54 protein-coding genes (2 of these 54 only partly in view) are annotated in these 56,685 nt (G+C 54.6%); 26 read left to right on the top strand and 28 right to left on the bottom strand.

What is annotated here, in order from left to right:
* Window positions 1-1,020: the 5' portion of an amidohydrolase family protein gene (locus HMJ29_RS20055; RefSeq protein WP_171593162.1), read on the bottom strand. Its footprint begins 336 nt before the window's first position; only the first 1,020 of its 1,356 coding nucleotides appear in the window; it begins with the start codon at window positions 1,018-1,020; its stop codon lies beyond the left edge, outside the window.
* 162 nt (window positions 1,021-1,182) lie between these two features.
* On the opposite strand from HMJ29_RS20055, the gene HMJ29_RS20050 reads away from it, so the two are divergent.
* From HMJ29_RS20050 to HMJ29_RS20040, 3 genes are all read left to right on the top strand, one after another.
* Window positions 1,183-2,064, top strand: a complete 882-nt coding sequence (locus HMJ29_RS20050) for an SDR family oxidoreductase (protein ID WP_171593161.1) — start codon at window positions 1,183-1,185, stop codon at window positions 2,062-2,064.
* Window positions 2,065-2,230: 166 nt separating this feature from the next.
* The gene (locus tag HMJ29_RS20045) at window positions 2,231-3,154 is read left to right on the top strand and encodes a helix-turn-helix domain-containing protein (RefSeq protein WP_171593160.1); all 924 of its coding nucleotides are present in this window, start codon (window positions 2,231-2,233) and stop codon (window positions 3,152-3,154) included.
* Between the two features lie 134 nt (window positions 3,155-3,288).
* A complete protein-coding gene (locus tag HMJ29_RS20040; RefSeq protein WP_171593159.1) occupies window positions 3,289-3,849 on the top strand; it encodes a class I SAM-dependent methyltransferase in 561 nt (186 codons plus the stop codon).
* A gap of 83 nt (window positions 3,850-3,932) precedes the next feature.
* Here the strand turns inward: HMJ29_RS20040 and HMJ29_RS20035 are convergent, their stop codons facing one another.
* Entirely contained in the window at window positions 3,933-5,477 is a 1,545-nt protein-coding gene (locus tag HMJ29_RS20035) for a SulP family inorganic anion transporter (RefSeq protein WP_171593158.1), read from the bottom strand.
* Between the two features lie 491 nt (window positions 5,478-5,968).
* On the opposite strand from HMJ29_RS20035, the gene HMJ29_RS20030 reads away from it, so the two are divergent.
* The 4 genes from HMJ29_RS20030 (at window position 5,969) to HMJ29_RS20015 (ending at window position 9,435) form a co-directional block, all read left to right on the top strand.
* Entirely contained in the window at window positions 5,969-6,391 is a 423-nt protein-coding gene (locus HMJ29_RS20030) for a deaminase (protein ID WP_171593157.1), read from the top strand.
* Between the two features lie 83 nt (window positions 6,392-6,474).
* Window positions 6,475-7,458 (top strand): ABC transporter ATP-binding protein, encoded by a 984-nt coding sequence (locus HMJ29_RS20025; RefSeq protein ID WP_171593156.1) that lies wholly within the window; start codon window positions 6,475-6,477, stop codon window positions 7,456-7,458.
* Window positions 7,459-7,593: 135 nt separating this feature from the next.
* The gene (locus HMJ29_RS20020) at window positions 7,594-9,024 is read left to right on the top strand and encodes a PAS domain-containing sensor histidine kinase (protein WP_171593155.1); all 1,431 of its coding nucleotides are present in this window, start codon (window positions 7,594-7,596) and stop codon (window positions 9,022-9,024) included.
* A gap of 12 nt (window positions 9,025-9,036) precedes the next feature.
* Window positions 9,037-9,435 carry a response regulator gene (locus tag HMJ29_RS20015; RefSeq protein WP_171593154.1) on the top strand — a complete coding sequence of 133 codons (399 nt, stop codon included), beginning with the start codon at window positions 9,037-9,039 and terminating at the stop codon, window positions 9,433-9,435.
* A 116-nt stretch (window positions 9,436-9,551) separates the two neighbouring features.
* Here HMJ29_RS20015 and HMJ29_RS20010 read toward each other — a convergent pair whose 3' ends face one another.
* On the bottom strand, window positions 9,552-9,881 hold the full coding sequence (locus tag HMJ29_RS20010) for an STAS domain-containing protein (RefSeq protein ID WP_171593153.1): 330 nt from the start codon (window positions 9,879-9,881) through the stop codon (window positions 9,552-9,554).
* Between the two features lie 577 nt (window positions 9,882-10,458).
* On the opposite strand from HMJ29_RS20010, the gene HMJ29_RS20005 reads away from it, so the two are divergent.
* From HMJ29_RS20005 to HMJ29_RS19960, 10 genes are all read left to right on the top strand, one after another.
* Window positions 10,459-10,728, top strand: coding sequence for a hypothetical protein (locus HMJ29_RS20005; RefSeq protein WP_171593152.1), 270 nt, complete (start codon window positions 10,459-10,461; stop codon window positions 10,726-10,728).
* Window positions 10,729-10,847: 119 nt separating this feature from the next.
* The gene (locus tag HMJ29_RS20000; protein WP_171593151.1) at window positions 10,848-11,129 is read left to right on the top strand and encodes a hypothetical protein; all 282 of its coding nucleotides are present in this window, start codon (window positions 10,848-10,850) and stop codon (window positions 11,127-11,129) included.
* 205 nt (window positions 11,130-11,334) lie between these two features.
* Window positions 11,335-12,147, top strand: coding sequence for an alpha/beta fold hydrolase (locus tag HMJ29_RS19995; protein ID WP_171593150.1), 813 nt, complete (start codon window positions 11,335-11,337; stop codon window positions 12,145-12,147).
* Window positions 12,144-13,343, top strand: a complete 1,200-nt coding sequence (locus HMJ29_RS19990) for a PAS domain-containing sensor histidine kinase (RefSeq protein WP_171593149.1) — start codon at window positions 12,144-12,146, stop codon at window positions 13,341-13,343. Before HMJ29_RS19995 ends, HMJ29_RS19990 begins: the two co-directional genes overlap by 4 nt.
* A gap of 133 nt (window positions 13,344-13,476) precedes the next feature.
* The gene (locus HMJ29_RS19985) at window positions 13,477-13,779 is read left to right on the top strand and encodes a hypothetical protein (RefSeq protein ID WP_171593148.1); all 303 of its coding nucleotides are present in this window, start codon (window positions 13,477-13,479) and stop codon (window positions 13,777-13,779) included.
* Window positions 13,780-14,033: 254 nt separating this feature from the next.
* Window positions 14,034-14,564 (top strand): YfiT family bacillithiol transferase, encoded by a 531-nt coding sequence (locus HMJ29_RS19980; RefSeq protein ID WP_171593147.1) that lies wholly within the window; start codon window positions 14,034-14,036, stop codon window positions 14,562-14,564.
* A gap of 278 nt (window positions 14,565-14,842) precedes the next feature.
* Complete coding sequence (locus tag HMJ29_RS19975; RefSeq protein WP_171593146.1) at window positions 14,843-15,700, top strand: ABC transporter permease; 858 nt, start codon at window positions 14,843-14,845, stop codon at window positions 15,698-15,700.
* 5 nt (window positions 15,701-15,705) lie between these two features.
* On the top strand, window positions 15,706-16,992 hold the full coding sequence (locus tag HMJ29_RS19970; protein WP_171593145.1) for an ABC transporter ATP-binding protein: 1,287 nt from the start codon (window positions 15,706-15,708) through the stop codon (window positions 16,990-16,992).
* A 9-nt stretch (window positions 16,993-17,001) separates the two neighbouring features.
* Window positions 17,002-18,276, top strand: coding sequence for a glycosyltransferase family 2 protein (locus tag HMJ29_RS19965; RefSeq protein WP_171593144.1), 1,275 nt, complete (start codon window positions 17,002-17,004; stop codon window positions 18,274-18,276).
* 10 nt (window positions 18,277-18,286) lie between these two features.
* On the top strand, window positions 18,287-19,861 hold the full coding sequence (locus tag HMJ29_RS19960; RefSeq protein WP_171593143.1) for a glycosyltransferase: 1,575 nt from the start codon (window positions 18,287-18,289) through the stop codon (window positions 19,859-19,861).
* 14 nt (window positions 19,862-19,875) lie between these two features.
* Here the strand turns inward: HMJ29_RS19960 and HMJ29_RS19955 are convergent, their stop codons facing one another.
* Complete coding sequence (locus HMJ29_RS19955; protein ID WP_216634078.1) at window positions 19,876-20,778, bottom strand: glycosyltransferase family 2 protein; 903 nt, start codon at window positions 20,776-20,778, stop codon at window positions 19,876-19,878.
* 120 nt (window positions 20,779-20,898) lie between these two features.
* The gene (locus HMJ29_RS19950) at window positions 20,899-21,804 is read right to left on the bottom strand and encodes a glycosyltransferase (protein ID WP_171593142.1); all 906 of its coding nucleotides are present in this window, start codon (window positions 21,802-21,804) and stop codon (window positions 20,899-20,901) included.
* A 484-nt stretch (window positions 21,805-22,288) separates the two neighbouring features.
* On the opposite strand from HMJ29_RS19950, the gene HMJ29_RS19945 reads away from it, so the two are divergent.
* A complete protein-coding gene (locus tag HMJ29_RS19945) occupies window positions 22,289-23,236 on the top strand; it encodes a hypothetical protein (protein WP_171593141.1) in 948 nt (315 codons plus the stop codon).
* A 23-nt stretch (window positions 23,237-23,259) separates the two neighbouring features.
* Here the strand turns inward: HMJ29_RS19945 and HMJ29_RS19940 are convergent, their stop codons facing one another.
* The 4 genes from HMJ29_RS19940 to HMJ29_RS19925 all read right to left on the bottom strand — a co-directional run bounded on the left by HMJ29_RS19940 (window position 23,260) and on the right by HMJ29_RS19925 (window position 28,567).
* Window positions 23,260-24,441, bottom strand: coding sequence for a glycosyltransferase (locus tag HMJ29_RS19940; protein WP_171593140.1), 1,182 nt, complete (start codon window positions 24,439-24,441; stop codon window positions 23,260-23,262).
* Between the two features lie 483 nt (window positions 24,442-24,924).
* Complete coding sequence (locus HMJ29_RS19935; RefSeq protein ID WP_171593139.1) at window positions 24,925-25,803, bottom strand: SDR family oxidoreductase; 879 nt, start codon at window positions 25,801-25,803, stop codon at window positions 24,925-24,927.
* An 86-nt stretch (window positions 25,804-25,889) separates the two neighbouring features.
* Window positions 25,890-27,776, bottom strand: coding sequence for a serine hydrolase domain-containing protein (locus HMJ29_RS19930; RefSeq protein ID WP_171593138.1), 1,887 nt, complete (start codon window positions 27,774-27,776; stop codon window positions 25,890-25,892).
* Window positions 27,777-28,084: 308 nt separating this feature from the next.
* On the bottom strand, window positions 28,085-28,567 hold the full coding sequence (locus tag HMJ29_RS19925; RefSeq protein ID WP_171593137.1) for a DinB family protein: 483 nt from the start codon (window positions 28,565-28,567) through the stop codon (window positions 28,085-28,087).
* Window positions 28,568-28,958: 391 nt separating this feature from the next.
* Between HMJ29_RS19925 and HMJ29_RS19920 the strand changes: the two genes are divergently transcribed.
* The gene (locus HMJ29_RS19920; RefSeq protein ID WP_171593136.1) at window positions 28,959-29,123 is read left to right on the top strand and encodes a chryseobasin-related MNIO class RiPP peptide; all 165 of its coding nucleotides are present in this window, start codon (window positions 28,959-28,961) and stop codon (window positions 29,121-29,123) included.
* A 3-nt stretch (window positions 29,124-29,126) separates the two neighbouring features.
* A complete protein-coding gene (locus HMJ29_RS19915; protein WP_171593135.1) occupies window positions 29,127-30,284 on the top strand; it encodes a multinuclear nonheme iron-dependent oxidase in 1,158 nt (385 codons plus the stop codon).
* Between the two features lie 547 nt (window positions 30,285-30,831).
* Here HMJ29_RS19915 and HMJ29_RS19910 read toward each other — a convergent pair.
* Window positions 30,832-31,464, bottom strand: coding sequence for a DUF4241 domain-containing protein (locus tag HMJ29_RS19910; protein WP_171593134.1), 633 nt, complete (start codon window positions 31,462-31,464; stop codon window positions 30,832-30,834).
* 10 nt (window positions 31,465-31,474) lie between these two features.
* The gene (locus HMJ29_RS19905; protein WP_171593133.1) at window positions 31,475-32,011 is read right to left on the bottom strand and encodes a pyridoxamine 5'-phosphate oxidase family protein; all 537 of its coding nucleotides are present in this window, start codon (window positions 32,009-32,011) and stop codon (window positions 31,475-31,477) included.
* Between the two features lie 309 nt (window positions 32,012-32,320).
* Here HMJ29_RS19905 and HMJ29_RS19900 point away from each other — a divergent pair, with 309 nt between their 5' ends.
* Window positions 32,321-33,370, top strand: a complete 1,050-nt coding sequence (locus HMJ29_RS19900; RefSeq protein ID WP_171593132.1) for a hypothetical protein — start codon at window positions 32,321-32,323, stop codon at window positions 33,368-33,370.
* A complete protein-coding gene (locus tag HMJ29_RS19895) occupies window positions 33,339-34,694 on the top strand; it encodes a hypothetical protein (RefSeq protein WP_171593131.1) in 1,356 nt (451 codons plus the stop codon). The genes HMJ29_RS19900 and HMJ29_RS19895 overlap by 32 nt, the downstream gene beginning before the upstream one ends.
* 14 nt (window positions 34,695-34,708) lie before the next feature.
* Here the strand turns inward: HMJ29_RS19895 and HMJ29_RS19890 are convergent, their stop codons facing one another.
* The 12 genes from HMJ29_RS19890 to HMJ29_RS19840 form a co-directional block, all read right to left on the bottom strand.
* Complete coding sequence (locus tag HMJ29_RS19890; protein WP_171593130.1) at window positions 34,709-34,936, bottom strand: hypothetical protein; 228 nt, start codon at window positions 34,934-34,936, stop codon at window positions 34,709-34,711.
* Window positions 34,937-34,951: 15 nt separating this feature from the next.
* A complete protein-coding gene (locus tag HMJ29_RS19885; RefSeq protein WP_171593129.1) occupies window positions 34,952-36,061 on the bottom strand; it encodes a Fic family protein in 1,110 nt (369 codons plus the stop codon).
* Window positions 36,062-36,105: 44 nt separating this feature from the next.
* Window positions 36,106-36,231 carry a hypothetical protein gene (locus HMJ29_RS20640; RefSeq protein ID WP_262922234.1) on the bottom strand — a complete coding sequence of 42 codons (126 nt, stop codon included), beginning with the start codon at window positions 36,229-36,231 and terminating at the stop codon, window positions 36,106-36,108.
* Window positions 36,213-36,614 carry a DUF3592 domain-containing protein gene (locus tag HMJ29_RS19880; protein ID WP_171593128.1) on the bottom strand — a complete coding sequence of 134 codons (402 nt, stop codon included), beginning with the start codon at window positions 36,612-36,614 and terminating at the stop codon, window positions 36,213-36,215. Before HMJ29_RS19880 ends, HMJ29_RS20640 begins: the two co-directional genes overlap by 19 nt.
* Window positions 36,615-36,628: 14 nt before the next feature.
* Complete coding sequence (locus HMJ29_RS19875; protein WP_253805658.1) at window positions 36,629-37,939, bottom strand: AAA family ATPase; 1,311 nt, start codon at window positions 37,937-37,939, stop codon at window positions 36,629-36,631.
* On the bottom strand, window positions 37,888-41,625 hold the full coding sequence (locus tag HMJ29_RS20570) for a DNA repair ATPase (protein WP_171593127.1): 3,738 nt from the start codon (window positions 41,623-41,625) through the stop codon (window positions 37,888-37,890). Before HMJ29_RS20570 ends, HMJ29_RS19875 begins: the two co-directional genes overlap by 52 nt.
* A gap of 92 nt (window positions 41,626-41,717) precedes the next feature.
* Window positions 41,718-42,104 carry an endonuclease domain-containing protein gene (locus tag HMJ29_RS19865; protein WP_171593126.1) on the bottom strand — a complete coding sequence of 129 codons (387 nt, stop codon included), beginning with the start codon at window positions 42,102-42,104 and terminating at the stop codon, window positions 41,718-41,720.
* Window positions 42,105-42,311: 207 nt separating this feature from the next.
* Window positions 42,312-44,486, bottom strand: a complete 2,175-nt coding sequence (locus HMJ29_RS19860; protein ID WP_244679002.1) for a flotillin family protein — start codon at window positions 44,484-44,486, stop codon at window positions 42,312-42,314.
* Window positions 44,487-44,849: 363 nt separating this feature from the next.
* Window positions 44,850-45,251: a PH domain-containing protein gene (locus HMJ29_RS19855; protein WP_171593125.1), complete on the bottom strand. Its 402-nt coding sequence runs from the start codon at window positions 45,249-45,251 to the stop codon at window positions 44,850-44,852.
* Between the two features lie 39 nt (window positions 45,252-45,290).
* Window positions 45,291-45,944: a hypothetical protein gene (locus HMJ29_RS19850; protein ID WP_171593124.1), complete on the bottom strand. Its 654-nt coding sequence runs from the start codon at window positions 45,942-45,944 to the stop codon at window positions 45,291-45,293.
* Window positions 45,945-46,293: 349 nt separating this feature from the next.
* Entirely contained in the window at window positions 46,294-46,998 is a 705-nt protein-coding gene (locus HMJ29_RS19845; protein WP_171593123.1) for a PspA/IM30 family protein, read from the bottom strand.
* Window positions 46,999-47,153: 155 nt separating this feature from the next.
* Window positions 47,154-47,549, bottom strand: a complete 396-nt coding sequence (locus tag HMJ29_RS19840) for a CesT family type III secretion system chaperone (RefSeq protein ID WP_171593122.1) — start codon at window positions 47,547-47,549, stop codon at window positions 47,154-47,156.
* Between the two features lie 199 nt (window positions 47,550-47,748).
* On the opposite strand from HMJ29_RS19840, the gene HMJ29_RS19835 reads away from it, so the two are divergent.
* Window positions 47,749-48,516 carry an XRE family transcriptional regulator gene (locus HMJ29_RS19835; RefSeq protein ID WP_171593121.1) on the top strand — a complete coding sequence of 256 codons (768 nt, stop codon included), beginning with the start codon at window positions 47,749-47,751 and terminating at the stop codon, window positions 48,514-48,516.
* 16 nt (window positions 48,517-48,532) lie between these two features.
* A complete protein-coding gene (locus HMJ29_RS20385; RefSeq protein WP_216634076.1) occupies window positions 48,533-49,705 on the top strand; it encodes a hypothetical protein in 1,173 nt (390 codons plus the stop codon).
* Between the two features lie 88 nt (window positions 49,706-49,793).
* On the opposite strand, the gene HMJ29_RS19825 is transcribed toward HMJ29_RS20385, so the two are convergent.
* Window positions 49,794-50,264 (bottom strand): hypothetical protein, encoded by a 471-nt coding sequence (locus HMJ29_RS19825; RefSeq protein ID WP_171593120.1) that lies wholly within the window; start codon window positions 50,262-50,264, stop codon window positions 49,794-49,796.
* Window positions 50,265-50,557: 293 nt separating this feature from the next.
* On the opposite strand from HMJ29_RS19825, the gene HMJ29_RS19820 reads away from it, so the two are divergent.
* Window positions 50,558-51,439, top strand: a complete 882-nt coding sequence (locus HMJ29_RS19820) for an alpha/beta fold hydrolase (RefSeq protein WP_171593119.1) — start codon at window positions 50,558-50,560, stop codon at window positions 51,437-51,439.
* Window positions 51,440-51,572: 133 nt separating this feature from the next.
* Window positions 51,573-53,030, top strand: coding sequence for a phytoene desaturase family protein (locus tag HMJ29_RS19815; RefSeq protein ID WP_171593118.1), 1,458 nt, complete (start codon window positions 51,573-51,575; stop codon window positions 53,028-53,030).
* A gap of 238 nt (window positions 53,031-53,268) precedes the next feature.
* Here the strand turns inward: HMJ29_RS19815 and HMJ29_RS19810 are convergent, their stop codons facing one another.
* The 4 genes from HMJ29_RS19810 to HMJ29_RS19795 all read right to left on the bottom strand — a co-directional run.
* Window positions 53,269-54,291 carry a J domain-containing protein gene (locus HMJ29_RS19810; protein WP_171593117.1) on the bottom strand — a complete coding sequence of 341 codons (1,023 nt, stop codon included), beginning with the start codon at window positions 54,289-54,291 and terminating at the stop codon, window positions 53,269-53,271.
* Between the two features lie 194 nt (window positions 54,292-54,485).
* A complete protein-coding gene (locus tag HMJ29_RS19805; RefSeq protein ID WP_317241286.1) occupies window positions 54,486-55,502 on the bottom strand; it encodes a histone deacetylase family protein in 1,017 nt (338 codons plus the stop codon).
* A 145-nt stretch (window positions 55,503-55,647) separates the two neighbouring features.
* Window positions 55,648-56,376, bottom strand: coding sequence for a LytR/AlgR family response regulator transcription factor (locus HMJ29_RS19800; RefSeq protein ID WP_171593116.1), 729 nt, complete (start codon window positions 56,374-56,376; stop codon window positions 55,648-55,650).
* Window positions 56,354-56,685: the 3' portion of a sensor histidine kinase gene (locus HMJ29_RS19795; RefSeq protein WP_171593115.1), read on the bottom strand. 775 nt of this gene lie beyond the right edge of the window; only the last 332 of its 1,107 coding nucleotides appear in the window; its start codon lies off the right edge, out of view — the gene reads right to left on this strand; the stop codon is at window positions 56,354-56,356. The genes HMJ29_RS19800 and HMJ29_RS19795 overlap by 23 nt, the downstream gene beginning before the upstream one ends.

Genomic DNA, 56,685 nt, shown 5'->3' with positions numbered 1-56,685 from the left:
CTTATTGTTGCTGCTGGGGAATTCCTGATGATAAGCCGCGAATTTCTGGCGTACTTCCGGCGAAGCGCTGGCCAGCGGCGGGAACATGAGGGCATAGGCTTCGGGTGTGAAGTCGGTGGGCACCAGAAAAATCTTCTTGGCCTTCATCATCTTCAGCACGTCGTCGGGCACAGTGTAGGCATGCTCGATGGAGTTGACCCCAGCTTCGGCGGCAATGCGCGTGGCTTGGTCGCCAACGGCGTGGGCGGCTACCGTCTTACCCACGCGGTGAGCTTCCTCTACTATAACTTGAAGCTCGGCGAGTGACATTACTCGTGGGCCAGAATTCACAATGACCTTGATGCAGTCGGCGCCATAGTAGAGGGCTTGACGCACGGCCCGGCGGGCTTCCTCCACACCGCTGATGGCCACATACTCCTGCGCCACCAGTGCCTGCGCTTCGGAAGTTAACTGCCCGAATTGCCCACCTGCTGCTGAAAGCGCGCGGGTAGAAGCCACAATGCGCGGCCCCACTACCTGGCCTTTGTTGATGGCATCGCGCAGGGCCACGTCGCCGTTGAGGCCGCTGTTACCTAGGTCGCGCACGGTAGTGATGCCCGCCTCCAGATCTTCACGGCCCATAGCCGCACCTTGGAGGGCTCGGCGCGCGGTACTCATGGTAGCTACGTTCACCAGCGTATTGATAGCGTCGCCACCAAGCTCGGGTTTGAACGTTTGCAGCAGGTGGGTATGAGCGTCAATCAGGCCGGGGAGCACGAGTGCATTCCCTAGATCAATGACTTCTGCCCCGGCCGGAATTGTCAGATTAGCACCAACCTGGAGAATGGTAGTACCCTGCACCAGCACCACGCCGTTAGGAGTTACGCGGCCAGTACGTACGTCCAGCAAGCGCCCGCATTTCACCGCTTTAATTGGAGCGTTAGGTGTTGGTTGTGCCTGTACGATAAGGCCGCCACTAAGCAGAAAAAGGCTGGTGGAAATCTTTAGGATGTTTCTCAGAAAGAATAGAGGTTTTTGCATGCCTCAAGGTAGCGCGCTAAGTATTGGGTTTTAGAAATAAGACGTACTTTATTATTCGTTCGCCAGCCGTTGAGGATAGATTTTGCTTGCATAATGCCTAGTTAAATGCCGGTTGCCGTAGCTCTTTTGGCGGAAATTTGTGGTGTACTAATCATTCTTGCTATGCTAGTTATTACAGGAGCTACCGGCCAACTGGGCAGTCAGGTCATTGAAGAGTTGTTGCGCCTTCAGGTTCCCGCCGGGCGCATTGTGGCCAGTGTCCGTAACCCGGAGAAGGCCGCGGCATTGGCTGGGCGGGGCGTAGTAGTCCGGGCCGGCGACTTCACTAACTCTACCCAACTGCCCCACACTTTTACCGGAGCCGAGCAGGTGCTGGTGATATCGCCCGACAAGCTCGGCGAAGAAGGCCGCCGGCTCAGCCGCACGGCAATTGAGGCAGCCCGCACAGCTGGGGCCCGCCGGGTGCTGTATACCAGTCACATGGGTGCGCAGGCCGATTCTCCAACCCAGGACCAGGCCTTTATTAAGGACCACGCCGCTATTGAAGGTTTCTTGGCCCAGGCCGGGCTGCCCTACACGGCCCTGCGCCACGGCTACTACGCCGAAAGTGCCCTGCACCACCTGGGCCGGGGGCTGGAAACGGGCGAAATTAGGGTGCCCGAAGATGGTCCGGTGAGCTGGACCACCCGGGCCGACCTAGCGGAGGCTGACGCGCGCATCATAGCCCAGGAAGGCTTGCTCGATGGCATTACGCCCCCCCTAACGGCCCTGCAAACCTTCACCTTTGCCGAAGTGGCCGCCATTGCTTCTGAGCTGACCGGCCGCGAGATAAAGCACGTGCTCCTTAGCGATAAACAGTGGGCACAAGAAAAACAAGCGCAGGGCGTACCTGAGCACTTCGTGGAGCTGTTGCTGAGCAGCTACCGGGCCATGCGTCGGGGCGAGTTTGCCACCGTCGACCCCACCCTCGAACGAATACTGGGCCGCCGTCCGCGCACCCTGCGCGACGTTCTCGCCGACCTACTGCAGCCCACAGCGGTGTAGGGCGATAGTGCATTCCAAACACGCCAGGCCCTGCACCCGTATCGCTTGCTACCCCCGCCGGGTAGTAACGGGTGCAGGGCCATTCAAGCTGGAGCTAACCACGAGGCTCGGGGCTGCGCACGGCCGTATGCCTGGTCGACTGCTACCCCCTCGCTAGCTTTACGTAATGACAGCGCCCGCTCCGGTTCATATTTTCACCATTGCCGACTACCATCGCCGACTCGGGCTGCCCCCACCCGCGCACCCGCTGGTGAGCGTAGTCCGGTTCGAGGACATGCCTTTTCCGCAAACCGGCGTTCCCCAGGCGGTGGTGCACCACTTCTACAGCCTTGCCCTAAAGAAATCGTTTCATGCCCGGCTCAAATACGGCCAGCAGGAAGTTGATTTCAACGAAGGTTTGTTGCTATGTATGGCGCCGCGGCAACTCCTGGCCATTGAAGGCCCCTCCGAAACAGCAGCCAGTCACCGAGGCTGGCTGCTGCTCGTGCACCCCGATCTGCTGCAGCAAACCCCACTGGCAAAAAAAATCAGGCAGTACGAGTATTTCGATTACCGTGTGAGTGAAGCCCTGCACGTTTCAGATCTCGAAGAACACCTGCTGATAGGCTTGCTGAAGCAACTCAATCACGAAGCCTGCGCGCCGCCAGACCGGCTTAGCCGCGACGTGATGGTAGCGCAGCTGGAACTGCTATTTACTTATGCTGAGCGGTTTTACCAGCGCCAGTTTCATACCCGTCGTACGGCAAACCATCAGTTGCTTGGTCGCCTGGAGGAGTTGCTGAAGGCATACTTCACCGACCCACAACTGTCAGATAAAGGGTTGCCACCCGTCACGTATCTAGCCGAAGCCCTGCACCTGTCGCCTAACTACCTCAGTCGGCTGCTCCGCACGCTAACCGGCCAAAGCACCAAGCAGTTTATTCTTGCCAAGGTGGTGGAAGCAGCGAAGGAACAATTGTCTACCACTACGCTTACTGTCAACGAAATTGCCTACAGTCTGGGCTTTGCACACCCGCAGGCCTTTAGCAAGCTCTTTAAAAGCCAAACTCAGGTGTCGCCGACGCAGTTTCGGCAGTCGTTCTTGAGTTAGCGTTGGATATTTTACCGCATAGCAGGATGGCGGCGCTCAGCAGAACTGTAGCATCCGTCACAAAAAACTGCCGTACAAGCGTGGGTCGGCCTGTTTTCCAACAGGTGCCCCTATCTCGTAGTCGTTTCCTTGTCATGCCTTCCTTCGTCGAAGAATTCTTCCGCAACCCAGCCATGGTTGGCTCACTGGTACCCAGTTCACCTGAGCTAACCGAGAAAGTAATGCAGCCCATTAATTTCACGCAGGCCCGGTGCATTGTGGAGTACGGCCCCGGTACGGGCGTATTCACCGATGCCCTAATGAAGCGGCGCCGCCCCGAGACCGTACTGGTGTTAATAGAAACCAACCGCCGTTTCAGCCAGCTGCTGCAGGAGCGGTACGCCAGCCACACCAACGTGCACATCATCCACGGCACGGCTGAGAAAACCGAGGAGTACCTGCAACCCCTGGGAATTGAGCAGGTTGATTATGTAGTTTGTGGCCTGCCGTTTTCGTCGTTGCCGCGGCGCCTGGGGTGGCGAATTCTGGAGCACACCCAGCGCCTGCTGCAGCCGGCTGGGCAGTTGGTATTGTTCCAGTACACGTTGCTCAACAAACGGTTATTTGAGCGTTTCTTCCGGCCGATTAGTGAGGCGCATGTGCTCCTCAACGTGCCCCCGGCTTACGTGCTGGTGTATGCGCCGCTGTCTTCATAAAATGCGCTTGCCTGAGTAAATAAAAAGCCCGGCTCATTCAACGGCCAGGCTTTTACTGGTGGTTAGGGGTAGGCCAGATAAGCCTAGTAGTAGGTGTTAGCACCGGCTACGGTGTAGAGTGGGTCTTCCTGGATGTTTACGTCGATGATGGAGCCGGCATTGCGCAGCAGCTGGCGGCAGTCGGGGCTGAGGTGGCGTAGGTGCAGGGTTTTGCCGGCCCGATGGTAGCGCTCCGTGAGCTTGCTCAGGGCCTCAATGGCCGACATATCCGCTACGCGACTGTCCTTGAAATCAATAATGACCTCGATGGGGTCGTTCTGCACGTCGAACTTCTCCCCGAACGCCTGCACCGAGCCGAAGAACAGCGGCCCGTAAATCTCATAGTGCTTTACGCCAGCAGCATCAACGTATTTCCGGGCCCGAATACGCTTGGCATTTTCCCAGGCAAACGCCAGCGCCGACACCACCACCCCCAGCAGCACGGCCAGGGCTAGGTTCTGCGAAATGGCCGTAACGGCCGTTACCAACAACATCACCAGCACGTCGGTAAGGGGCATGCGGCGCAGGATACGCAGACTGGCCCACTCAAACGTGCCAATTACCACCATAAACATCACGCCCACCAGCGCGGCCAGCGGCAGCCGTTCAATCAGGGACGAGCCTACCACCACAAACAGCGCCAGGGCCAGCGCCGCCACTACCCCCGACAGGCGCCCCCGCCCCCGGGATTCCAGGTTTACCATGGTTTGCCCAATCATGGCGCAGCCACCCATACCCCCGAAGAAACCCGAGGTGATGTTGGCCAGGCCTTGGGCCACGCAGTCTTGGTTACCCCGGCCGCGGGTGTCGGTCATTTCATCTACCACCGTGAGCGTCAGTAGGCTTTCCGTGAGGCCTACCAGCGCCATAATCACGGCATAGGGAAACACAACCACCAGCGTATGCCACTCCAGCGGCACCTGCGGCAGATGAAACGAGGGCAGGCCGCCCGCAATGGAAGCAATATCACCCACCGACTTGGTTTCCAGGCCTCCCAATATCACCAGCGCCGATACTACGATGATAGCCGCCAGAGATGCCGGTACGGCCTTCGTGAGCTTCGGCAGGAAGTAAACAATGGCCATGGTCAGCGCGACCAGCCCCAGCATGAGCAGGAGGGGAGCCCCCGCCAGCCAGTGCTCAGCGCCGGCCGCGTCGCGCACCTTAAACTGCTCTAGCTGCGCCATAAAAATGATGAGGGCCAGCCCGTTCACGAACCCGTACACCACCGGCTGCGGCACCAGCCGAATGAACTTGCCGAACCGCAGCAATCCAATGGCCACCTGAATCAGACCCATCAGGGCCACGGCGGCAAAGAGATATTCCACGCCGTGCTGCACTACCAGGCTTACAATAACTACCGCTACCGAGCCGGCGGCACCGGAAATCATGCCCGGCCGGCCACCAAATACGCTGGTAATAATACAGATGATGAAGGCCGAGCCAATGCCCACCAGTGGACTGATATGGGCCAGCAGCGCAAAGGCTACTACCTCGGGCACCAAAGCCAGCGCCGTGGTAAGGCCGGCTAGAATTTCGTTTTTGACGTTGTGTGTATACTGCGCGAAGTAGGGCAGGACTTGTGACATAGTGAGCTAAGAAAAGGCAAAAGAAAAGCCACACGCTTCGGGGCAGGAAGCGGCGGCACGGGGTACTCTAGGCCAGTCCTCAGGGTGGGGTGAGCTTGAAAATAGCAGAAGCGGAATGTTGCATAAGCAGCCGCAAAGGTACGCAAGCCAGCCATCCTGACCGTACTTGGTTCAAATTGAAGAAGGAGTAAGGGTGGCTTAAAACAATAGGCAATCACGTTTCACACCCTCCCGTCATGCTACGGCTGCGCGGACGCCAGATCAAGCATGACGGGCTAGTAGGCTGTTTTATTAAGCACTTGCCAGGCTACCTCAGCCACTCCTGATCAATTCCTTCTTTCCAGGAAAGGAACTGCCTCCTGGCTTTAACCTGCTTTATGACCAGTGGTACAGCAGTGGCCTGGGCGACGCTTGAAAAGCATCCTTTATGGTTGGCCTTGCCTGCCGACGCTCGTAAACTCTCTAGCTTTACGCTGCCATACTAGCCCGCCATGTCAGATAACCCCGATGCTTTCTTTCTTGCCCTGTGCCAGCAGCTAGGGGCGCAAGCTGCCGCCGCAGGTGAGAGCCCGGTGGGTGCGGTGGTAGTGCGGGCGGGTGAGGTGGTGGCGGCGGCTGCAGAAGCTACTCAAAGCCAGGGCGCCATCACGGCTCACGCAGAGCTGCTGGCCCTGCAGGCTGCCAGAGAGGCGCTAGGCCACCCCAATCTATCCGAGTGCACGCTCTACTCCACCCATGAGCCTTGCGTGATGTGCGCTTACGCCATTCGGTATCACCGTATTCGGCGAGTGGTGTATGGCCAGGGTAGCGCGTATTTGGGTGGGGCCAGTGCCAGGGGGCCGGTGTTGAGTACCGCGCAGGTACCGCCGCACTGGGCACCTGCGCCGGAGGTAGTAGAGTGGCCTAGCAGCTAACTTGCCTGCTCAAGGCCTGACAGAACAGGCCTAACACCCCGTGCTGGGGTGGCCTACACGGCAGTAACACGTTTTCGAGGACTATGAGTTTTTTAGAGGTTACGGGTGTCAGCCTGCAGGAAAGAGGAAACGACGCACTGCAAAACATCAGCTTTACCCAGCAGCAGTTTCAGAAGCTGGCTATTGCCGGCGAAACCGGGGCCGGCAAGAGTACCCTGCTGCAGGTAGTAGCCGGGTTGGTTCGGCCTGATGCGGGCCAAGTCTTCTTCGAGGGGGAACTCATGAAAGACCCCGCTGAGAAGCTTATTCCGGGAAACCCTGGCATTGCCTACCTCTCGCAGCAGTATGAGCTGCCCAAGTTTTTGCGGGTAGAACAGGTGCTGCGCTACGCCAACAAGCAAAGCCAGCAAGACGCCGACACGCTCTATGAGGTCTGCCGCATCAGCCACTTAGCCCAGCGCCAAACCAACCAGCTCTCGGGCGGAGAGCGGCAGCGCATTGCCCTGGCCCGCCTGCTGCTGGCTGCCCCCAAGCTGCTGCTGCTTGATGAGCCCTTCTCCAACCTCGATATTGCGCACAAGAACATCCTCAAAACAATCATTCAAGAAGTAGGGGAGCGGCTAGGCATTACCTGCATCCTTATCTCTCACGACCCCCACGATACGCTTTCATGGGCCGACGAACTGCTAATAATGCAGCGTGGTGAAATCATTCAGCGTGGCACCCCCGAGCAGATTTACCGCCAGCCCGTGAGCGAATACGCCGCCGCGCTGTTCGGCGACTACAATCTGCTGGAGGGCCCGCTGGTAGCGGCTTTTGCCAAGCAGGCAGGCATTCGGAAGCAAAACAGGAAGATGCTGGTACGCCCCGAGAACTTTACCCTGGCACCCGCGGGCAGCCCCGGCCTAACGGGTACGGTAATCGGCGTCCGGTTTTTTGGGAGCTACTCAGAGGTAGAGGTTGCCTTGCGGGGCGGGTCAATTCGGCTAAAGACGGCCGCCACTCCGGTAGCAGCCCAAGCGGAAGTGGTAGTTGCACTGGCCCCTGAAAGTATCTGGTACGTGTAACTGGCCTGCCCCACGGCCACGCGCCGAATTGGAGTAGCTGTGCAGATTGTATAAACCCAAGTAAAAATTTAATCCTGTGTGCATCTGCCAAGCGTGTATTGGCGTAACTACAAAAAATATAGCTCTATTTTTTGTATGCAAGACGGTAATCAGCACGTGGAAAGCGACCTACGCTTTCGGTCCTTGTTTGATAATAACCCAGACGCCGTTCTTTTTCAAAATATAAAAAGCACCATTCTGGATGCCAACCCAGCCTCTTTGCAGCTGCTCAACCGAACAAAGGAGGAAATACTCAATCGGCCCATATCCGACTTTTTACCCGCCGATAAGGCAGCGCTGTTTCAGGAGAAACTGGAAGAAGCCTTCACGGGCCGAAAAGTGCAGTTTGAGGTTGAGGTGCAGTTTTATGGAACTCCGGAACCACGAGTGCTTGACATCATTAAGGTGCCTTTGTGGGAAGAGGGGCGGGTAGCAGGCGTGCACATGGTAGGCCGCGACGTTACTAATATAGTGGCCTCACAAGCCTTGGTGCAGCAGCAAGCCAGGAAGCTCAACACCATTTTTGAGAGTATCACGGATGCCTTCTTCCTGCTGGACAAGCAATGGAACTTCACTTCAGTTAATACCGAAGTAGAACGGCTACTGGGCGTGAGCCGGCAGGAGCTGCTTGGGCATAGCATTTGGCGGGTGTTTGGGAGTGGGGTCTTAAACCATTTTTTTCAGCAGTACCAGCAGGCCATGGCCTCGGGAGAGGCCGTGCACTTTGAGGCTTTTTTTGAACCCCGGAAGCTGTGGCTGGATGTGAAGGCCTTCCCCTCTGAAGAAGGCCTGTCAGTGTACTTCTCCGATGTTACCGACAAGGTGAAGGCACATGAGGAGCTGTATCGTCAAAACAAAGACCTGCAACAGTTTGGCTACATCGTGTCGCATAACCTGCGGGCACCCCTCACTAACATGCTCGGGATAGTAGATCTGCTCACGTCGCTGGATAAACAGGCGCCTCAGTATGACGAGCTACTCTCGCACCTGCGCCGAAGCACCGAGCAGCTCGACTCCGTGATGCGCGATATGAACACCATCCTGACCATTCGCGACAAGCAGGAGGTAGCCGCGTCGGAGCAGGTGCCCCTGGCCGAAGTGCTTGACCAAGTGCTGCAAAACCTGCATGAGATGTTGCAGCATTGCAGCGCCGAGGTAAGGATAAACGTGCCCGCTGACCTGCGTGTGCGCGGTAATCGGGCGTACCTCTACAGCATCTTTTTCAACCTGCTGTCAAACTCCGTCAAGTACCGTTCCCCTAACAGGCCTTTGCAGGTCAGAATTAGCGCCAGTAAGAGCCCGTCGGGCCCCGGGGTGCAGATTGTGGTGGAAGATAATGGTATTGGGTTTGACCTGGAAAAAGCAGGCAATGATGTGTTTAAGCTCTACAAACGCTTTCATAGTGAGCCGGCGGGGAGAGGCTTGGGCCTCTACCTGGTGAAAAATCACGTAGACGCCATGGGTGGCCGCATTGAGGCGCAAAGTGAAGTGAACGTAGGTACCCGATTCAAGCTGTATTTATCCTGACGCACTAACTCTATGCATATCGTTCTGATTGATGATGACTCAACCAGTATCTTTCTTATGCGGTTGCTATTACAGCGCGAGGAATTTGCTGAAACCATTACGGCTTTTCAGTCGCCGGAAGAAGCCCTGGGCTTTTTGCAAACTGCCGCCCCAGACCAAATTCCGCAGGTAATACTGCTTGACCTGAATATGCCGGTCATGAGCGGGTGGGATGTACTTGATGCCCTAAAAGTTGAGGGCAGTGAGCAACTCAGTCATTGTTGCATTTACATCCTCACGTCGTCGTTGGCGCAGGCCGATAGGCTGCGGGCGGAGGAAAACCCGCTGGTAATGCGCCTGATTCATAAACCGCTAGACAAGTCGGAGCTAGCCGTAATTAAAGCCGAGGCTAATGGGCAGTATAGAAATTGAACCCAGCCCATCCTGCTTCCGGACAAACGAAACCGCCACGCTGCAGGCAGCGTGGCGGTTGTAGAGTGAGCTGTGATATAAACGGGCGCTCTGCCGCGTGAGCTTCTGTATGGTGCCTAGGCCAGTTTTGGCGAGGCTCTGAATATGTGCGTGAGCTTGAGCAGAGCCAGGCAGTGCAGCAAGGCAGGATCTGCGTTACGGAGCCAGATATTGGCACCGGCCTTGTGCAACACCAGCAGCTCCGAAATAACATGACTAACGCCCAGGGTGCGCAAACACTTCAGATGGCTGCAGTCGATGATGAGTTGGGGATGAGTCTGCGTGGCGTCGCGCGCTAATGCTCGGGCTACCTGTGTGGCTTCCACCACATCCAGGTTAATGGACTTGGGCGTGAAGCCAGAAGTGAGAGAGGTATCTGATACTACGTGTTGGTGCAGGAATGGCATAGGCGTAGGAGCAAGGGAGTGTGGAACAGAAGGGAGATATCGAAAGCAAACCAAGTGGGGCTTTTCTGGGAAGGCAGTCACACAACATAAATCTACTCACTACGCTGCAGCTTATGAAGGGTCTAAATACTGATTTTCAACTACGTACTTGTCCCTGAATGCAGTCGGAAATTCCGGCCAGTGCTCCCGCGCAGTACATCCAGCCAGCACAGGTCAGCCGTCTTTTATGGCCTCATCCAAGCCGGACAACCATGCTATAGAACTGCGGTGCACGGGAAGAATAAGTCCTCTATGGCTTATCACCTCGGGGCAACAAGCAGATTACGGCCGGGCTCAACGGTTTCGTGCTAAAGCTCGTACCTTTAAAGCAGGAGCCAGGCATGCGTTGTAGGGGTGCCCCACAAACCGGCCATACCCGCGGGTCTACAACACCCATACTTCCTTACTGAGCAAGCGCCTCCTCAAAAGCTTGCCGTAGCGCCGTCTGCCACGCTACTGACTGTTAACGGTGTGAAAGGTTCTACGCGGACCAGCACACCATCCGGCGTCTCGGCTTTGCATCTCACCACCCCCTTCTATGCCATCTTATTTTCAGCCTTCTGCCGAGCTTCTGCAGGCGTGCGGCTTTGTCCGGTACAGTGCCCCTCCCGGTCAGGCACGCTATAGCCGGCCTTCTGACTGTGGGCAGGAAACCATTGTGCTCTACGCCGACGACGAAATGACGCTACTGGAAGTTGTAGATGGGCAGCTGCTCTACAGCTTCCAAGGCCGGGTAGCTTCAGAATCAGAGTGGCGTGTGTTGCTGCGGCAGGTTAACTGGGCCGCCGAAACACCCCCGGCTCCATAGGGGGAATACCCGTACCGAGCTAGGCCACCAGTTCTACCAGGGTGTTCAGGGCAATAGGCCTACCGGCTTACCAGCAAATCATCAACCGAGAATATTCTCCTCTCTCTGACAACCTTACTATGGACCAAGACCTGCAACTTAGCTTAGCCAATAATGCCAAAGAATGGCTGGCCCTTTCGCTGTCTATTTCCTCTGCCGAGAAAGTAGCTTTCAGTAAAATTCACGACGGATTCTTTACCACCTACGGGGCCCATTTTATGGCGCATGTGTACCGAACGACGTTTGAGCAGGCACTACAGAGTATGCCAGAGTCGGAGCGGAGCAAGCTGCTGTTAGCCTTCCAGGCAGCAATGGACCAGTCTATCGATGAGCATTACTCCAATCGCAACCTTAAGGAGTAAACTCAGGTCACTTGCCCGTCTATCGTTAAAAAAGTCTGGCATTGTATCAGGCCTTGTTAACTTGTTCTGGATCATGAGGAAGTGCCATGTTAGCCAACGTAGCTCTCCTAAGTGCCAGAGCTATCTTAGCAACGGCTTCGCGCGCTTCTCAAGGCAAGACTTCACAACGCTGATCTTGCTGTGAGTCGACTATACTCATACGCATATGGATATTCTTAAACGAAGCAACGTCACAGTTTCCGGAACAGGCAAGCAGGCTATGGTATTTGTACATGGCTTTGGCTGCAATAAGGGTATGTGGCGGCTCGTGGCTCCGGCCTTTGAGGCGCATTACCAGGTGGTGCTGCTAGATCTGGTAGGTGCCGGTCATTCCGACGCGTCTGCGTATAATCTGGCGCATTACAGCACCCTGGCCGCGCACTCCGATGATGTGCTGACCATTATGGACGCGCTGAACCTGCACGATGCTATTCTGGTAGGCCACTCGGTAGGGTGTATGATTGGGGTATTGGCCGCCATTAAAGAACCCGCCCGGTTTGCTAAGCTGGTGCTGGTGGCACCTTCTCCGCGCTACATCAATGATGAGGGCTACACCGGAGGCTTCGAGCCCGCCGATATTGAGGAGCTGCTCGAAACCATGGATAACAATTACCTGGGCTGGTCAGGAGCTATTACCCCCGTAATAATGGGCAACCCCACCCGGCCTGAGCTTACCGAGGAGCTAAACCAAAGCTTCTGCAGCACCGACCCCGTAGTGGCGCGTCATTTTGCCCGCGTAACGTTTCTTTCTGATAACCGCGCCGATTTGCCGCTTCTACATAAGCCCACTCTGCTGCTGCAGTGCGCCTACGACATGATTGCCCCCCTGGCCGTGGGTAGCTACATGCACCAGCACATGCCCAACAGCACGCTGGTGGTGCTGGAAGTATCTGGCCACTGCCCCCACCTAAGCGCACCAGTAGCCACTACGGCAGCCATCAAGCAATTTTTAGGCGAGGTTCCCGCCAAAGCTGTATGAGTGGCCCGGAGAAAAGGGCCCTGCCCGCACTGGATCTGCGCCTGACCCAGGAAAACCTGGAAGACTTGTACGAGTACGCTCCGTGTGGTTATTGCTCCTGCCTACCCGATGGTACGCTGGTGAAGCTTAACCAAACCCTGCTTAGCTGGCTGGGCTACACCCGTGAGGAACTGGTGGCCAATCAGTGCCTGCAGCACCTGCTGGTTATGGGTGGGCGCCTGCATTATGAAACCCATTGTGCCCCGCTGCTGCTGCTGCAAAACCACGTGCGGGAAATCAGCTACACCCTCCGCCGTAAAGATGGCTCTACGCTGCCCGTGCTCATGAATGCCGTGCTGCTGCGCGACACCGATGGCCAGCCCCTGGTGGTGCGCGTAACCCTGTTTGATATCACGGAGCGCCGTAAGTATGAGCAGGAGTTGATCAGGGCCAAGGCGCAGGCAGAGGAAAGGCGGGAACAGTTGGCGCGCGCCAATGAGCAGCTCACGCTCCAGAACGGGCAGCTCACGCGCATCAATGCCGAGCTCGACAGCTTTGTGTATACCGCCTCGCATGATCTGCGCCAGCCCATTGACAACATGGTAGGCCTGTTTGCCGAGCTGCAGCGTTCTGCCACTTTCCACGACCCCGAGGCGGCCAGTATGATGGGCATGTTTGAGGAGGCGCTGCAGCAAATTCTCAGTACTATTGCGGGCCTCACGGAGGTGGTGCAGCAGCAGCGCCAGCTAGAGCAAGTGCCCCTAGAAATGGTGGAGCTGCAGCCATTCACCGAAGAAATAATCCGGAGCCTGCAGCCCCAAATCTCCGATCAGGAGGCCACCTTCGAGCTAGATTTCAGCGCCGTGCCAACCCTGCGGCTGGCCCGGCCCAGCTTGCACAGTATGTTGTACAACTTGCTCTCGAATGCGCTCAAATACGCCCAGCCAGGGCGTAAGCCGCACGTAAGCATAAGCACCGCCCGCCAGGAGGGTTTGGCCGTGCTTAGTGTGCAGGACAACGGCCGCGGCATTGATTTAAGCCGCCATCGGAGAGAGCTTTTTCAGCTATTCCGGCGCTTCCACCCCGAGGTGGTAGGGCTAGGGATGGGCCTGTACCTGGTAAACCGATTAGTGCACCAGGCCGGAGGGCGAGTGGAAGTTGATAGCACAGTAGGCCAGGGTACAACCTTCCGGATTTATCTGCCGATGGTGGCCTAGCGTTGCGAGCGGCAACGTGGCGGCCAGCGCAAAACGTCTTTCCCTGGGCCGCGTACACTAAGCGCGTTCCTGGCCGCAGGTCTGCTCTGTTTACCGGAACGTGCTGCTTCGCATCACTATCGTCTGTTGTTGTATGAAAAAGAAATCCACTACCGTGTTGGTTGGCGGGCTAGCCGCTGCAGCGGCCGCATTTGTCTTCTGGAAGAAGAATAAAGAAGGGTATAAGGGCTTCGAAGCCCTGGAAGCCCAGCTTCATGCTCCTAAGCCGCCTCGCTCTACTACGGCTCCCGACCACAAGGAACTCCAGAAGCCCACTCCGGAGAATGGCCATGTTCATGATGTAGTAGCTACCGAGCTGCCCCGTAATGATTCGGGCAGTAACTTCAGTGTGCAGGGGGATGTACATGAGCCGGGCACCACTGAAAACAAGCCCTAAGCCAGTGCTTGTATACTCTGCGTAGGCTCACACGGCAGTAAGCAACTCGCTACGTACATGTGCCGGTCAGCAGCTAGGTTCTGGCCCACGCACAGGCCTTAAGCTAATCAATGTGGTCTGGGCCACCAGGCCACGCGTTCTTAAGCTGTGGGTAGCTGTGTGAAACACCCTTGTCAGCTCCTCGCGCCGGTTAATGCAGCGGAGAGTGCACACAGTAGAACAGGAGTTATGTGGTACGCCTTATTTTGCGCCACATGGAGACTCTTCTTTCTGACTTGCAGTACCCAATTGGTAGGCCTGTGCTGCCTACCCAACCGCTTACGCCGCAGGAGCGAGCTGCCTATATCAATCAGCTAGCGGCCTTGCCCGGGCAGCTTACGGCAGCAGCTCGCCAAGCTGGCGGCGTACGGCTGGAAAACTCTTACCGCCCCGGCGGCTGGACGGGTCGGCAGGTTATTCACCACGTGGCCGATGTGCACCTGAACTTCTACCTGAGGTATCGCCTGGCACTCACGGAAGACAACCCCACCATTCGGCCCTTCGACCTGAACGCCTCTGCTGCTCTCCCCGACAACGATGCTACCCCAGTTACCGTATCACTGGCCTTACTGGAGGCTGTGCACTCGCGCTGGGTTACGTTGCTCTGGCACCTCACCGAGGAGCAGTGGCAGCGCACGTTCCATCACCCCGCCTATCAGCAAACGTACACCCTTGATCAGGCACTGGTGCAGTACAGCTGGCATGGGCGTCATCATGTGGGTCACCTGGAGTTGCTAAGCCCGTAACTTCACCTGAAAAGTACCGAGCTAGCGGTGCTCTATACGTATAGGCCATATGGCCCCTAAATTCAGACAGCGCACACGTTTAGCTGAAATGAAATTGGCAGTAATTGTCGAATCAATCTTCTGGGTAAGAGAGGAATACTTATATTTTAATGCTCAGTTTTCTTTAGCCTCTAGTAGCCTATTTCCAAGGCAAACTATGAATTATGGGCTAAAAGCTATACCTTTTCAAGGAAAATATTGTGCGCGTAAGTTTACCTCGCGTCAAATTCATCAGCTTTATGTCTAGTAATACGAAGAGCACTTGGGATTGGGAAATTGTGCCCCAAACCACTTGGCTGGGGTCTAGTGCGTCTGAACTTTGGTCGTACCGCCACTTAGTGGCAGGGCTTGTACGCCGCGACTTTCTACTGAGCTACCAGCAAACAGTATTAGGCCCGCTCTGGATGCTGTTTCAGCCAGTAATGACACTGGTAACTTACGTACTTGTGTTTGGAAAGCTGGTAGGAATTTCTACCGATGGAATTCCTCCTACACTTTTTTATCTCACAGGCATTGTACTCTGGAATTTATTCAATGAGTCTTTCCTGAATACCTCATCTATTTTTCGAGATAATATTCACATTTTCAGTAAAGTGTATTTCCCGCGAATGGTAGTACCCTTGGCTCAAATGATGAGTCAACTTATCCGGTTCTTTATTCAATTATTTCTATTGCTCCTGATAACAACCTATTATATTCTCTTTACTTCATGGCAGGCTCCTGGTCTTTTGCAACTTATTATCATTCCACTAATTGTTGTATTAGTTGCTTGTTTGAGCCTGGGGTTGGGCATGATAGTGTCAGTACTTACCGGTAAGTACCGCGACTTGAGTTATATTATTGGGTTAGGTATTCGCTTGCTTATGTTCCTGACTCCGGTTGTGTACCCTATTAATTACGTTGATGTAAAATGGCGCTGGATAGTTCAACTCAATCCTCTCACTTCATTATTTGAATTGTTTCGCTTGTTGGTATTAGGGAAAGGGTTAGTCACGCCTGGGCAACTCTTATATAGCGTTGCGTTTATCAGCATTGTGTTCGTTGCAGGGTTGTTGGTTTTCAACAAGCAAGGCGACAAACTCGTTGATGTAATTTAAAGAGTATGTCAGATGTAGTAATAAAAGCAGAGGGCCTATCGAAAGTTTATCGACTGGGCACTACAGGCACTGGTTCTTTACGCCAGGATTTGCAACATTGGTGGACGACATCCATTTTAAAAAAGGAAGATCCTTTTTTTCAAGCGCCCAGCGCAGACAATCATCGTTACGGTCAGAATCAATTATTCCGGGCGCTCCATGATGTGAACTTTGAAATAAAGCAGGGTGAAGTGTGGGGGGTTATCGGTAGCAATGGCTCCGGCAAATCCACCCTGCTTAAAATCATTTCCCGCATTGTGCGCCCCACTAGCGGTACGGTACGGGGCAAGGGAACAATTAGTAGCCTGTTGGAAGTAGGTACCGGCTTCAATCCTGAGTTAACTGGTCGAGAAAACGTGTACCTGAGTGGTTTCATCCTGGGGATGAACAAACATGAAATACGGCAGAAGTTCGACGAAATTGTAGCGTTTTCAGGGTTAGAGCGGTTTCTTGATACGCCTGTAAAGCGTTACTCATCAGGTATGTATGTGCGGTTGGCTTTTGCTGTTGCCGCACATCTAGAGCCAGATATACTCATTCTGGATGAAGTGCTAGCTGTCGGCGACGCTGAGTTTCAGAAAAAATGCCTTGGTAAAATTCGGGAAGTGTCGCACACAGATGGGCGCACCGTGATTTTTGTGAGTCACAACATGCAGGCTGTAGCCAATCTGTGTCAACAAGCCCTATGGTTAAACCAGGGGTTAGTACAAGAACAGGGCGAAGTGAGCAGAATTGTAAATAAGTTTTTGCTGGCAACGCAGCAAAATGTTACAAAGCAGTATTGGGGAGATACCCCTGCCAAGGCACCAGGTAATGAGTTTGTGCGGTTTCAGTCAGTAGAGTTAATACCGCACTTCTTTACTGAAAATATGCCCCTGGATGTTCGGGTGCCATTAACTGTGCGCTTTCAAATGAGGAACTTAGTAGATAAAGCGCTACTCAATGTTCACCTGGGCTTATATAATAGTAATGGTGACTGCGTGCTCACAATTCCCTCTGCAGCTACTGTATACAGGGAAGGCATATTAGCCGGAGAGTGTACAATTCCGGGTAACCTGCTTAACGATGGCGCCTACTGTATTTCTTTGTTTGTGCTTGCTGGCACTGCTCCGGTTTTTGACTTAGATAGCTGCTTAACCTTTGAGTTAGAAGATTATCGGGGCGATGAGTCTGGCTGGAAGGGGAAATGGTGGGGGACAGTACGGCCACTCATTCCTTTTCCTGTTGCTTTACAAGAACCTGTACTACATTAATTCACCCATATGTCGTCATACCCTCCGTATGTCATCACGCATATTCATCTAGATAAAGAGCCGCAACTTCCTGCCCTGACGTATCAGGGCCAAGGCAACTATGTTGTGTTCTGGTGGAAGAATGTAGCGCTAGGCCACTCCTTTATAGAGCCTAATCAAGTAGTTAGCTCAGCGCAGTGGCCGAACGTGATATTGAAAGCTATTGAGCCAGCAGTAGCGCGTTATGCTGCTAAAGCTGGTGTTGATACTGCTCAGTGGCAGGTATGGGTAACGCAGGAGGAGGTTAGCCGCTGGAGTGAATGGCTGGGTACGCTGTTAAAGCCATGGGCCCCTGACACTATACAGCCACAAGTTCCTGTTTCTGTAATTATCTGTACCCGCAATCGAGCAGCATCGTTGCAGTTATGTATAGAGGCATTAAACCGTATGACCTGCCAACCAGCAGAAATTATAGTGGTTGACAATGCGCCTCCTGATGATAGCACCAAAAAAGTTGCGGAGTCCTTCGCCAACGTCCGGTATGTTATGGAGCCTTCAGTAGGCCTGTCATATGCCCGAAACGCGGGTGTTAGGAACTCCACGTCAGACATTGTGGCCTTCACCGACGACGACGTGCTGGTGCATCCGGAATGGGTATACCGGGTCTGGGAAACCTTTCTGGATAAGTCAGTATTCGCCATGACCGGATTAATCATTGCGGCTGAGTTAGATACAGAAGCACAGCAGATATTTGAGAAACACTGGAGCTTCAATAGGGGCTACCAGGATATTGCTTACGATCAAGCCTACTTTAAGCGAGTGGAGTCGGCAGGGCCACCCGTGTGGGAGATTGGGGCTGGTGCCAACACTGCCTTCCGTAAAGAAGTATTTAATAGGGTAGGCCTGTTTGATGAGCGCTTAGGGCCTGGGGCAGCCGGCTGCAACGATGATTCCGAGATGTGGTTTCGCGTTCTGGTGGGCGGCTGTACAATTCAATACAATCCTCGAGCAGTAGTATACCATACGCATCGTCGGGAGGTGAAGGATCTGAAAAGGCAGATATTCACTTATATGAGTGGTTTCACTACGGCCGCACTCATTCAGCAGAAGCATCATCCACGGGCTGGGTACGCCAAGCAATTGTACTGGCACATACCAAAATATTACGGCTCTCTGCTTAGAGCCGGATTTCCGCGCTTTACCTTCCGTAATCGCACACTATGGGCAGAGCTGAAAGGTATCGTTAATGGCCTGAAATATTATTACGAGCATCGTAACCAGCCCTCCCAATCACATAATCAGTAGCCTTCATACTATGATTCGGCCGGTAGTATCAATTATTATTACGTGCTACAATTATGGCCATTTCTTAGCGGAGGCTATTGAGAGTGCACTCCAACAAACCTATCAGTACAAAGAAGTTGTACTGGTAGATGATGGCTCAACGGATAACACCCGCGAAGTAGCGCTGCGTTACCCCGGCGTAAAGTACATCTACCAGCATAATCAGGGCCTTTCGGCTGCACGTAACACCGGAATACGTAGTAGTAAAGGACAGTACCTGGTGTTCCTGGATGCTGATGACTGGCTTCTGCCTAATGCGTTGAGCATAGGTGTGCCTTATTTAAGACACCATCCGCAGGCCGCCTTTGTAGCGGGCTCTCATAAGCGCGTGTATACGGATGGGCAGAAAGAGGAGGATAAACCGTTATCCTATGCTCCTAACCCCTACTATCGGTTATTATCGTTGGGAAATTATATCGGTATGATTTCCGCAGTGATGTTTACGAGGTGGGCTCTCTCAGCCTTTCACTTTGATACTTCTTTGCGCAACTGCGAGGACTATGACTTATATCTAAACCTAACCCGACGGTATCCTATCGTACAGCATCAGCATTCAATAGCGGCCTATCGAATTCATAGAGCTTCTATGTCAGCTGATATAGACAAGATGCTCATTGGAGTGCAAAAGGTTCTTGACCGGCAGCGTACGAACCTGAGAAGTCCGTTGGAGATTGAGGGCTACTCACGCGGTATGCACTGCTGGATTACCTATTATGAAGGCAGGTCTGATTATAAGCTGGAAGCCGGCCCCTTACCGGATTATCAGCAGACTATACAGTTTTTTGAGCGTTTCGCCCCGCAAGCAGTCCAAGCATATGCAGTACGCCATGAGCATACCAAGGTAGAGCGTAATTCATATACCCTAACGAAAGGCAGCTCCCGGCTTGTACAACCAGCAGTTCCGCTGGCTGCTCAAATAAGGCGAGCTATGGCCATAGCTATTAATTACTTATTGCCTTTTGAGTCCCGATTCGGCTATGACCTGCGCTGGCCGGTTGAGCGCGGATATATTGAGCAATTTCGGCAGCAAATAGTAGAGGATCTGAATGGTGTAGTGCTCGATTTACAAGATTCTACTTATAAAGATTTACCAGAGAAAAGCACGCTAACAGATGCGCTCGAATTAACAGGAGCAACAAACAATGCACAAGTATATTATAAACGCAATTTACTTACCCTAAAAGAGTTACCAGGTAATACGTTTGATTGTATTGTATTCACTCACTCCTTGCACACGGCTTATAATTTTAAAACGGTGATGCACCATTGCCGTCGTGTGTTGAAACCCGGAGGCACACTTTTTTTAACAGTCCCAGGTAAGGGCGAGTGGAATAATCCTTGGTACTGGTCGTTTACTGCCGACGAAATACGCCGGTTATTGGTCAAAATATTCTCAGAAGGATCAGTGCAACTAGAGTCACTAGGGAATGCTGATGTGGCAGTTGCGTATCTCTATGGGTTAGAGCTGACTTCAGTCGATCAGAATAAATTGAGCTATCATGATCCGGAATACCAGGTTATGCATACAATTAGAGTAACAACGTAGTAGCCCTGTAGTAATTAATACCGGATTAGTGTTTTGATGAAAATTTTTGAGAAGAGCTTTATAGTATCAGAGTTAGCATGTAGCCGTAAAGCATCGTAGGCCTGTTTGAGTGCAGCCTTACGGTTTTTGGTGGCTTTATAAAGCTTATTAGCCATTTTAGCGTAATAAATGGCATAGTTCCTACGGCACTGCTCCCGGAGCTGGGCACGCTGTTCCATGGGTAAGTACTGCTGAATTAAGTCAATTACTTTGCTGGTGTCGCGTATGCACTGGCCGCTTAGGTAGGTATTGCTAGAAATGTTGGTCCCGTGAACCCGATACATAGCTAAGGCTTTGGGAGAATGCGCTACAGGGTAATGAGCCGCAATTCGAGTCCACATTTCCCAGTCCTCACCATAGTGCACGCCGTAAAACCCGCCTAAGTTTTCATAAACTGAGCGTTTCACTACCATAGCCGGAAATTGCACGCATTGTCCCTGGGCTAAGGTCGTGACCCAGTTAGGAAGCAGTCCTGGCTCCTCTAGTAGCTTCTTTGCCGACTGAATCAGATTACCATATTCGTCGACATAGATGTAGTCGGTAAACGCTGCTCCGGCATCAGGAAAGCTTTCAAATAAACGTTCTATTTCGGCATAAAAACCTTCGGCTACAAAGTCGTCTCCGTGCAGAATATGTACTAGCTGGCCCTGCGCTCTATTGATGCAGGTTTCGAAATTGCGTAAGCTGCCTACATTCTGTTCCTGCCGAAAAAAGTGCACCCGGCCCTGACCTATTTCCTCTACCAGTGCCTGCACATCGCCATCAGTGCTATAGTCATCTACCACCTCAATCTGCATTTTATCTGCATCAGGTGCCTGCTGTAATACGTTTTCTAACGTTATCTTTAAATACCCTAAACAATTATAGCTTGGAATCATAACCGACCACAGTGGCCGCTTGGTGCCCGGCGCTAGGCGAGGAATAGTAGGGGGAGATTGTGGAGTTCTTTCCATTATATAAAGTGCGCAAGGGTAAAATGTGCTAAGCTTTAATAACCTTTAACGTCTATTGATAGCTACCTTAACTAATAGTTTTAAAATTTTTAAATAGAGGCTCAAATCCCGATGCATAAGTAATACCTGCCGGATATATACGAACGTTGACTCCTTGTCATGACGCAGGTGCCATAAATTATTAGCTTGACGGATAGCGTAATGGCTGTAAAATATTTTTGATCTTTTCAGAACGCTTGCTCTCTTATACTGCGGTAGATATTGTTGGATTTGATTCATAACGCTAGTTAAATCTATGAGATACTCACCGCGTACATGTTTATTGCCTGAGATGGAATTAGTATGATGTCGGTAATCAGCCAATATGTTGGGTGAGTATCCTATAGAATAGTTTTGCGCAATCCGAACCCACATTTCCCAATCCTCACCGTATGTCGTACCATAAAACGCTCCTAGCTTTTCGTAGGTCTCGCGCTTAACAGTTATAGAAGCATACTGTATACGATTACGCTCGCCAATGCGCAGTAGGTAATCTTCTAATATACCCGACTGGCGCATTTCAGGCGCTTGGGTGTATTTGAGTTTGCCATACTCATCAATGTATCCAAACCTACAATATGCTGCTCCAATCTCTGGGTATTGATTGAATAGTGCTCCTATTTCCTGATAATAGCCAGGACGAATTCGATCATCGCCATGTAACAAGTGAATCAACTGGCCTTGTGCCCGCCTGATGCTGGTAGCAAAGTTGTGCAAGCTGCCCACGTTTTCGGACTGCCGGTAATACTTGACCCGTCCCTTTCCAATGCGGTTAACTATTTCCTCAACATCGGCATCTGAACTGGCGTCGTCAATCACCTCAATCTGCATGAGGTGTTCCGGTAACTGCTGCTGCAACACGCTGTGGAGCGTTTCAGGCAGGTAATTCGCACAGTTATAAACCGGAATCATAACCGACCATAAGGGGCGGGGGGCAGTGGTTTCCAGGGGGGCTATAACTGGGGGCGACGAAGGAATTCGGGACATAGTAGTTCGCAACAAAAAACACCAGTTGCAGTTGCGCAGGAGTAGCCGTAACGCGTACGTATTGACAGTAGGCTTTTACAGTTATATTTATTAGCAGGGGTAGGTAGCTGCTTGCCAATCGGCATCAGCACACCTCATACTTTCGCCTCGCCTTCTGGGTTATGCAAGATACCCTAAAATGTTATTGCAATAAACTGACAAGCTAGGGTCATCACAGTGCAACTGTGCTCTAGCCTACAAGCAGGTGATATACGTATTTAGTTGGAGCGGCCTAGTTATGAATGGGTAGCAGGTGTGGGCAGACTTAAGCTCTATCTTTGGGTTCCTGATAAAGCATAGCAGTCTAAACTTGTGGCTATAAGCTTAGCCAGAAGTTACAGGCTTGTATTTTGGTTACCAACCAGCCCTTATGAAGCGAGTAGTTTTACGGTTGCTGCGGTTGTACTCAGTACTAAAGAACCGGCAGGTAAGCGGCGACAACCACTATTTTATTCGCGACAATTACTTTGCCCGGCTATTGCAAACTAAGTATGTGGTGCAGGATACGCTCGTTAAGAAGCCGTATAAAGTAATTGAGTACCACGGTGAGTTTCAGCAGGAACTCTTGTTTGTGCTGCCCTTTGCCTATTGGCATCATTTGAATGGCACCCTGCTAGGCACGGCATCCTGTAAGAACACCCAGGAGCTATACTATTTCAGCCCCAACCACCAAGAAAAATTTGACGAGCGTGAGTGGGAATCTAATGACGAGAGTTATGAGATTCCGAACATGACCCACTGCAACTCCTTCGATTACCGCAAGTGGGCTGCCGTACCCCTGAAAGCTACGTACCAAAATGAGCTGTTTGTGTATGAAAAGCCAATATTGGTAATAGCTAATAAATTCAATATTGAGTGGGGAGAGCCTCCCATTAATTATTTTAGCATTGAAGTATTAGCTAAATTAATTAAGGCGCTTAATCAGAAATACACCATCCTATACAACCGCCCATCGGCTTCCAGTATTGTGTTGGATAATAGTGAGATACTGGAATTAAATGAGCACGAATGGCTGAGAACACACCATCCGGAGGTAATTTTAATGGAAGATGTATACCAAGAGTGTAAGGCTTTGGTAAATAGCTTTAATCATTTTCAGTTACTGGTGTATGCCAATGCGTCGGCTTTTATTTCAGTACATGGCGGCACAGCTACGCTGGCTAGCTATTTTGGCGGGAAGAACATTATTTTCTCAAAACGCGGAGTTGAGCACGCGCTCAATGAGTTTGCCACCATATTCCCGAAATTATCAGGAGCCGATATTTACCACGCAAAATCAGAAGAAGATATATTCAATTTTATTGCGCACCACTACTAGCTGCGTACCAGCCTACTGGTGGCCTAGAGCGTTTGCAGGTGCTGGATAAATAACGCCGCAATGTTTTCCCAGCTGAACTGCTTGGCGTAGGCCACTCGCTCATCAGCAAGGGCTGCTGTGTTTTCTTCCAGGGCTTTATCAATCTGAACCAGATACTCAGCTGAGCCGGTGGCCAGGTAGGTATGGTCAGCAAAAACCTCATTCATGGTATTGGTTTCGGTGGCTACTACGGGTTTGCCCAGGGCCAGATACTCCAGAATCTTGAGGGGGAAATTGCTGCGGGTAAAATCGTTGAGTACCTGTGGGTTGATGCACACATCAAAATGCAGCAGGTAAGCCGGAATATCTCGGGTGTGCTTATACCCCAAGAAGAACACGTTGGGCAAACTATGCAGGGTGCTCTGCGCAAAAGCTTCATCCTCAGTCCCGATTAGCACAAAGCTCCAGGCGGGACGGGCCCGGGCTATTTCTATGAGCAGGTTCAGATCAAGGCGTAGCGTAATGAGGGCGCCTACGTACCCAATGCGGGGCCCGGGAATACGCTCGAGGTCTTCGGGAATATCGAGGGTATGGGTGTTGTTGAACTGGCTTACATCAAAGCCATTCCCGATATAAAAACTGTTGGGGTTGAAATGCTGCGCGCGCTTAGTGAAGTCAAGCGAGTTGCACACTACGGCATCGGCTTTGCGCATAATTTCCGGCTCCAGGCTAGGGCCGTGCCGCAGCCAGTATGGGGCACCCACAGTGTAGTCGCGGTCCATGTAAATGTACCGCTGGGGGCGCAGAATTTCCTTGAGGTAAAAGCTACGGAAGATATCCTTATCGTTTACCAGGATAAACTCATCAAAGCCCAGATCTCGCGTGGCCTTCTGAATCTCGTGGCCAAACCGCCGGTTGTTGAATTTTATCAACCACAGAAACAAAGGGGTATATGGCACCCAGTTGAAGGAGTCTAGCGGCTGGGTAGGATACAACACCCATAGGTGCGGCGCTAACTCCTGTAGCGGAGCTGCCTTTGACTTAATGGCGTGCAAATGCGCCGCCACAAACGGCGACTCAGGCGTAATGAAATAGTCTTTGCGATTAACGGGGGAGTTGACGTACAGCACGTTATGGCCCTGGCGGGCAAGCTCCCGCGCCAAATTAGTAGACGTTGATTCACGCTCGGTGTTAATGCGCTGCAGGCTGACAAAAACGAAATTCATAGCTGGGGTAGTCCGGGCTGCTCCTGGAGTTCAGAAAGCGCACACAACAGGGTGGGACAGTGACAACCGTAAATCACTGAAAAGTGGTCTAGGCGAGCGGTGGCTTTATACTGGAGTAGCGTAAAGCCACGGCTTAAGCTAGCTCGTAGGAGAGAGGCAACAGGTCGGACAGAAGTGCATAGGGCTGAAATAAAGTAAGACAACGCGGATATTAATATTGAACAAATATAAGTGAGATTTGGATTAAGTCAAGCTTATTGTTAATGAGCTATTGCCCAACATTGGCGTTATAACCCGCGCCAAGTAGGTAACTTTTGCATAGAGCTCTGGCCTTACCTAAGTCAAGCCAATGCATTTGCTTCGCATGGGCTACTTCAATTGGTGTACTAATGGTGCAGGGGCAGCATAAACCCAACCCCACCCCTCATAAAATAAGGTGCAGAGTTGGGTGTTGGTAATACGCCTATGCTGGCCCAGACAGGCCTAGCTACCCTTGGGCATGCCGCCGGTAACTTCCAGCAGGCTGCCCGTAGAGTAGCTGCCATCTTGTGAGGCAAAGTATACGTAAGCAGGGGCAAGCTCCTCTGGCTGGCCCGGGCGCCCCAGCATGGTAGAGTCACCGAACTTCTTGAGGTCTTCCTTCAGCATAGTCCCGGGGATGAGGGGCGTCCAGATGGGGCCAGGCAACACGGCATTTACCCTGATCTTCTTCTCGCCCAGGTAAGCCGCCAGGCTCTTGGTGAAGGTGTGAATGGCTCCTTTAGTGGCGGCGTAGTCTATTTGGTGGGGGTTGCCCACAATGCCCGCTATGCTACCCGTATTGATGATGGAGTCGCCCTCCTTCAGGAACGGAATGGCTGCCTGCGCCATGAAAATGTAGCCTTTAATATTGGTGTCAAAGGTGCGGTGGATGTTTTCCTCCGGAATGGTTTCAAAGTTTTCGTAGCCCATCTGGTAGGCCGCATTATTTACCAGAATATTGAAGCCGCCCAGCTCAGCGTAGGTCTGGCGCACGGCTTCGCGGCAGGCATCGGCGGAGCGCACGTCGCACTGGATGGCCAGAAACTTACGGCCCTGGGCCTGAACGGCGCGGCCAACTACGGCCGCATCCTCGGCGTTGGTCTGGTAGATAACGGCTACATCAGCCCCTTCCATGGCGTAGGCCAGGGCTACTGCCCGCCCAATACCGGAGTCGCCGCCCGTAATGAGCGCCACCTTGCCCTTGAGCTTACCCGCCGGCTGGTAGCTCGACATATCCCAGTCGGGTTGCTCTTGCATGCCCTCCTCACTGGTGGGGTAGGCGGTAGGCTTGGGGTTGATTTCGCTATTGGTAGGGCGTGGTTCGTTCTGTTCAGTATTCATCGTCACGAAGGTTAGTGTGAGAAGGAATACGCAAGCAGGGGGCTAAGGTCAGATAAGAACGAAATGTTTTAATGCTGCAGGCAGGCCTACACACTCCACAGCTGTAGGCTCATCCAACCAAAGGAGGCTAGTGTGGCGGCCAGCCAGCCCAGCGCCCCGTAGGTGAGCAGCAAGTACCAGGCCACCGCGCGGCTGCGGAAATGGCGAAAGGTGCGCATCGTTAGCAGCAGCCCCGCCAGGGTACAAACTACGAAGGCTAATGGGGCAAGGCTAAGTAAAACGGTAGGAGTATTTACCCGGCCCACATTCTCAATCTGAGTAGCCACAGTAACTAATGCCACAATGCTAGTCACTAAGGCTATAGTGGCGAACAAGGGCAGTAACCGCGGCAGAACCTGAGCCCGCGGCAGTTGGCGGCGCACGGCATAAATAAGCCATATCAGCCCAGCTACCGCAGAAGTCAACATAAGAAGTACGCTCAAGCCAAGTAAGGCCGGCCGCAACCACCACCAGCCGGAGCTAGCCTCCTGGTAGTAACTGCCCGCGAAAACCAGCATGCGCTGCCCGTCACGGGTATGAGTTAGTACGGCGCTGGGCAGCACCTGATTTGGGCGGCGGAAGGTAAGGGCGCCAGCGGGAAGCAAGGTGTCAGGGGAGCCAAACAGAGGCCGCAGAAGAAGCATCTGGCCAGCTTGCACCAGCTGCTTGTCGCCGGTTAGATAGTCAACAATGCCCAGGAGCTGGTTGCGCGGGGCGGCGTTCTGGTAGTGGCCCAGGTAAGGCGCAACGGCCTCCACATCAAGGGCAGCAGGGGCGGGTATGGTGGCAACGGAAGCTGAGCCCAGCAGGAACTCGCGTACCAGTTTTTCAATGGCGCTTAAGCTCTGGCCGCCGTTGTTTGACATGGCATAGCCCAGGCCAAGTGCGCGATTGTACGCAAACGCCGACGTAAAACCCCCAATACCCCCACCGTGACCCCGAAAGGAGGCTTTGCCCTTCCAGTTAACAATGGAGTTTGCCAAGGCATACCCGGTGGGCAGGCCTGCCCGTGCATCCAACGGACTGTGGGGCGTTTCAATCTCACGCAGGCTGGCGGGTTGCAGCAGGGCGGTGCCATCAGCAGCGCGGAAACCATGAAGGAAGAACTGCACCCAGCGGGCCATGTCCCGCGCCGAGGCACTCATGGAGCCTGCCGGCCCCGCATAAATCGGCCAAGGCTTCACGGGCTGGTAGTGGTTATTCTCATAATCGTAGCCCTGCGCTAATTGAGGATTAGTACCAGGGCGTAGCGTAGCAGTGGCATCGGGCATACCCAGGGGGCGTAGCAGGTGCTGAGCCAGATACTGCTGGTAAGGCTGGCCGCTGAGCTTCTCTAGCAGGTAGCCCGCCACCTCATAGCCGGGGTTAGAGTACGACATTCGCTCGCCGGGGCGCCAGCGGCAGCGCAACTCTTGCCGAAATACCTCCACCACGGCGGTGCCTTGTGGGTCAGTGGCTGTGGTGTTGTACACGTGGTTAAAGTGCATATCATCGAAGCCGGCGGTATGCTCCAGAAGGTGCACCACGCGCACGGGGTCGGTGGCTTCCCAGGGATTATCAAGGGGTATTTCGGGGGCCAGCTTGCGCACCTCATCATTGAGGTTGAGCTTACCCTGCTCTACCAGCTGCATCAGACCTACGGCCACAAACGTTTTGGTGACTGAGCCGATGCGGAATAGGGTGTTAGCCGTCACAGGCTTCTTGTGTTCTATTTCGGCCAGGCCCAGGCCACCCACAAACCGCTGTGATGAGTCGGGTGAGACGAGGGTGAGCATCAGGCCCGGAATGTGCTCTTGGTGCATGATGCGCTCAATACTATCGGTGAGCTGCTGCAGCGTGATAACAGGCCTGAAAGTTGATTTTGGGCGTTGCAATTGGGCAAAGCACGGGGCAGCGAAACTTAGCACTGCTAATAACAGGAATAGCTTCTTCACGAATAAGACTTACAGTTACTGTGTAGCCAGGAAGGTAAGCGTTTGCCGATGAATAATATATACTTTTAAGTATATAAAGGCAAGGCTACTACCCCTTGTTACTCCAAGCCACTCCTGTGCAGGGCTCTGCCGCTCACCCTTCCAATTCTTCCGGCTTCCGTAGTGCCCTGCTTATTCAGGATGTTTCCCGCCAGGCCTATGGCTTCGGAGCACAACTGCGGTTGCGTTTACTCCAAGCAATAAGAGGCCGTAGGCCAGCCCGAGCGAGCTAGTGGCCTAGCGGCGCCCAGACTGGCCTAGGAACTGTTTTACTCCCAATCCTGGAGCAGTCGCCGTACCAGAATAATTTGGCCGGTGTGGTAGGCGGCATGGTCAGCAATCAGAAAGGCTTCACGCAGCAAGGTTTGCCCCGTGCCATGAGGGAGAGGAGCCAGCAAATCCTGCTGTGGGTCTTGAAGCAGCTGAATAAACCGGTCGCGGTCGTGCTGGATTTGGGTAAGCGTGCGGTGCCAGCTGGCTTCGTCTGCGGTAGCCTCAGGAGTGGGCCAGTATTCATCAGGCCACTTCGGCGACTGATGCTTGGGGTTGATGCAGAACTCCATAATATCCCACTGCGCAATACGGATGTGCTCGGCTAGCTGCCACACGGTGTAGGGGAGGTTTGAAACATGCTGGTTCAGGTGGGCCACCGTAATATCGGCGCAGGCTTCTTCCAGCGTAACATGGGCGTTGCCCTTAGTGAGGAGTTCCGTCAGCTCTTTTACAATACCTTTTCGCGAGTTCTGATCCATGAAGGTGGAGGGGTATAAGTGGTGATAGTAAAGCCCGGCGGCTACAGGGCCACTGGTAGCTTGCCACCAACAAATAACACAGGCTACTTGGGCAATCCTAGTACCACCGGCAGAGATACCAAAACCCTTTTGCAGTGCTTATCAAAAAGGATTGCAGCATTACGCTTGCAAGAGACCCTTAAGCACTTGGGTTGAAGTTTTGTCCCTGATGCAACCATCCTGTTGGCAAAGGGCTCTTGCTAAGTACGTGGGTGGCCAGGCAAATTGCATAGGGCCACCGGCTTCGGTTTCGATGACTGTAAGCCCCCCTGCCCGAAGCCGCTTAGCTCTGTCACCCATGTAATCAACCGACCAACAAGCTTGTCACTATCTCAAACACATCTCTACTCCTATGAAACTATCGCAGGCAGTACTCGGGGCCGTTCTGGTTGGCCTAGCCGTTCAAACCACTAGCTGCATTAAGAAAGACGATCCTACGCCGAAGGAGAAGCAGGGCGAAACCAGCACGAAAAGCCCTAAAACGCCAGACGCTTGCCCCGGCTGCGGCATGGGCTAAGCCATGAGCACGCCCACCCAGCTAGCCAAGGCTGATGCTCCCGGCATCTTCTCGTCTATTGCCTGCAACCTCGACGCCAATATTCTCACGGCGGCCTTTCCGTTGCTGGAAGACGAGCGGGTGGAGGCCTTGGAGTGGTCGTTTGATACGCTGTTCTGGGCAGAGCAGGTGCCCGAGTGGTTTACGGCGCTGCTGCAGGCGTATGCAGCGCAGAACCGCCTGGTAGGCCACGGCGTGTATTTCTCCCTGCTCTCGGGGCGCTGGACGGCCGAGCAGCAGCAGTGGCTGCAGCACCTGAAGGCTCTGGCCGGGCAGTTTGCCTTTGACCACATAACCGAGCACTTTGGGTTCTTTACGGGCCAGAACTTCCACTCGGGGGCCCCGTTGCCCATCCCGTACACCAGCACCACGCTGCGCCTCGGGCAAGACCGGCTACACCGCATGCAGGAGGCCTGCCGGTGCCCGGTGGGACTGGAGAACCTGGCCTTTGCCTACTCCCTGGATGAGGTGAAGCGGCACGGCGAGTTTTTGGAGAAGCTGGTGGAGCCGGTGAACGGCTTCCTGATTCTGGATCTGCACAACCTGTTCTGTCAGCTCCATAACTTCTCCGTATCGTATGAGGCGTTACTTGCCCTGTACCCGCTAGAGCGGGTGCGCGAAATTCACATTTCGGGCGGCAGCTGGGAAGCCTCGGGTCAGGTGCCGGGCCGCCAGATCCGGCGCGACACCCACGACGAGGCGGTGCCGGAGGAGGTGTTTCAACTGCTGGAACAAACTCTGCCGCGCTGTCCCAACCTGAAATTCGTGGTGCTGGAGCAGTTGGGTACTGGCCTAAAAACGGAATCCAGCCAAGCTCAATTCCGCGCCGATTTCCGCCGAATGCAGCAGCTGATTAACCATTACCGTAGCACTACTCACCGCCAAGCCAGCCAGTTGTTTTTGCCACAGCAGCCTTATTCGGCTGGCCCAGTGGCAGAAGATGCGCAGCTGCACACGCAACAGCAGCAGCTTTCTCATATCCTGGAAACAGCGCCTTCTTATGCGGAAGCCCGGCAGCTACTGCAGACCTCAGCCCTAGCTCACACCGACTGGAAAATTGAAGAGTGGGAACCGCACATGCTGGAAACGGCTATCAGTATTGCCCAAAAGTGGAAGCAGTAGCTCACCCTTGTAAGTAAGTTGCCAGCAGACAACAAGTTGCAGGTGACTAAGCCTTTGAATTCCGGGGGAGTACTACTCCGCTAAGAAGGTGGCCTACGCAGTGTGCACACAGTTCAGGCCCCTGAAGCTACCCACTGATAGTTTACAGCATAGGGCCTGAGCGGATGCGCCAACACCTACTCACTAGCTAGTTCAGGGCATTGTGCAGAAAGAAACGCAAGGCCCCTAATCTGAGCGAAACGCTTGGCCTCAACAACTCCTGGCTTAGTGTATCCGACAGCAGATCAAGCGCGGAGCCTCTGGTATTGTCAAAGAGCTGTTGCGCCAACACGTCACTAGCCGAAAATTTGATCCTGAATATTACCACGAGCACCGGCTACAGCGAATTTGAGCACATCGGGAATGCTGACAACAACTAGATGGGGCTGTGGTAACCCTTTGTTAGAGCTGCCTAACCCGCAGCTACAGTAGCGCCGTGGTACGCGTTGTACAACCTAACCCCTTGAAGCTTGGCGCGCATGAGCAAGGTAACCAGCGCGGCACCAGATTACGCGTTATCGGCGTCGATAAACTCGGTGACGAACTTCACCGGCTGGTTCTGATCGTCGAGGCCGACGTAAGTGGCATACACTCCGTCGCCGTAGCCCGACTGAAACACGGCCACATTGTTTTCTTTGTCGGGGTAGGGCTGCAACACGTAGTGCTGGTGGCTACCATCCGCTGAGTAAAGCAAACCATCGACGTAGTCATCGTAGTAGCTGATGTACTCGTCGCCTAGCTCCGCCTGCAGGTCGGCGTCGTGCTGATCTATCTGGGCCAGGGTGGCGTAGTCCATGAAGCAGCCCAAGCCCGCCGATACGGGGTAGCCGAATAGTTCATCAGAGCCCAGGGAGGCGGGGTCTTGCTGGGCTGTTACGGCCAGTTCCCAGCGGCTTACCGGGGCTTCGCGCAGCCGCATTTCGGCGTAGGCGATACGGTCTTCCTCGGGCATCACGTGCACGTACACCGGGTAATAGCCGGGCGGGCAGGTCTGGCGGAAGGGCTGCGGTTGGGAAAATGCCACTGGGTCGCAGGCGATAAGCCGGCCGGTGGGCAAGAATAGCTCCGTGACAAGCAGCGGTTGTAAGCCCGCAGGCAGGGCAGGAGCGGAGAAGAGACGGGTTAAGGCGGAAGGCAGCATGACGGCTAAGTTAGATACTGGTGAGCTTGCCGTCAAGGCTGCGGACGTGGCAGTTGTGCCAGTACTGCGCTACCTGTTTGGGGCCGCGCGGTTCCATGGAGTGGTTCAGCTCGTCGCGCTCGGCCCGGTAGTCGAAGGAGGGCACAGCCATGCCACAGGAGGTTTGCACCAAATCTACCGTTACCACCACTATCTGCCGGGAGCCGGGCAGGGGCGGGAACAGCGGCAGCAGCTCAGCCCACTCCGCGTCGCGGGGGTGGTACACCGTAGCGGTGCCATAGAGGCGCAGGATGTTGGGCTTGCCCTCGAAGGCGCACCACATCAGGGGTATGCGGTTTACCTCCAGCAGGTGGGCGGCGGTTTCGTTGCCGCTGCCGGTCAGGTTGAGCCAGGCCACGCGGTTGGCATCTAGCACGCGCAGGGTATCCTGGCCCTTGGGCGAGATTTTGACGCGCCCATCCGCAGCGGCCGTACCCACGAAGAATATGTGCTGCTGCTCGATAAAGGCTTGAGTGTCGGCGCTGATGGTAGGGTATTGCTTGCCCATGAGCGAGAGAGTTTTGGCAGGGTAGCAAGGTAGTAATGTTGAGTCTCGACATTAAACTTTACTTTCGTAGCCAGTCACAAGCTATGCCTTGCAGAATGTGCATTTCGCCCTCTTTCACCTAGTCTGCGTATAAATCAGGCTCCAATAATAAGTTGTAAAATAAGATGTTTATAGGATATGCATTGCAAATTGAATATAAGAAAGCTCTGATTGATAAGTGATGCTCTGTAAAGGTATTTTTTTATAAAAAAAGCTATAATCACACCAAGATTCGTCTCGCTTTAGTGACATCTTACCTGTATTTGAAATATGTTTTTATCATTACAAAGTTCCCTCGCAGGAAGTGTTGTAGATTTCTTGCAGAAGTCTAATATGGAATGCCTTGCTACTCAAAAAGGGGTTGTAAAGCTTATACATTCTCTTTCAAGATATACAGAGGAAGGGCAGGTTTTATTTCCTAAAATATATGTTTTCGACAATGAAGAGATATTAAATTCTCTTGTCTATTTCGATAAATTTTATATCGGATGTGGTCCGCGAGAAGCAAGCACTTTTACCGAGGGACTGAAAAAGATAGCTCCTTTGGCATTAGGCAGTTGGAATATTTACTTTAAAAGAGATGAATCAACTGTTGAGTATGGCTTGTTTCGAAGTGGAGAATCTATAATATCAGTATCGCCCTGGGAACTCCTGATTAAAAATGGTCAAAAGGAACAACCTGCTTTCTTTTTGCAACAGGTAAGCGAAGGGCTTATTGAATTAAAAAGTTGGAATAATACTCAGCTCTTGGTGAGTTTTGGTATAGAAGATAATATAGAGTCCCCAAGTCAGAAAATAGAAAGTTTTGTTAAAGCATTAGTCTTTAAATCAGATCTTAAATATCAAGAGCAATACAGTAGTTTGTTGTTTAAATTGTTAAATACGGTTACGCAGAAAAAGCATGGAACTATATCGGCAATATACAGTGGTAAAAATATTACTAAAACAAACGAATTTAAAGACGGACAAATACTGCCTAAGCCTATAAATTTGATAGATAAACTAAAAAAATTTAGATTAGAAATAGATCAGAATGGTCAACCTTTATTGAAAAATAATAGTGAGTTGGATAGTTATATACAATTAATTGTTGGTATGATGTTAAGTGATGGTATTACAATTTTTAGTACTACAGGTTCTGTGCTAGCTTATAATGTCTTTATAAAAGATAAATCAAGTCAGAAAAAAACTGTTCAAAAGGCTTCGGGAGGAGCGAGGACTAGAGCTTTTGAATATTTGTGCAAACTCCCGAAGTCAAAAGTGAGTGCAGTCTTTATGCAATCACAAGATGGAGCAATTAAATTCTTTGAAAATGAGTAACGAGGTACAGATACACGGCTGGAAAAATCAGGTTTCTCCTCTTTCCATTGGCAGCGATTCTATGAATGCAATAGTATCCGCCGGCTCGCAATTAAGTGCTAAAGACCAAAAACAGATAGTTAATGGCTTTTTAGCACATAATTATGAGATGGTCAGTAGCTTCATATGGACTCGTGCATTATCTGCTCTAAAGGCTCAACTAGGTCGTATTGGGACTGGTTTTATAGCTGAGATGCTAGATCGTCCTGATATAAAGGAAGGGGTGAATCTTCAGCAAGTCATAACAGATTTTGATGCTATTAAACTCGCTGAGGATTTAGGTGCAATTAACGGCACAAGTGCTTTTCGTCTAAGGCAATCTATGGACCTAGTGTTTCACTTTGGTAGCATGGATGCAGAAGAAGCGGATGAAAATGAAATGCGTCCGGAAGAAGCAATTGCAGTAATAAGAAATTGTATTGAAAATATTCTTGGCCACGAAAAAATAGAATTTGCTCTCGATTTTAAGGAATTTAGAGATAATCTTGAAGAAAAAGTTCTTCAAAAAAATGATGAACGAATAGAAAATATATCGATTAGTCCATATTTTTTTATAAGAGCTATTGTAAGAATTCTTTTAGGTTTAATTAAATCATCATTAGGCGCTCAGTTAGATAATGTGTTATCTAACACTGTAATTATATTACCGCAATTATGGGGTAAGCTGAAAAAACCTGAGAAGTATCAAATTGGTAGAAGTTATGCGGAACTAATAGCTGATGGGAGCACTAAAGCAGCTAGCAGCATTCGTCAAGTACTTCTGGCTACAAAGGGGTTTGATTTTGTTCCAGAAAATCTACGCTCTACAGCTTTTATTAAGGCAGCTAGTGAAGTGCTTCAGGCTCATGAGGGTATGAATAACTTCTACAATGAACCTATACCAATGCGTAATCTGGCCAAAATGGGGAGCAGTATACCAACTCCGGCTTTACCAGTTTGTATTACTGCTGCACTTTCAGTTAAAATTGGTAATAACTTTGGAACAAGTTGGGCAGCACAAGAATCTGCGAATGAAGTGTTAAGCAATATTACTTCTGAACAATGGGAATATTACTTCAATGAAAGCTTTCCTTATGATGAAAGGATTTTGTACAAGTTAAATTCTGATAGTACTTCTATTTCCAATAGATGGTTTGAATTCATTCAAGGTAGCGATAAGATAAGTGATATATCCTCTAATATAGAGGAAAAGACAGTGCGAGAATTGTTAGACGATAGTGTAAAAGGCAATAGAAAACGCGTGAGTTATTTGTCTTCTCAACTGCTTAAAAAAGCAGGTGGTTAGTTAAGAAGCTTGACCTAACTATCACAGTTTAACGCCTCTCTAATCCCACTTAGTCCACCAGCAATGCTTTCGAGCTTGTCGAGCATCTGCAGGAGCTGGCCGGCACCGGAGTTGCGGAGGTTTTCGCGGAAGGTGGCTTTGATTTCCTGCCAGCGGGTTTCTTCTGCGGGGGTGAGCCAGCCCAGCAGCTTGAGCAGGTTGGCTTCGCTTTCGTGGTGAAGGTAGGACAGAAAGGTAGACACTTTTTCAAGTGTGTCTTACGCCTCGGGGGCCAGACGGTAGCTGGTGCTCCGGCCGCCGGCACTTTCCCTTACGATGATGCCTTTGCTGATTAAGTCCGTGATGTCGCGGCCGGCGGTATCCTGCGAGCATTTGGCTATGCGCGCCCATTTAGACGTGGTCAGTTTGCCCTCGAAGCCATCCAGCAAGCGGGTCAGCAAGTGCCGCTGCCGCTCCGAGAGAGGCGTCTGCTGGTGCCGCTCCCAGAACCGGGCTTTTGTCAGCACCTGCCCCAGGGTATGTTCGGCGCTGGTGAGGGCCCGGCCCAGGCAGCTCAGAAACCACGTGAGCCAGGGCGTAAGGTCCAGCGTGCCGCGTTGGCTGGTTTCCAGTAAGTGGTAGTAGTCCTGACGCTCGGCCTGAATCTGCGCTGACATGCTGTAGCACCGCTGTCCGGTGCCATCGGCGCGGGTGAGTTGCAGGTCGGCAATGGCGCGGGCAATGCGCCCGTTGCCGTCATCAAACGGATGGATTGTCACAAACCAAAAATGCGCCACGGCGGCTTTCAGCACCGGATCCAGGTCGAGGGGCGCATTGAACCACTCCAGGAACTGCTGCATGTGCGCCACCATCATGTCGGCGGGGGGGGCCTCGTAGTGGACCCGCTCCCGCCCCAACGGACCCGAAACCACCTGCATAGGGCCGGTGCGCCACGCCCCGACCTGCACCGCATACAAGCCGCTATGACCGGTAGGAAATAGCGCGTGGTGCCAGGCAAACAGCCGCTCCGCGGTGAGCGGCTGCTCGGCCTGCTGGGTAGCGTCCAGCATCATCGCCACAACCCCTTCTACGCGGCAGTCTGCTGGAGGGAGGCCGCCCTGTTCCAAGCCCAGCCGGTGCGCCAGCGACGAACGCACCGACGCCGGGGGCAGTATTTCCCCCTCAATCTCACTGGACTTGAGCACGTCCAGGGTCAACGTCTGAAGCGTGGCCTCGGCCCTTAAGTCTAAGCCCAAGCCATCGAGCCGCCCTAGTAGGCGGCCCTGTTGGTTACGCACGGTCCCTAACAGGGATTCTAACGCGGTAGCTTGCCAGGTGAACTGCGGCCAGTCGGCCAGCTGATGAATATATGTATTTATTCTCCGCATAAGATGCGGTGAATATAGCGCTTATTCTCCGCAACATAGGTTCGCTACCCCCGCTTTAGTACTTCCCGAATCTCGCTCAGGCCACCGGCAATGTTTTCCAGTTTATCCAGCATCTGCAGGAGCTGGCCGGCGCCGGAGTTGCGGAGGCTATCTAAGGGAAATATTTCCATACGGCGTATACCAAACCGCTAATACTGAAGGCAACAGTCATCCAGTCGCCGAAGCTTAGTCTCTCTCCATCAATACTCACGCTGTTTGAGTCGGCCGGATCAAAACGCACTGTGACTTCGTCGCCTTCTTTGTAGCGGTCCGCCGTGGTGCCAAAGCTCGAGCGGACTGTTATCAATTTCTGCTGAGCATTCTGGAAGCGGACTACCGGATAGAAAGCCGGAGACTTGCCTGCTTCGTGCTCAATCCAAATTACTGTGCCGGCCGCGATTTTGCCGGTTCGTTGTAGTCGAAACTTTTGACGCACTCTGTACAAGGAAACCAGTGTAATAATCACACAAGGAACCGCTACAAGAATGAAACCTACGATATCAGTACTCTTCATGACGTATATGGTGTCTATTCCCGCTTCAACGCCTCCCGAATCCCACTCAGGCCGCCGGCAATGTTCTCCAGCTTGTCCAGCATCTGCAGGAGTTGGCCGGCGCCGGAGTTGCGGAGGTTGTCGCGGAAGGTGGCTTTGATTTCCTGCCAGCGGGTTTCCTCGGCGGGGGTGAGCCAGCCCAGCAGCTCGCGCAGCTTGAGCAGGTTGGCCTCGGTGGCGCTGGTTAGGGTTTGGGCTTCGCTTTCGTAGTGGGCGGCCAGCAAGTCGGTTATTTCCTGGTCGTTCATGACGGGGCGCACTTTCTCGGCCAGCTTGTTCATGTTGCGGTAGGAGCCCTGCAGCTTGAACGGCGGCTCGGTGCGGTAGGCGTCGGCCTGGGCGGCGCTGGCAATGTAGGCCGCATTCACCCGGGCCACCACGTCGCGCAGGCGCAGCAGCTTTTGCAGCACTGCCACGTACTCGTTTAGCTCCTCGGGCGAGTGGTTGCCCTCGAAGCTCAAGCCGTCTTGCTGTCCGGTTTCGGCGAGGCGGATGAGGGCGGGCACGTCCTGGGGGCTTTGGGTGGCGAGGCGGCCCAGGGCGGCGTTGCTGATGAGGGCGTTTTCGAGGTAGGAGAGGCGGAAGGCTTCCTCGGAGCCGGTGCTCAGGATGTCGCCGAGGTTGTAGATGTCGGCGCGGTTGGCCAGCATGTCGGGCAGCTGAAACACGTCACCGCTTTCGGTGTAGGGGTTGCCGGCCATCACCACCGCCACCTTGCGGCCGCGGAAGTCGTAGGTGCGGGCGCGGCCCTCGTATACGCCCTCAATCTTGCGCTGGGCGTCGCAGAGCGAGATGAACTTCTGCAGAAACTCGGGGTTGCAGTGCTGAATGTCGTCCACGTAAATCATCACGTTGTCGCCCATCTCGAAGGCCAGGTTCAGCTTCTCCAGCTCCTGCCGCGCCCCGGCGTTGGGGGCCTGGGCGGGGTCTACGCTGGTTACGGCGTGCCCAATGGCCGGCCCGTTGATCTTCATGAAGATGAGGCCTAGCCGGTTGGCCACGTACTCCATGAGCGTGGTTTTGCCGTAGCCGGGCGGCGAGATGAGCAGGAGCAGGCCCATGAGGTCGGTGCGCTTGCCCTCTCCCGCCGTCCCGATCTGCTTGGCCAGGTTAGCTCCAATCAGCGGCAGATACACCTTATCAATTAGCTGATTGCGCACAAACGAGGTAAGCACACGCGGACGGAAATCCTCCAGGCGCATATCCTGGGCGGCCCGCACCAGCAGCTGCTTCTTCAGCTCCTGAAACTGGTCGAACTGCGGCACCAGCACCCGGTCGTGGTGCAAGAGCCGGCGGCGGAAATCAGGGAAGTTGAGGTGGTAGCTGCGGTCGTCGGTGAGGCGTGCGTGGCTGCCCTGAAAGCCAGTGAGGGTTTCGCGGGTGGGAGTGTGGACGACGCGGGCCGGGTCGTAGGTTTGGGTGAGCAGGAGGACGGCAACCTCACCCCCGGCCCCCTCTCCTCGGGGAGAGGGGGAGCCTGACGATTGTTGTTCGATAGATTGTAATTTTCTCTTTGGGCTAGGCCACTGCCATTTGCTGACGGCTGGCTCCCCCCTCTCCCTGAGGAGAGGGGGGCCGGGGGGGTGAGGTGCACCGCCTGCACCCACTGCCGCACCAAATTGAACTGCGCTACCGGCTGGTCGCGAAGCTGGTCGATGGACTGCTGAAACAGCTCCGTGGCCTGGCGTTCCTGCAGTTGCTTCTGGAACTGCTGGTACAGCTCGGCGGCTTCGGCGGCAATGATGAAGGTGCCGGTGTGCGTCAGCTCGTGGAAGAGGTAGTCGCCGGCTTCCGCTACCTGGCCTAGGGTGAAGAGGCCGGTTTGCTGGGCAAAGGTATCCACGGCGGCTTGCAGCTCGGTTTTCAACTCATCGAACTCCTGCGAATCGGGGAATACCTGCAGCAGCACCCCGATGCCCTGCAGCTGCCGCTCCCAGTGGGCGCGCTGGTCGGGGTCAGCGAAGCGAAGCCAGTAGAGGGCCGCAGCAGCGCGGGTGTCGGCGGGGTAGCGAAGTAAGTCTGCCGTGCGAGTGAGGCGCACCAGGGCCGTGAGCAGCAGGGCGGCGTCGTGGTCGTGCACGCCTTTGAGGTAGCCTTCCTGGTAGCGCGCGGCCATAAACTGCTGCACGTAGGCCAGTAGCTCGGCGGCGCTGAGGTGGCCTAGCTCGGTAACCGACAGCACGGCGGGGCGGCCCGCTTCCGCATCGGCCGGCGCGGGGTGCTGGGCTGCTTGCAGAATGCGCCAAGCCAGGAACTCGGCCCGGTACACATCCTGGTTTTCCGACAACACGTTTTGCTCCCAGACTGGTCTAGCAGCCAGCAGGGTAGGGTCGGTTATCTTCTGGAAGAAGTTGGTGCCGGTGAGGTGGTAATGCAGGGCGTCGTCGCGCAGCACCACGGTCAGCTCCAGGGGCTGGGTATTTACGGTGAAGGCGTGGGGACCGAACTTAAGCGTCTGGCCGCCGTCGGCAAACAGGTCGGCCCGGTCGCGGAGCTGGCGCACGGCGTCTTCGCGCAGGGTTTTCAGGCGGCTCTGCACGTCGTCGGCCTTCACTGAGTCGCCGAGGTTAAGCAGCTCCTGGGCAGTCTGGCGCACCTTTTCCACCATCACGTCGGCAGCAAAGTACCCATTGATATCCGCTACTGATTCCAGGCGGGTGAGACGGCTCTGTACTGCTTTCAGCAGCCGCTCGGCGCTTTGCAGCAGGGCCGTAGCGCGCTGGTTGCGGGCGGCTACCAGCGCGGTTTTCTTCGATTCAAAAGCTTCTACTACCTGCTCGCGGCGGCTAGTGAGCTGCTCAATAAACTGGTCGAAGTCGGGAAATTTGCCTTCCAGCTCCTCCAACTGCACCATGAGCTTAGTTAGGTACTCGTCGCACTTGGCGGGGGTGTCGGCTAGGTCAAGGTAGTTGGTGAGGGCCTGTTCCAGCAGCTTGAGCTGGGCGGTAAACTCGGCTTGGGCCTCAGTGCCGGCCAGGGCCTGCCGCCGCCTTTTCAGCGCCGCCCGAATCTGGTTGAAGCGGGCGTACACCGTCGAGATGTTGTCGATGATGGCCGTGGTCTGGGTGGGGTCGGGGATGGGCAGGTTGCTCACTACTTCAATCAGCAGCTCTAGCTCCCGGGCCACGGCGGTGGCTTCCTGCTCGCGCTGGTCGGCCTCCACGGTTTTCTGCACTTGCTCCACGCCGTCGGCAATGGCCTGCACGCGCTGGGCGTAGGGCGTGAGGGCATCGGGCTTCAGCAGGAAGTTCACCGTTTGAGTGGCTACTTCCTTGCTCAGCTCCTCTAGGCCAGTAGCATGCTGCTCCACAGCCGGCAGCTCCACGTAGCGCAGCTCCTTCAGGGAAATTACCTCGCCCCGCACCCCGCGCAGCTCGCCCAATAGCTGCACAAACTCCGTCACAGTATCGGGCGCCGAGCGGCGGATGCGGCCGATTAGCTCGTCGGCCTTCTGGAAAACGGTTTGGGTTTGCTGAGCGGTGTTTTTGCGGATGCTCTGCACCTTCTCAAACTCCTCCACGGCCGCTGTAGCCGTCTGCCGAATTTCGCCCAGCGGCTCGGCCAGGGCCTGAGCCGCCGGCTCACGCAGCCAGTGGTAGGCGTCGGTGAGGCTAGTCGTCTGGCGGATTAAATCCAGGTAGAGGCCGGCGTAAGAGTCGTCCTTGCTGGTCAGCGTCAGGACTTCCTGCACTTCGCTCATAGCCCGCACAATCTCCTTGTTGCCCAGCTTGTAGAGGTAGGAATCGGAGGTGACGGGTAGCTCGAAATCCGGGGCCGTGTAGGGCGTCTGCCAGATCTGCACGGCGTGGTGCTTCTTGGGTTCGTCATCGGCCCGGAAGTAGCACAGCTCCCCATTTTCAAACAGGGCGTAGCCGTGGCACACAATCGGGTTATCTACGCGCTGAGCAATGCGGTTGTAGCTCAGCAGCAGGTAGGTGCCCTGGTCCTTGTTGTAGAACACGTACAGAAAATCCTCCCCGTTCGGCGACACGACGCGCTTCTCAAACAGCATCTCCCGCAGGCCATTGTCGAAGAGCTTGTTGTCGCCGGTTTGTAGGTAGAAGCCGTGCGGGAAAATCAGGCCCTGTCCGTCGGGGAGCAGCACGCAGGCATCGGCCAGCGCATCGAGGCGCTGGGCGGTTTTAAGCTTGAAGTTGAAGATGAAGTAGCGGTACTGCTGCTCCTGATAAGGCCGGATTTTGAGCAGAATCAGGTTGCCCACCACCGCAAAGTAGATTTCCGAGTCGTCCAGGGTCTGGTCCTTATCGTCTACCGGCTCGCTCAGAATACCCTGCCCGGTGCTGGTATTGTCCTCCACCTTGATGGTCAGGTCGCCGCCAATCGTCTCCACGAACACCTTGTCCTCAATGCTGATGTGGGGGTGCTTGCCGCCGCGCTGCATGTCGCGGGTGGCGCGCTTCCACTGAAACTCGTGCTGGGGCGGGAAGGTGTACTCGTGGTCGGAGCGGTTATCAAGGTAGGTGAGCGTGTCGCCCTGTATCAGCCATTTGAACGTCTTTACATCCGAGGCGCTCTTGCCCACCCGAAACACCATGAACAGGTGCGCCCCAATCACCGCGAACTTCACGAACTGGGTGTTCTTGTAGTAGCGGTACAGGTTGCGGAATTCCTCCAGAAACTGCGGATTCTGCAGCAGCTCCAGCCCCAGCGGCCGAAAGTCGTGCTCGGCATATTCGTACACCCCAAACACATCGGCCAGATCCGGCTCGGCCTTCAGCCCCAGCACCACATTGTACCCGAAGATAAACCGCTGGCCTGCCGGCACCATGTCCCAGGGCACACAGTTGTTTTCGGTAGTAACGCGGCCGGTGCCTAGCAGGCGGGTATCCACCGCCCCAAACACCTGCTTGCGCTCGGTATTCAGTGCGTCGAGGCGCTGACGCAAGTCGGAGCTGCTCTTGAGCAGGCGGTTGCGCAGGATTTCGTAGGTGCCGGTTTCGAGTTGTTCCATGGGTGGGACCTCACCCCCCGGCCCCCTCTCCTCGGGGAGAGGGGGAGCCACGGCGGCGCGGATGGTTTGATGTGGGGTAAGGGCTAGGCTAATTACCTTGAGTAGGTTGGTAGAAGCGTTTTCAGGTGCTCCTTGATGGTTTGCAGAACTTGAGGCGTGTTGTGCAGCACATCTTCATTGGCAAAGCGCAGGACTAGAAAGCCGGCCTCCTGCAAGTCGTGCGTGCGGCCGTCGTCATACTCGACTTGCCCTGCTTCATCATGAATGCTACCATCGACTTCAATAATCAACCAAGCCTCCAGGCAGACGAAATCGACGATAAATTTTTGGATGGCATGCTGACGACGGAAGCGTATCCCTAGCTTTTGGTTGCGCAATTCTTGCCAAAGATGGTCTTCACCTTCAGTAGGCTTTTTGCGGTTGGTGCGAGCGTAGTTTTTTAGGTGTTGTGTCCAGCGAATGGCATCGGTGGTAAACATGCGGTAGGGGGTACCTCACCCCCCGGCCCCCTCTCCTCAGGGAGAGGGGGAGCCTGACGACTATATTCTATGCCGTCTGAACTGAGATTATCATTGATATCTTCTGAGGGCATAAGTGAAGTAGAATAAGGTATATACCAAATAAAAATACGGTCCTACGTCGCCGTGGCTCCCCCTCTCCCCGAGGAGAGGGGGCCGGGGGTGAGGTTACTTCAGCTCCAGCATCTTCGCCGGCTTGTCACTGATGCCTAGCGCCGTAGCGGTACCGGCCAGTTGCGTAATCGTGGCACGGGTTGCGTCGTCGCCGGCCTGGTTCATCATCTTCAGCAGGAGGGCTGAAACGCTCAGGTTCTTCATGTCCTCGGAGCTCAGGCCGAACTGATCTACGAAGCGGCGCAGGTTGGTTTTGAAGTCGCCCCCACCGTTGCCGTCCACGGAGAAGAAGGCGTCTTTCACGGTGCCCAGCACTTCAGAGTTGTGCACGGCGCGGTCTACCATTTTGCCTTTCGTGATGGAGCCGATGATCTGGTCGAAGAACATCGTTTCGCCACCCACAATGTCGATCTTGGCGGCTTTGAGGGCCTCGCCAATAACGTCGGCCTGGGAGGCGGCAATATCCTTCTGGATGCTGATCTGGGCCAGCTCTACCGACTTCTCCTTGTCGAGGCGCAGCTTGAACTCCTCGTGGTCTTTGCCCACGCCGTCGAGCTTTTTCATGGCGTCGGCCTTGGCTTCGATGCCCTTGGCTTCCACCGCGAATTTCTGCTCCGATACGGCGGCTTCGGACAGGCCTTTCTTTTGGTCGGCGTCGGCTTTGGCTTGGATAATGTCAGCGTCGGCGAGGCCTTTTTCGCGGTTGACTTTGGCGGCTACCAGGCCCAGCTTCTCGTCGGCTTCGGCCTGGGCACCGGCTTTGGCCTGGATGGCCTGAGCCTCAGCGGCGGCAGTGAGCTGGAGCACGTTGGCCTGGGTTTCACCTTCTTTCTGGCGGGCAGTGGCTTTGGCTTGCATCACCTGGGCTTCGGCCAGGCCTACGGCGGCGGCTTTGCTGGCTTCGGCTTCGGCCAGGGTGCGGATGGCCTGAGCTTTAAACTCAGCGGCAGCTTTCTCGGCCTCCGCGTCGATGAGGGCTTGCTTGGCCCGGAACTCGGCACCTTGCTTTTCCATTTCGGCGGTGCCCACAAAGTTAATCGTGGCCGTGTCGTTTTGCTGCTGGGCAGCAGTTACGGCTACCAGCTTTTCGCGGTCGGCCTGGGCCTGGGCGCGAGTGTCTTTGATCTTTTCCTCTTCGACTACCGTGGCTTTTTCCACCGTAATTCTTTCGCGGATGATGGTCTGGATATTTTTCTTCTCTTCCTCCAGCGCCTTTTCCTTTTCAATCTGTGCCAGAGCTACAATCCGCTCCCGCTCGTTGGCTTCCAGTGCTTTGGCCTGGGCTACGCGCTCCGTTTCCACGGCATCGGTTCGCTCTTTGTTGCGCTCGGCTACCAGTACCTGCCGGTCGCGGTTCTGCTCGGCAATACGCACTTCCTCCTCGGTGGCAATGCGTGCTTTTTCCGACTTCAGGGTTTCTTCCTGCTGCACTTTGGCCGCTTCCGCTACTTCGCGGGCTCTGATGTTGGCTACTTCGCGCTTCTGCTTTTCCTGGTTTTCAATCAGTTGCTTTTCAAGCTGCAGAATGGTTTCCTGAGCCTCCACATCCTGCTTTTTGATGGTTTTCTGCTGCTCCCGCTGAATAGAGTTTGCCTGAATCTTCTGCTCCGAGGTGAGGGCAATGATCTTCTTGATGCCCTCAGCGTCGAGGATGTTGTCCTGATTCAGGGCCGTGAGTGGGGTTTGCTCCAGGTAGTCGATGGCGCAGTCGTCGAGGACGTACCCGTTGAGGTCGGTACCGATGATGCGCAGGATTTCCTGCTTGAACTGCTCGCGGGAGTTATAAAGCTCAATAAAGTCAAAGTGCTTGCCTACGGTCTTCAGGGCTTCGGAAAACTTAGCGTCGAAGAGGCTTTCCAGGGCGGCTGGGTCAGAGGCCCGGTGGGCGCCAATGCTCTGGGCCACGTTGATAACGTCTTGCTCGGTTTTGTTTACCCGCACAAAGAAATTCACCTTCACATCGGCCCGCAGGTTGTCTTTGCAAACCAAGCCCTCAGAGCCAGCGCGAGAAATAACAATGGTTTTCAGCTTAATGTCCATCACCTCCAGCTTGTGGAGCACGGGCACCACAAAGATGCCGCTGAAGGATACCTGGGTGTCGCCCATACCGGTGCGCACCAGGGCCTCGCCTTGCACAGCCTTCTGGTACATACGGGCCACAATGGCCAGAAAACCCAACACAAGGATGGCAGCGATGATTATCACCGCCAGGGAAAGTTGTTCTAACATGGAAGTAGGAAGTAGAAGTTAATTCTATCGGGAAGGGGAAATGTGAGAAACCAGCCTTCTAGGCCAGTACAGTAAGACAAAGGCGATATGCCGCTTGTGCGCTAGCCGCCACGGGCAATGCAGGGGTACGTATAGAATGGTAGTATAATAGGAAGAGAGATAGTAGTTTGCTGATGTATACACTGGCCCGAGCAGCCTAGCACAAGATCAATCTTGCTTCATGAAGGTAGCTCGGCGAGGGGGCCTGGAACAGTGGTTCAGGGAAAGAGCAGCTCTGCAATGCGGTCGAAAAATTCTGCCAGGGCTCCATCAAATAGAAACTGGCCTAGCCAATGCAGAAAAGCTTTTAAGTTCAGCAACAGATCAATCATGGCGCAGGGCGGGGTTGAGTTGATGCAGGGTGGTAAGAAAGCCCTTGGGATTAGCCGGGGAAATCAATACCGAGTCATACTTGCCATAGCGAATTTCCAGTCGGTTGAGCGACAGGGCCGGGGAGCTGATGGGGTTCCGCGTTGGCTTAACGCTGGTAATGCTGGTGATAGGCACCCGTTTATGAATAGGACCTGAGGTAATTAATAACTCCTGCGGTGTGAGTGTATAGCGAGTGTTTGCCAGCAGGTACCCTAAAAAAGCACCCACTGCCAGCACCACAACGCTGGCACCCCACCGTTGCTGCACGAAAGATAAGAGTAAAAAGAAGCCCAGACTACTCAGCACGGGTGCAAACAGCCACCAGCTGATTTTAGAGGGAAAGACCTGGTTCATACTCATCAGTAATGTAGGACCTCTGGTGGTGCGAGAGCCTCAAAAGACTTCGTAAGGCTCAATCAAATAGCAGCGGCGCTGTTCGTCATAATCAATTACCAGGGCCGTGTCGCCCTTGCGTAGCTCGGCAGTTGGGGAAGCCGCCAGCACGTTCAGCATCAGTGGAGCCCCTGCCTGCGTTTGCACCCGGGCCTGGCCTAGGCGATAGGCAGTAGCGGGTAGCAGTACAGTGCACACCTTGCCCAGCGGCCGGACGCCGCCGTCGTGGTTTTTTTCCATAGCTGCGTACAGATGCACGAAGGGCAGCGTCAGGACTTTGGCCAGCAGCAGGCTCCCTAGCAATAGCGGCAGCAGTAAAGCCAGGCCCAGCAGCCCCGACTCATTGTGGAGGTAGTAATTCAGAAGTATACTGCCGGCCCAAAGGGGGAGGGCTACAAAACTGAGAAACACCATCAGCGGAATGCGGCCCAGATTAAAGAAGGTCAGGGCATGGTTCAGCCAGCTGACACCCATTTCGGGGGGATGCGCTTCGGCGTGGTGGCCGAGGTCCACGTCGTGGTCAATGTCCAGATCAACGGTTTTAAGGTCAAGAATGCCTGCCAGAATCGTGAGCCAGTACAGTAGAACGAACACCAACAGGGCCGTGGGGGCAAGGTTGGGCGCTGAAACCGCAGCGTGTAGAAGTTCAGTCATGGCAAGGGAAAACTAATCGGGGAGGAGCGGAGCCCACCACCAAGTGGGGTAATAAAAACAGAAAATAATGCGATGCAATTACCCCCTTTTCAGGCCCACTAACGAAGCTCCAGCTGCTGCCGTAGTTGGGTATTTTCTGCTTGCAGCTGCCGGAATTGTATTCTATAGGCTCTAATGATACCGGCGAAGCCAATAATTGCCAGCACTCGGGCAATGCCGGGGGGGCAGCAGGTGAAAAAGCTGGAGCAGCACCCCACACAGCAGCACCACAAAAGCCAGGGTTTTTAGGAGTTTTGGCTGGATATCCATGGGTAGAAATAGGAGGAAGTAGGTAGTTGCGGGCGGCAGACTACTCTAGCCCCAGCTTGGTCTTGAGGGCCTGCAGCTCCTGCGTGGCCTGGCCGCGCCCCGAGTGGCCTAGGGCCTTGTCAATCTCCTGGTCAATGGTTTTGCTTTCGTGGGCTAGCTGCCCGTAAGATTCCGCCAGGGCTTCTTCCACGGCCACCTTTTCCTTCATGCGCTCCAGCAAAGCCACTGTGCCCGAGGAATCTAGCTGGGCTAATTGCTGGTTAATGGTTTTGGTAGCGGTGCTTACCGTTACGCGGGCCTTCAGAGTTTTGAGCTCATTCTCCCACTGGCTGATGGTAGATTTTAGCTGCTGCACATTTTGCTCAAGCTGACTGGCTGAGCCTTCAAATTTCTCCTGCTCTGCCGCCGAGCGGGTAGCCTGCGCCTCATTCTCGGCTTTTTTCACGAGTGCCTCGCTGGCTAAACGGTCGGCCTCAGCTGCGGCCAGCTCACCCTTATGAGCACGCTGAAGCAGGAGCACCGCTTTGCTTTCATAATCGAGGGCTTTGGCGCGGGAGGCCGAAGCATCATTACGGGCCCGGATGGCCATAGCCTTTACTTCGGCCAGGCCCTGCAGGCTCTTGTCAAGGTCCTGGCGCAGGTCTCGCAGGCCCTGTTCCGTCATTTTAATAGGGTCTTCGAGCTGATTTATGGCGGAATGAGCTTCGGCTTGGCCAACTTTGAAGATGCGGTTGAAGATGTTCATGGCTTAGGGGGCTTATGGACTGAAAGGCTTCGGGACGTAGGGCTAGGTAGTTGGGGCTTTGAGCTTGAGGTAGCTTTCTCGCGTACTGCGTGTGCGCTGCGCGCGCGATACGTAGGACATGAGTCAATGCTGCTCAGCTTTTGATACCCAAAACGTTATTTGGAAAAAGCAATCAGCTCGTCGCTGAACTCACTGAGCAGCAGGCTGAGCGAGTTGAACACCGCTTCCAACTCGGGCCGGTCTAGGTGTTCCAGCTGAAGCGTGTCGCGGAAGATGACTTTGCGGCCTGTTTCGTCGAGCACGAAAGCGCCGTGAATGATGTCGCGGTTTTTCTGAAGCAGTTGCTGATACACCTCGCAGCTGGGGCCGGGTAAATCCAGCAGATGCTGCTCCATAATCAGAAGCGGCTCTCCACACCCAATAACCAGGTGCTCAATGCCCAGCTCTGGCTTGCTGACAACCAGCAGATTGGATGCTTCTTCCTGATGCCGGATGTCAAAACCGAGCTCTAATAAGAAGGTCTTGATTTTGGTAAAGTAAGAGTGGGCCATTGAAGTGAAATGTAAATGAGTAGCGGCGGATAAGGTACTAAAAGGAAGAGGAGCTGAACAGTTGGTGAGTAAGGCTAGTCCTGCTCAAAAAAATAGAGGCTTGTACAGGGTGCTTGGCAGTAATGTAGTAGCTTTACGATGCAATTGTAAGCAAAGTTTACATATTGCTCAAAGTTTGAGCTAAAAATATTTTTGCCATATGTCGAACGTTGGAAAAAACATTCGGAAGCTGAGAACGGTAAAGAAGCTCAGTCAGGCCGCTTTTGCCGAACTTTTTGGGTTAGCCAGACCTAGCGTAGGCGCTTACGAGGAGGGGAGGTCGGAGCCGAAAATGGAAACTCTGATTCAGATTGCTCAACATTTTGGCTTGTCAGTAGACTTGCTACTTACGAAAGAGCTAACCGTAAATGAGCTGTACAATTTTGACCTGTATAAGCAAAAAAATGCCGAGCCTGCCTCAGCGCCGCAAGCCGAAGCTGACCGCCAGCAGCACCTGACGCCCTACGTGCCGGCTGCGCGCATTCTGGAGTATATTGTGCAGCACCACGACACCACATTTATTGATGCCCTTACTACGCTCACGTTTCCGCATAGCCTAGGGCCAGCTACGCGGGCTTTTGAGGTGAGCGGGGCTGATATGCAGCCCACCCTACGCCATCAGGACGTAGTGCTTTGCTGCCACGTTGACAAAGCCAGCCCCCGCCTGCACATGGGGCGCCTCTACGCTTTTGTAACCCAAAGCCGCTTGCTGGTTCGCCGCCTTAGCGAGCAGCAAACTGGTGGGTTGCTCAAACTACGAGCCGACAACCCCGATTACCCCGTGCAGGATCTACTACTTACCGACGCGCTCGAAATCTGGGAAGTACACGGCAGCTTCAGTACCCACTTGCGGGCACCCGCCTTATTAGAGGAGCGTGTAACTCAGTTGGAGCGGCAGCTGGAAGCCGTGCTGGCCAGATTAGGCTAACCTTTTATACTCCCGAATGACGGCTGCCTCGCTCATAAACTCACGGAAACGCATTGCCCTACTGGCCTTGCTAGTAGCGGGGTTTGTGCTGCTGGGGCGGCGGCAGTATGAGCCGCCCACGCAGCAGGAGCAGCACAAGCGAGTGGCCTACCTGGAGCGTGTACTGCAAGAGGGCACTGGGCCAGATACTGAGCTGGCAGCCATTGGCCAACAAAATCCTGAGTGGGAATTATTCTCGCTGTCGTTCTCAGCATACGCATTTGCCAACCGGGCGGCGCAGCAGCCGGCTTTTCGGGCAGAAGCCGCCCGGTATATTGACCTTGCCATTGAGCAGGCATTAGCCCTGCCGGTGCGCAGCGCGTTTGAGCCAGCAGCGGTAAATGGCTCCCTCCCTGATACAACTGGCTCTGTATTGTACCTGGGGCATCTTAACTTGATGCTGGGTTGCCTGCGGGAGCTTGCCCCAGCTGCAGCGCGCACGAAGCTGCACAATATGCTATCGGGGGCACTATTTCGGCGGTATAACCGCGAGAAGAGTGGCTGTTTGGAGTCGTACCCGAAGCTGCGCTGGATACCTGATAATACAGCGGCTCTCGCCTCACTAGCCTTGCACAGCCGCCTGACGGGCAGCAAATATGCGGCGGCTGGTGGCCAATGGGTGCTGCGTGCAAAACACCAGTATCTCGATGCGCAAACAGGGGTGTTGGTTTCGCAGGTTGATACCCAGGGCGCGCCCCTGGAAGAACCACGCGGCTCAATGGTGGGCTGGAGTATCTGGTTTCTCTCCCGCTTTGACCCTGCTTTTGCCCAAGAGCAATATGCGCGCTATCAGCAGCACTTCAGTACCAATTTAGGCCTGGTAAGGCTGTACCGGGAGCGGGCCGGAAACTACACCAGTAGTTACGGCGACCTTGACAGCGGGCCCTTGATACTGGGTTACAGCATTCCTGCCAATGCCTTTGCTTTTGCCGATGCGGTGGCCCTTGGTGACCTGCGTAACGCGCGTAGGCTGCAGCGCCTGATAGGCCTTGGCCGCCGCGAAATTGAAACGCCTACGGAACTGCACTACGGGGTGCGGTTCGTGGATTTAGCCGTTAGCCCTTTAGCCGAAGCGTTGCTCTTATATTCTGAATTTCCCGTTAGCAGCCATTCCTCCATTCCTCAAGCAGCGGCACATCCTGCCAACTAAGCCACACAAGTAGTTGGCCAACCACCTCACGTTTTACCATGCCGCCTACCCTCATCAGGCAACAGCCAGCGCATTATCGCCCACTCCGCTAGCTCGCCAAGGCACTGCTTACGGTGTTGGAATACGGCCATTCAGAATGAAGGGCGGCCAGCATGGGCGGCTCATCACCTAAAAGCCAGTCGGCCGCTTCGGCGGTGTTGGAGAAGAACTGGATATCGTAATTCATGAAAGCGCGCTCGGTGCGTACCAGGCTTTCCACTACCAATTGGTTGTACATATTGTGCATAGGCAGCACCAAGGCCACACGCTGCACGGCCCCCTTTGCAACACGAGGCAACCAGGTAGTAGCTACCCAGGCCTGGTCATCGAGGCCCATGCTTGGGAGGTCGTTCATGTCAACCAGCGCCTGGCGAATGTTTTTTTGCTCAATGAGCTGCGCCACGGAGTCCATGCCTTGGCGGAACGCTTGCGGGTTGGTGCAAGTGGTGTTCCATTGAAAACGGAGTAAGGAAGGGCTAGCCAAGAACTGAGCCCGTATAGCGGGTAAAGTTAAAATCATGCAAAAAGGAGAAGTAGACGAAAGAGACGATGTACGAGCAAGATTTAAAACTGGATTTAATGCCTTATCAAATTTAAAGCCAATTTTAAATGCGAATAAGGCATGAAAAGGCTGCTGCAAAGGGGAATAGTGAACTTTAGGATGTGAGTATAAGTAAAACTTAATTATCCTCAATAAAATAATATAATGAGAGGTGAATCTTGGCCAGGAGTACCTATGTAGCGTTCAGGCTAAACCGTACTAGTGCTGGTAACTGCCTGTTGCAGAATGTCTATGTGTACTTTTGCTTTATAATGAGCAACCCCACCATAGTCGCCACCCAAACGGCCGTGCCACGTAGCATCCGGCTGTTGCGTCTGAAGTTTCGCTTACTGTCTGGGTTCTCCACTGAGCTGGCGTTTGGGGCAGCCTGGCGGTTGTTTACAACCCCACGAAAGCTGCCTGAAAAAAGCTGGGAGGCCGCTGCTGTTGCAGAAGCCCGGCAGTTCTGGGTAAACTCAGCGCGCGGGGCCATTGCGGCTTATGAATGGAACCCTCAGGGCTCGCGCACAGTGCTGCTCGTGCACGGTTGGGAACACCGGGCTAGCTTCTGGGGTGTAATGGTGCGCGGGTTAGTGGGGGCTGGCTTTCGGGTGGTTGCTCTTGATGGTCCTGCCCACGGGGCTTCCGCTGGCCGCCGCACTACACTTCCAGCTTTTGCCCGGGCCGTGCAGGCCGTAGCCGATGAGGTAGGGGAGGTGTACGCGGCGGTAGCGCACTCGTTGGGCGCCGCTGCTACCGCCGGCATACCCGTAGAGTTTAACCGTGCTGGCAACGGGCGGCTGCCCCGACTGGTGCTGCTGGCTGCCCCGGGCAGCACTACGGCCGTAGCCCAGCGGTTTGCTCAGTTTCTGCACTTGCCTGAAGCGGTGGTGCAGCGCATGCATCGGTACATTCAGGAGCAGCACGGCCGCGATGCCGAAAGCTTCAGCCTGATTCAGATGGGCCACACGCTACCCGCAGATCGGGCCATGCTCGTGCACGACTTCAACGATGAGAGTATTCCGTTTGCTGAAGCACAGGAAATTGCCAATAGCTGGCCTAATCTGGATTTCAGGCCTACCACTGGCCTAGGCCACAATGGGGTTATGCGCGATGCAGGGGTGCTAAAGCAGCTGGTAGAATTTCTGTCTTAACTAATCAGTGAGCTCACTACAGGCACCGTAGGCCTCGGCTGCGTATGTGTGAGGATGCCTTTACATAACCACGGCTTGTGTGTACCCGCGGGTTCTGGTGTTAGGCCAGTACGTCAATATTGAATTTTCTTGCATGAATAAGCCAGAGTATGACGCAGTAGTAGTAGGCGCGGGGCCGAATGGTTTGGCTGCCGCCATTGTACTGCAGCAAGCGGGGCTGTCGGTGCTGCTGCTGGAGGGCAAGGAAACGTTGGGAGGTGGCCTACGCACCGCGGAGCTGACGCTGCCGGGCTTCCACCACGATATCTGTTCGGCCATTCACCCGCTGGCTGCTGCCTCTCCCTATTTTCAGACGCTGCCGCTGGCCCAATACGGCCTAGAGTACATTACGCCCCCGGTAGCCGCCGCCCACCCCTTTGATGATGGCACGGCTGCGGCGGCAGTAGCCTCGCTAGCTGAAACAGCCCGAAGCCTGGGCCAGGATGCGCGCGCTTACCAGCAGTTGCTTGAGCCGCTGGTGCAGGCGTGGCCCGGCCTTGCCCCCGATGTACTGGCCCCGCTCAGCTTTCCACGTCACCCGCTGGATATGGCTAGGTTTGGGTTATCGGCGCTGCAGCCGGCTACCATGCTGGCGGGGCGCTTCCGGACCAAGGAGGCGCGGGGGCTTTTTGCGGGCATGGCGGCCCATTCCATTCAGCCCCTCACCAACCCCACCACCGCCGCTATTGGCCTAGTGCTGCTGATTGCGGCCCACCGCCACGGCTGGCCCCTGCCCAAAGGCGGCTCCCAAGCTATTACCGATGCGCTGGCAGCCCATTTCAAAGCCCTGGGCGGCAAGGTAGAAACCAACACGTACATTAAGAGCCTGAGTCAACTACCATCGGCCAAGGCAGTGCTGTTTGACGTGACGCCGGCTCAGCTGCTCCAGATTGCCGGTCACCGGTTATCGGCAATCTACCAGTGGCAGTTGCGGCGCTACCGCTACGGCTGGGGCGTGTATAAGATTGACTGGGCTTTGGATGGGCCTATTCCCTGGACTGCCCCCGAGTGCGCCCAGGCCGGCACCGTACACCTGGGCAATACACTGGAGGAAATTCAGGCCGGGGAGCATGCCATTTCACAGGGGCAGCACCCAGAGCGGCCTTTCGTGCTACTGGCCCAACAGAGCCTGTTTGACGCTACCCGCGCCCCCGCTGGCAAGCACACTGCCTGGGCCTACTGCCACGTACCCAACGGCTCCCGCGTGAACATGACCGATGCCATTGAACGCCAGGTAGAGCGCTTCGCGCCCGGCTTCCGCAACCGAATTATCGGCCGGCATACCTTCGATACTGCTGGAATGGAAGCGCACAACCCCAACTACATAGGCGGTGACATCAACGGGGGCACACTCGATCTAGGCCAGCTGTTTACGCGCCCAGCCTTGCGGGCATCACCATACCGCACGTCGGCGCCGGGGCTGTACCTGTGCTCGTCTTCCACACCGCCCGGTGGGGGCGTGCACGGCATGTGTGGCTACCACGCCGCCAGCCGCGCCCTGCGCGATGTATTTAAGCTGCCCGTGCCGCCGCTGTATCAGGAAGGAACGTAGCCTGCTCTGCTGGTTTGGGAAGTAGATGTCGCAGGTAGTGAGAATCTGCGGCTACTCACACCCAACGTATCGTGCCTGGTCAATACTCCACCACACTAATATGCCATCCTGAGCGGGGCAAAGGGTTTTCTCAAACTAGCAAGACTGACCTAGAGCGACTCGTGCAGACGGTACATCATCTTTCATTCCGCTCAGGATGACGCGGTAAACAAGTAGCAGGGGCAGGGCGGAGGAATGGCTATATCGACTCGTGGCCTTCTGCCGCCAGTTCTTTCAACACCTCGCGTAGGCCAGTAGGCTCCTGGATGAGGTGGAAGATATGCTCCAGGTACTCAGCCTCGGCGCGCAGGTGGCGTTTGAGGTGGCGGATTTCCTGCTCCCGCTTCTTGCCCGTGCTGCCAGAGAAGCCGTTGTCGCCGTACTTGAGGGCGTTGAGTTGCTGCTTCAGTTCCGTTTGTTGCTGGTGCAGGGCCTGGGTGTAGCGGGCTAGCACGGTGTCATCGGTGGCAGAGGTGGGCGCCGACTCAGAGAGCAGCTGAAGCAGGGTGTAGAGGTCGTTGGCTTCGTAGGCCTCCGTGATGCGCTGCATCAGTTGGGTTTTCTGCTGCTGAGCCGCCGGGTCGCGCTCCAGGTCGGGGTGATGAGTGCGGGCTAGCTGGCGATAGAGCGTTTTGGTGTTGGAAAGGAGGCTTTGCTGCTCGTCGCGGGCTGCTTTCTCAGCGGCTTCCTGGGCCTTTTGGGTTTTGGTTTTACGCCGGGCGCGGGCGGCCTGGGCTGCCTGCTCATGGGGCGGCAAGGTAGGGTCGATATCGGGCTGGGGGGTGGCCTCAACAGCTGGAGCTGTTTCCTCATCGTCTTCCAGATCAACACGACGGCGGGGGGCGTATTTTCGCAAGATATCGGCGGCATCTTCTCCAAACCGGTCTTGCAGGGAGCGGGCATTGCCCACAATCACGGCCGTAATCTGATGCTCCTCGGCGCGACTGAAAAAGCCCAGCAGCAAGGCATCTTCGAGGGGGACAAACAGCCGCTGCCGCACTTTCACTACGGCTTCCGCCGCCGGACCTACCTGTTGCCAGTAGCGCCGCCGGGCCTCCGCCTGCTCCACTTTCAACTCCTGCAGGCGTTGCCGCAAGCCTTCTACCTGTGCTACGGCCGCCCGAAACGCCTGCTGCGCTGGGGTGCCGGGTGCTTCGGCAGGGGCCAGCGTGGGCAGTGAGTTGGCGGCGGGTAAGTCGGTGGTGGGGTTATGCAGATTCATATAGCAAAGGTAGGGTGTAAGTGACTGGGGTAACCCCACCCCCTGCCCCTCTGGGAGAGGGGGGGCCAGACGACCTCAACAACTTTGTCAGAACGCACCTTTATCCCTACCAAGGAGGCGAAGGCGGTAAGGTTTGTCACAGAGTTAGGACCCCAGATTCCTCGCTTCACTCGGAATGACTACTAGCTTTCAACTCACCCGAATACCTCGTAGGCCACCCGGAATGTGTTGCAATGAGCATCAACGATGTCTGACAAGCGTTCAGAGTAGCCGCCGCCCATGCTTACGGCTACGGGAATACGACGCTGCTGGCAAAGCCGGAGCACTAGCTCGTCGCGCTGGCGGCAGCCTTCCTGGGTGAGGGCAAGCTTGCCCAGCTTGTCGGTAGCCAGCACATCAACTCCGGCCTGGAAGAAGAGGAAATCAGGCTGCACCTGGCCTATGAGCTTCGGCAGCGTATTACCGAGAATCTGCAGATAGGTGGCGTCCTCGGTGCCCAGCTCTAGCGGAATGTCAAGGTCAGACTGCTCTTTGCGCAGCGGGTAGTTAGCACCGGCGTGCATGGAAAAGGTGAACACGCGTGGCTCATTCTGGAAGATGCTGGCTGTGCCGTCGCCCTGGTGTACGTCGAGGTCTACCACCAGAATCTGCCGGGCTTCGCCGTGGTGGAGCAGGCGGGCGGCAGCTACGGCAATGTCGTTGAGCACGCAAAACCCCTCGCCCCGGTCGCGGAAGGCGTGGTGGGTGCCGCCGGCCAGGCTCATGCCAATACCATCGCGCAAGGCCCGCCGCGACGATTCTACCGTACCGGCCACGCTGCTCAATGAGCGGCGCACTAGCTCCGGGCTTTGGGGCAGGCCTAGCCGGCGCACCTCGGCGGCCGTCAGCTGTAGGTCCCGCACACGGTACCAGTAGTCTGGGGAATGCACTCGTAGGATGTCATCTTCGGCGGCTAGGCCTGGGTCGTAGATGTCGCTGGCCGGAGCAATGCCCTGCCACAGCAGCTGCTCCCGAATGAGCTCATACTTGGCGATAGGGAAGCGGTGGCCGTTGGGCAAGGAAATACTGTAGCGTTCCGAAGAGGCAAGGCAGGGCACTAGTGGTGAAATTGTGAAGTGGTGAATAGGTGGATGCGAAGTGGGGTATACGGAAAAAAGCGGCAGCAGCACGCCGTAGGGCAGCAGCACAGCCAACCCCATACTGGTTCGCATTGCGTAAGGAAGTAAAAAGCATCAGCTCAGTCTCTTTTGCGCTGCTAAGCAGTCTACAGCCTGCAACCGACTTTATGACTATAAACTCTATGGCTGCGCTGCCGTCCTTTTCCATACACCTCATCAAGCATTCACTATTTCACCACTAGTGCATGTTGCGCTCTTCGATGAGCTTGTGAAAAGCATCGGCGTAGGAGTCGCCGATGGGGATGATGGCCTCGCCGAGGTAGATGCGGTTTTTGCGGATGGAGTCGATCCAGCTGAGAGCTATGATGAAAGAGCGGTGCACGCGCACGAAATCCTGGGAGGGGAGGCGGTCTTCGAAGGCTTTCAGGGAGTTAAGCGTGAGGACAGGCTTGCCAGCTCCCGTGTAAATCTTGATGTAATCTTTGAGGCCTTCGAGGTAGCGGATATCGCGCAGGTTGATGCGCTGAGTGTGATAGTCGGCCTTAACAAAGATGAAATCATCGGCCGGTGCTGGCGCGGGTGGCGCAGCTACTGGCTCAGTGGGCCGACGCGCCTGCAGGCGGTCCTGGGCTTTTTGGGCAGCCTGCACAAAGCGGTCGAAGGCAAAGGGCTTCACCAGGTAATCAACGGCGTTGAGGTTAAAGCCTTCCAGGGCGTAGGCCTCGTAGGCTGTGGTGAAGATGACCAGGGCCTCCGGGCGGAGCGTGCGCACAAACTCCACGCCCGTGAGGTCAGGCATTTGAATATCCAGAAAGAGCACATCCACGCTTTCCTGTTGGAGTACCGTCATGGCTTCCAGAGCGCTGCGGCAGGTGCCTACCAGCTCCAAAAAGGGCACGCGCTCCACGTAGCTCGTGAGCAGGCGCAGGGCTAGAGGTTCATCATCAACTAACAGGCAGCGGAGCATGGGCTAAGGTCAGGGTTAAGGCCACCGAATACTCAGTGGGCGTTTGATCTAGTTGGAGAGTATAGCGGTCGGGGTAGAGCAGGGCCAGGCGCTGCTGCACGTTGGGCAGCCCAATGCCCGAGTTAGGGTCGTGGTCGGCTTTGGCTTCCGGGAACCGCGTGTTGGTCACGTTAAACTGAAGCTGCTGCCCCGCCACCGCCAGCTCCACGGCAATTTTAGAAGGGTGCCGGGCGCTGATACCGTGCTTGAAAGCGTTTTCCACTAACGGAATCAGCAGCATGGGCTCAATCATACAGCCAGAGAGGTTGC

The sequence above is a fragment of the Hymenobacter taeanensis genome (assembly GCF_013137895.1).
Taxonomy (GTDB): domain Bacteria; phylum Bacteroidota; class Bacteroidia; order Cytophagales; family Hymenobacteraceae; genus Hymenobacter; species Hymenobacter taeanensis.
Note: the sequence above shows the minus strand (reverse complement) of the source record. Positions and strands in the feature narration are given on the sequence as shown.

Coding starts and splice junctions, on each gene's coding strand:
- HMJ29_RS20050 (WP_171593161.1), top strand. CDS start 1,183: ATGCTAGTTATTACAGGAGCTACCGGCCAACTGGGCAGTCAGGTCATT.
- HMJ29_RS20045 (WP_171593160.1), top strand. CDS start 2,231: ATGACAGCGCCCGCTCCGGTTCATATTTTCACCATTGCCGACTACCAT.
- HMJ29_RS20040 (WP_171593159.1), top strand. CDS start 3,289: ATGCCTTCCTTCGTCGAAGAATTCTTCCGCAACCCAGCCATGGTTGGC.
- HMJ29_RS20035 (WP_171593158.1), bottom strand. CDS start 5,477: ATGTCACAAGTCCTGCCCTACTTCGCGCAGTATACACACAACGTCAAA.
- HMJ29_RS20030 (WP_171593157.1), top strand. CDS start 5,969: ATGTCAGATAACCCCGATGCTTTCTTTCTTGCCCTGTGCCAGCAGCTA.
- HMJ29_RS20025 (WP_171593156.1), top strand. CDS start 6,475: ATGAGTTTTTTAGAGGTTACGGGTGTCAGCCTGCAGGAAAGAGGAAAC.
- HMJ29_RS20020 (WP_171593155.1), top strand. CDS start 7,594: ATGCAAGACGGTAATCAGCACGTGGAAAGCGACCTACGCTTTCGGTCC.
- HMJ29_RS20015 (WP_171593154.1), top strand. CDS start 9,037: ATGCATATCGTTCTGATTGATGATGACTCAACCAGTATCTTTCTTATG.
- HMJ29_RS20010 (WP_171593153.1), bottom strand. CDS start 9,881: ATGCCATTCCTGCACCAACACGTAGTATCAGATACCTCTCTCACTTCT.
- HMJ29_RS20005 (WP_171593152.1), top strand. CDS start 10,459: ATGCCATCTTATTTTCAGCCTTCTGCCGAGCTTCTGCAGGCGTGCGGC.
- HMJ29_RS20000 (WP_171593151.1), top strand. CDS start 10,848: ATGGACCAAGACCTGCAACTTAGCTTAGCCAATAATGCCAAAGAATGG.
- HMJ29_RS19995 (WP_171593150.1), top strand. CDS start 11,335: ATGGATATTCTTAAACGAAGCAACGTCACAGTTTCCGGAACAGGCAAG.
- HMJ29_RS19990 (WP_171593149.1), top strand. CDS start 12,144: ATGAGTGGCCCGGAGAAAAGGGCCCTGCCCGCACTGGATCTGCGCCTG.
- HMJ29_RS19985 (WP_171593148.1), top strand. CDS start 13,477: ATGAAAAAGAAATCCACTACCGTGTTGGTTGGCGGGCTAGCCGCTGCA.
- HMJ29_RS19980 (WP_171593147.1), top strand. CDS start 14,034: ATGGAGACTCTTCTTTCTGACTTGCAGTACCCAATTGGTAGGCCTGTG.
- HMJ29_RS19975 (WP_171593146.1), top strand. CDS start 14,843: ATGTCTAGTAATACGAAGAGCACTTGGGATTGGGAAATTGTGCCCCAA.
- HMJ29_RS19970 (WP_171593145.1), top strand. CDS start 15,706: ATGTCAGATGTAGTAATAAAAGCAGAGGGCCTATCGAAAGTTTATCGA.
- HMJ29_RS19965 (WP_171593144.1), top strand. CDS start 17,002: ATGTCGTCATACCCTCCGTATGTCATCACGCATATTCATCTAGATAAA.
- HMJ29_RS19960 (WP_171593143.1), top strand. CDS start 18,287: ATGATTCGGCCGGTAGTATCAATTATTATTACGTGCTACAATTATGGC.
- HMJ29_RS19955 (WP_216634078.1), bottom strand. CDS start 20,778: ATGATTCCAAGCTATAATTGTTTAGGGTATTTAAAGATAACGTTAGAA.
- HMJ29_RS19950 (WP_171593142.1), bottom strand. CDS start 21,804: ATGATTCCGGTTTATAACTGTGCGAATTACCTGCCTGAAACGCTCCAC.
- HMJ29_RS19945 (WP_171593141.1), top strand. CDS start 22,289: ATGAAGCGAGTAGTTTTACGGTTGCTGCGGTTGTACTCAGTACTAAAG.
- HMJ29_RS19940 (WP_171593140.1), bottom strand. CDS start 24,441: ATGAATTTCGTTTTTGTCAGCCTGCAGCGCATTAACACCGAGCGTGAA.
- HMJ29_RS19935 (WP_171593139.1), bottom strand. CDS start 25,803: ATGAATACTGAACAGAACGAACCACGCCCTACCAATAGCGAAATCAAC.
- HMJ29_RS19925 (WP_171593137.1), bottom strand. CDS start 28,567: ATGGATCAGAACTCGCGAAAAGGTATTGTAAAAGAGCTGACGGAACTC.
- HMJ29_RS19920 (WP_171593136.1), top strand. CDS start 28,959: ATGAAACTATCGCAGGCAGTACTCGGGGCCGTTCTGGTTGGCCTAGCC.
- HMJ29_RS19915 (WP_171593135.1), top strand. CDS start 29,127: ATGAGCACGCCCACCCAGCTAGCCAAGGCTGATGCTCCCGGCATCTTC.
- HMJ29_RS19910 (WP_171593134.1), bottom strand. CDS start 31,464: ATGCTGCCTTCCGCCTTAACCCGTCTCTTCTCCGCTCCTGCCCTGCCT.
- HMJ29_RS19905 (WP_171593133.1), bottom strand. CDS start 32,011: ATGGGCAAGCAATACCCTACCATCAGCGCCGACACTCAAGCCTTTATC.
- HMJ29_RS19900 (WP_171593132.1), top strand. CDS start 32,321: ATGTTTTTATCATTACAAAGTTCCCTCGCAGGAAGTGTTGTAGATTTC.
- HMJ29_RS19895 (WP_171593131.1), top strand. CDS start 33,339: ATGGAGCAATTAAATTCTTTGAAAATGAGTAACGAGGTACAGATACAC.
- HMJ29_RS19885 (WP_171593129.1), bottom strand. CDS start 36,061: ATGCGGAGAATAAATACATATATTCATCAGCTGGCCGACTGGCCGCAG.
- HMJ29_RS20640 (WP_262922234.1), bottom strand. CDS start 36,231: ATGGAAATATTTCCCTTAGATAGCCTCCGCAACTCCGGCGCCGGCCAG.
- HMJ29_RS19880 (WP_171593128.1), bottom strand. CDS start 36,614: ATGAAGAGTACTGATATCGTAGGTTTCATTCTTGTAGCGGTTCCTTGT.
- HMJ29_RS20570 (WP_171593127.1), bottom strand. CDS start 41,625: ATGGAACAACTCGAAACCGGCACCTACGAAATCCTGCGCAACCGCCTG.
- HMJ29_RS19865 (WP_171593126.1), bottom strand. CDS start 42,104: ATGTTTACCACCGATGCCATTCGCTGGACACAACACCTAAAAAACTAC.
- HMJ29_RS19860 (WP_244679002.1), bottom strand. CDS start 44,486: ATGTTAGAACAACTTTCCCTGGCGGTGATAATCATCGCTGCCATCCTT.
- HMJ29_RS19855 (WP_171593125.1), bottom strand. CDS start 45,251: ATGAACCAGGTCTTTCCCTCTAAAATCAGCTGGTGGCTGTTTGCACCC.
- HMJ29_RS19850 (WP_171593124.1), bottom strand. CDS start 45,944: ATGACTGAACTTCTACACGCTGCGGTTTCAGCGCCCAACCTTGCCCCC.
- HMJ29_RS19845 (WP_171593123.1), bottom strand. CDS start 46,998: ATGAACATCTTCAACCGCATCTTCAAAGTTGGCCAAGCCGAAGCTCAT.
- HMJ29_RS19840 (WP_171593122.1), bottom strand. CDS start 47,549: ATGGCCCACTCTTACTTTACCAAAATCAAGACCTTCTTATTAGAGCTC.
- HMJ29_RS19835 (WP_171593121.1), top strand. CDS start 47,749: ATGTCGAACGTTGGAAAAAACATTCGGAAGCTGAGAACGGTAAAGAAG.
- HMJ29_RS20385 (WP_216634076.1), top strand. CDS start 48,533: ATGACGGCTGCCTCGCTCATAAACTCACGGAAACGCATTGCCCTACTG.
- HMJ29_RS19825 (WP_171593120.1), bottom strand. CDS start 50,264: ATGATTTTAACTTTACCCGCTATACGGGCTCAGTTCTTGGCTAGCCCT.
- HMJ29_RS19820 (WP_171593119.1), top strand. CDS start 50,558: ATGAGCAACCCCACCATAGTCGCCACCCAAACGGCCGTGCCACGTAGC.
- HMJ29_RS19815 (WP_171593118.1), top strand. CDS start 51,573: ATGAATAAGCCAGAGTATGACGCAGTAGTAGTAGGCGCGGGGCCGAAT.
- HMJ29_RS19810 (WP_171593117.1), bottom strand. CDS start 54,291: ATGAATCTGCATAACCCCACCACCGACTTACCCGCCGCCAACTCACTG.
- HMJ29_RS19805 (WP_317241286.1), bottom strand. CDS start 55,502: ATGCGAACCAGTATGGGGTTGGCTGTGCTGCTGCCCTACGGCGTGCTG.
- HMJ29_RS19800 (WP_171593116.1), bottom strand. CDS start 56,376: ATGCTCCGCTGCCTGTTAGTTGATGATGAACCTCTAGCCCTGCGCCTG.